The 54,260-nt window shown below is 68.0% G+C and carries 55 protein-coding genes and 1 tRNA gene (2 of these 56 running past the window's edge); 29 read left to right on the top strand and 27 right to left on the bottom strand.

Translation table 11 applies throughout. The annotated features are described in order from the left end of the window. Positions 1-554 carry the 5' portion of a Glu/Leu/Phe/Val dehydrogenase gene (locus tag ACAM57_RS02755; RefSeq protein WP_184642076.1) on the bottom strand. It extends 721 nt beyond the left edge of the window, so the window shows 554 of its 1,275 coding nt (coding positions 1-554); its start codon is at positions 552-554; its stop codon lies off the left edge, out of view. A gap of 233 nt (positions 555-787) precedes the next feature. Here ACAM57_RS02755 and ACAM57_RS02750 point away from each other — a divergent pair, with 233 nt between their 5' ends. The 3 genes from ACAM57_RS02750 (at position 788) to ACAM57_RS02740 (ending at position 2,307) form a co-directional block, all read left to right on the top strand. Then, complete coding sequence (locus ACAM57_RS02750) at positions 788-1,111, top strand: DUF4148 domain-containing protein (RefSeq protein WP_369660628.1); 324 nt, start codon at positions 788-790, stop codon at positions 1,109-1,111. Positions 1,112-1,237: 126 nt separating this feature from the next. Further along, positions 1,238-1,696, top strand: coding sequence for a hypothetical protein (locus ACAM57_RS02745; RefSeq protein WP_184642078.1), 459 nt, complete (start codon positions 1,238-1,240; stop codon positions 1,694-1,696). 143 nt (positions 1,697-1,839) lie between these two features. Beyond that, entirely contained in the window at positions 1,840-2,307 is a 468-nt protein-coding gene (locus ACAM57_RS02740; protein WP_019657564.1) for an Lrp/AsnC ligand binding domain-containing protein, read from the top strand. Between the two features lie 10 nt (positions 2,308-2,317). On the opposite strand, the gene ACAM57_RS02735 is transcribed toward ACAM57_RS02740, so the two are convergent. Next, positions 2,318-3,022, bottom strand: coding sequence for a YggS family pyridoxal phosphate-dependent enzyme (locus ACAM57_RS02735; protein ID WP_369660627.1), 705 nt, complete (start codon positions 3,020-3,022; stop codon positions 2,318-2,320). 51 nt (positions 3,023-3,073) lie between these two features. On the opposite strand from ACAM57_RS02735, the gene ACAM57_RS02730 reads away from it, so the two are divergent. The 3 genes from ACAM57_RS02730 to ACAM57_RS02720 are packed head-to-tail and all read left to right on the top strand — an operon-like array spanning position 3,074 to position 6,239. After that, positions 3,074-4,117, top strand: coding sequence for a type IV pilus twitching motility protein PilT (locus ACAM57_RS02730; RefSeq protein ID WP_093206426.1), 1,044 nt, complete (start codon positions 3,074-3,076; stop codon positions 4,115-4,117). 28 nt (positions 4,118-4,145) lie between these two features. Beyond that, a complete protein-coding gene (locus tag ACAM57_RS02725) occupies positions 4,146-5,282 on the top strand; it encodes a PilT/PilU family type 4a pilus ATPase (protein WP_369660626.1) in 1,137 nt (378 codons plus the stop codon). A 48-nt stretch (positions 5,283-5,330) separates the two neighbouring features. Beyond that, on the top strand, positions 5,331-6,239 hold the full coding sequence (locus tag ACAM57_RS02720; RefSeq protein WP_369660625.1) for an NAD(P)-dependent oxidoreductase: 909 nt from the start codon (positions 5,331-5,333) through the stop codon (positions 6,237-6,239). A 54-nt stretch (positions 6,240-6,293) separates the two neighbouring features. On the opposite strand, the gene ACAM57_RS02715 is transcribed toward ACAM57_RS02720, so the two are convergent. The 3 genes from ACAM57_RS02715 to ACAM57_RS02705 all read right to left on the bottom strand — a co-directional run bounded on the left by ACAM57_RS02715 (position 6,294) and on the right by ACAM57_RS02705 (position 8,175). Further along, entirely contained in the window at positions 6,294-7,118 is an 825-nt protein-coding gene (locus ACAM57_RS02715) for a BON domain-containing protein (protein WP_369660624.1), read from the bottom strand. Then, positions 7,115-7,726, bottom strand: a complete 612-nt coding sequence (locus ACAM57_RS02710) for an SIS domain-containing protein (RefSeq protein ID WP_126025779.1) — start codon at positions 7,724-7,726, stop codon at positions 7,115-7,117. The genes ACAM57_RS02715 and ACAM57_RS02710 overlap by 4 nt, the downstream gene beginning before the upstream one ends. A 71-nt stretch (positions 7,727-7,797) precedes the next feature. Next, the gene (locus ACAM57_RS02705) at positions 7,798-8,175 is read right to left on the bottom strand and encodes a YraN family protein (RefSeq protein WP_369660623.1); all 378 of its coding nucleotides are present in this window, start codon (positions 8,173-8,175) and stop codon (positions 7,798-7,800) included. Positions 8,176-8,244: 69 nt separating this feature from the next. On the opposite strand from ACAM57_RS02705, the gene rsmI reads away from it, so the two are divergent. After that, entirely contained in the window at positions 8,245-9,195 is a 951-nt protein-coding gene (gene rsmI / locus ACAM57_RS02700; RefSeq protein WP_369660622.1) for a 16S rRNA (cytidine(1402)-2'-O)-methyltransferase, read from the top strand. Here rsmI and ACAM57_RS02695 read toward each other — a convergent pair. From ACAM57_RS02695 to ACAM57_RS02645, 11 genes are all read right to left on the bottom strand, one after another. After that, the gene (locus ACAM57_RS02695) at positions 9,192-9,920 is read right to left on the bottom strand and encodes a glutathione S-transferase (protein ID WP_184642083.1); all 729 of its coding nucleotides are present in this window, start codon (positions 9,918-9,920) and stop codon (positions 9,192-9,194) included. The two genes, rsmI and ACAM57_RS02695, sit on opposite strands and share 4 nt — an antisense overlap. 113 nt (positions 9,921-10,033) lie before the next feature. Next, complete coding sequence (locus ACAM57_RS02690) at positions 10,034-10,588, bottom strand: hypothetical protein (RefSeq protein ID WP_184642084.1); 555 nt, start codon at positions 10,586-10,588, stop codon at positions 10,034-10,036. After that, positions 10,585-12,465, bottom strand: coding sequence for a LysM peptidoglycan-binding domain-containing protein (locus ACAM57_RS02685; protein WP_369660621.1), 1,881 nt, complete (start codon positions 12,463-12,465; stop codon positions 10,585-10,587). Before ACAM57_RS02685 ends, ACAM57_RS02690 begins: the two co-directional genes overlap by 4 nt. Before the next feature lie 17 nt (positions 12,466-12,482). Continuing rightward, positions 12,483-15,218 (bottom strand): type VI secretion system Vgr family protein, encoded by a 2,736-nt coding sequence (locus ACAM57_RS02680; RefSeq protein WP_369660620.1) that lies wholly within the window; start codon positions 15,216-15,218, stop codon positions 12,483-12,485. A 276-nt stretch (positions 15,219-15,494) separates the two neighbouring features. Beyond that, positions 15,495-16,619 (bottom strand): FAD-dependent monooxygenase, encoded by a 1,125-nt coding sequence (locus ACAM57_RS02675; RefSeq protein WP_369660619.1) that lies wholly within the window; start codon positions 16,617-16,619, stop codon positions 15,495-15,497. A 21-nt stretch (positions 16,620-16,640) separates the two neighbouring features. Beyond that, positions 16,641-17,738: an ABC transporter substrate-binding protein gene (locus tag ACAM57_RS02670; RefSeq protein WP_369660618.1), complete on the bottom strand. Its 1,098-nt coding sequence runs from the start codon at positions 17,736-17,738 to the stop codon at positions 16,641-16,643. 54 nt (positions 17,739-17,792) lie between these two features. Next, complete coding sequence (locus ACAM57_RS02665; RefSeq protein WP_369660617.1) at positions 17,793-18,674, bottom strand: ABC transporter permease; 882 nt, start codon at positions 18,672-18,674, stop codon at positions 17,793-17,795. Between the two features lie 42 nt (positions 18,675-18,716). Next, on the bottom strand, positions 18,717-19,517 hold the full coding sequence (locus ACAM57_RS02660; RefSeq protein WP_369660616.1) for an ABC transporter ATP-binding protein: 801 nt from the start codon (positions 19,515-19,517) through the stop codon (positions 18,717-18,719). Between the two features lie 19 nt (positions 19,518-19,536). Further along, positions 19,537-20,313: an alpha/beta fold hydrolase gene (locus ACAM57_RS02655; protein WP_369660615.1), complete on the bottom strand. Its 777-nt coding sequence runs from the start codon at positions 20,311-20,313 to the stop codon at positions 19,537-19,539. Then, positions 20,310-20,732 (bottom strand): VOC family protein, encoded by a 423-nt coding sequence (locus ACAM57_RS02650; protein ID WP_369660614.1) that lies wholly within the window; start codon positions 20,730-20,732, stop codon positions 20,310-20,312. The genes ACAM57_RS02655 and ACAM57_RS02650 overlap by 4 nt, the downstream gene beginning before the upstream one ends. Beyond that, a complete protein-coding gene (locus ACAM57_RS02645) occupies positions 20,723-21,295 on the bottom strand; it encodes a GAF domain-containing protein (RefSeq protein WP_369660613.1) in 573 nt (190 codons plus the stop codon). Before ACAM57_RS02645 ends, ACAM57_RS02650 begins: the two co-directional genes overlap by 10 nt. Before the next feature lie 74 nt (positions 21,296-21,369). Between ACAM57_RS02645 and ACAM57_RS02640 the strand changes: the two genes are divergently transcribed. Next, the gene (locus tag ACAM57_RS02640) at positions 21,370-22,341 is read left to right on the top strand and encodes a LysR family transcriptional regulator (RefSeq protein ID WP_369660612.1); all 972 of its coding nucleotides are present in this window, start codon (positions 21,370-21,372) and stop codon (positions 22,339-22,341) included. A gap of 387 nt (positions 22,342-22,728) precedes the next feature. Here ACAM57_RS02640 and ACAM57_RS02635 read toward each other — a convergent pair. Further along, positions 22,729-22,803: transfer RNA gene (locus ACAM57_RS02635), tRNA-Arg, on the bottom strand. 43 nt (positions 22,804-22,846) lie between these two features. Beyond that, positions 22,847-23,521: a TetR family transcriptional regulator gene (locus tag ACAM57_RS02630; RefSeq protein ID WP_369660611.1), complete on the bottom strand. Its 675-nt coding sequence runs from the start codon at positions 23,519-23,521 to the stop codon at positions 22,847-22,849. Positions 23,522-23,699: 178 nt separating this feature from the next. Between ACAM57_RS02630 and ACAM57_RS02625 the strand changes: the two genes are divergently transcribed. The 4 genes from ACAM57_RS02625 to ACAM57_RS02610 all read left to right on the top strand — a co-directional run bounded on the left by ACAM57_RS02625 (position 23,700) and on the right by ACAM57_RS02610 (position 30,579). Then, on the top strand, positions 23,700-25,004 hold the full coding sequence (locus ACAM57_RS02625) for an efflux RND transporter periplasmic adaptor subunit (protein ID WP_369660610.1): 1,305 nt from the start codon (positions 23,700-23,702) through the stop codon (positions 25,002-25,004). Positions 25,005-25,022: 18 nt separating this feature from the next. Then, positions 25,023-28,190 (top strand): efflux RND transporter permease subunit, encoded by a 3,168-nt coding sequence (locus ACAM57_RS02620; RefSeq protein ID WP_369660609.1) that lies wholly within the window; start codon positions 25,023-25,025, stop codon positions 28,188-28,190. A gap of 156 nt (positions 28,191-28,346) precedes the next feature. After that, positions 28,347-29,786, top strand: a complete 1,440-nt coding sequence (locus ACAM57_RS02615; RefSeq protein ID WP_126025189.1) for an efflux transporter outer membrane subunit — start codon at positions 28,347-28,349, stop codon at positions 29,784-29,786. A 145-nt stretch (positions 29,787-29,931) separates the two neighbouring features. After that, complete coding sequence (locus ACAM57_RS02610) at positions 29,932-30,579, top strand: cytochrome c5 family protein (protein WP_184642090.1); 648 nt, start codon at positions 29,932-29,934, stop codon at positions 30,577-30,579. A gap of 61 nt (positions 30,580-30,640) precedes the next feature. Here ACAM57_RS02610 and ACAM57_RS02605 read toward each other — a convergent pair whose 3' ends face one another. The 3 genes from ACAM57_RS02605 to ACAM57_RS02595 form a co-directional block, all read right to left on the bottom strand. Next, entirely contained in the window at positions 30,641-31,192 is a 552-nt protein-coding gene (locus tag ACAM57_RS02605) for a DUF2946 family protein (RefSeq protein WP_369660608.1), read from the bottom strand. Positions 31,193-31,196: 4 nt separating this feature from the next. After that, complete coding sequence (locus tag ACAM57_RS02600; RefSeq protein ID WP_369660607.1) at positions 31,197-32,222, bottom strand: YheT family hydrolase; 1,026 nt, start codon at positions 32,220-32,222, stop codon at positions 31,197-31,199. Positions 32,223-32,289: 67 nt separating this feature from the next. Further along, positions 32,290-32,742 carry a nuclear transport factor 2 family protein gene (locus tag ACAM57_RS02595; RefSeq protein ID WP_093206406.1) on the bottom strand — a complete coding sequence of 151 codons (453 nt, stop codon included), beginning with the start codon at positions 32,740-32,742 and terminating at the stop codon, positions 32,290-32,292. A gap of 218 nt (positions 32,743-32,960) precedes the next feature. On the opposite strand from ACAM57_RS02595, the gene rutA reads away from it, so the two are divergent. From rutA to rutF, 6 genes are read left to right on the top strand one after another with little or no spacing between them, the layout of a single operon-like run. Beyond that, positions 32,961-34,073: a pyrimidine utilization protein A gene (gene rutA / locus ACAM57_RS02590; protein WP_369660606.1), complete on the top strand. Its 1,113-nt coding sequence runs from the start codon at positions 32,961-32,963 to the stop codon at positions 34,071-34,073. A 13-nt stretch (positions 34,074-34,086) separates the two neighbouring features. Beyond that, positions 34,087-34,878 (top strand): pyrimidine utilization protein B, encoded by a 792-nt coding sequence (rutB, locus tag ACAM57_RS02585; RefSeq protein ID WP_369660605.1) that lies wholly within the window; start codon positions 34,087-34,089, stop codon positions 34,876-34,878. A gap of 38 nt (positions 34,879-34,916) precedes the next feature. Beyond that, entirely contained in the window at positions 34,917-35,309 is a 393-nt protein-coding gene (rutC, locus tag ACAM57_RS02580; RefSeq protein ID WP_019657601.1) for a pyrimidine utilization protein C, read from the top strand. 5 nt (positions 35,310-35,314) lie between these two features. Then, complete coding sequence (rutD, locus tag ACAM57_RS02575) at positions 35,315-36,121, top strand: pyrimidine utilization protein D (RefSeq protein ID WP_369660604.1); 807 nt, start codon at positions 35,315-35,317, stop codon at positions 36,119-36,121. Continuing rightward, complete coding sequence (locus tag ACAM57_RS02570; protein ID WP_369660603.1) at positions 36,118-36,720, top strand: malonic semialdehyde reductase; 603 nt, start codon at positions 36,118-36,120, stop codon at positions 36,718-36,720. The genes rutD and ACAM57_RS02570 overlap by 4 nt, the downstream gene beginning before the upstream one ends. Positions 36,721-36,734: 14 nt before the next feature. Then, positions 36,735-37,292 carry an NADH-dependent FMN reductase RutF gene (gene rutF / locus ACAM57_RS02565; RefSeq protein ID WP_369660602.1) on the top strand — a complete coding sequence of 186 codons (558 nt, stop codon included), beginning with the start codon at positions 36,735-36,737 and terminating at the stop codon, positions 37,290-37,292. Positions 37,293-37,422: 130 nt separating this feature from the next. Here the strand turns inward: rutF and rutR are convergent, their stop codons facing one another. Further along, entirely contained in the window at positions 37,423-38,127 is a 705-nt protein-coding gene (rutR, locus tag ACAM57_RS02560) for an HTH-type transcriptional regulator RutR (RefSeq protein WP_369660601.1), read from the bottom strand. Positions 38,128-38,324: 197 nt separating this feature from the next. Here rutR and ACAM57_RS02555 point away from each other — a divergent pair, with 197 nt between their 5' ends. The 7 genes from ACAM57_RS02555 (at position 38,325) to ACAM57_RS02525 (ending at position 45,187) form a co-directional block, all read left to right on the top strand. Then, complete coding sequence (locus ACAM57_RS02555; RefSeq protein ID WP_369660600.1) at positions 38,325-39,326, top strand: isopenicillin N synthase family dioxygenase; 1,002 nt, start codon at positions 38,325-38,327, stop codon at positions 39,324-39,326. A gap of 14 nt (positions 39,327-39,340) precedes the next feature. Next, positions 39,341-39,727, top strand: a complete 387-nt coding sequence (locus tag ACAM57_RS02550) for a VOC family protein (protein ID WP_369660599.1) — start codon at positions 39,341-39,343, stop codon at positions 39,725-39,727. Between the two features lie 76 nt (positions 39,728-39,803). Further along, complete coding sequence (locus ACAM57_RS02545; protein WP_369660598.1) at positions 39,804-40,907, top strand: BMP family ABC transporter substrate-binding protein; 1,104 nt, start codon at positions 39,804-39,806, stop codon at positions 40,905-40,907. Positions 40,908-40,925: 18 nt separating this feature from the next. Next, positions 40,926-42,452 carry an ABC transporter ATP-binding protein gene (locus ACAM57_RS02540; protein WP_369660597.1) on the top strand — a complete coding sequence of 509 codons (1,527 nt, stop codon included), beginning with the start codon at positions 40,926-40,928 and terminating at the stop codon, positions 42,450-42,452. Next, complete coding sequence (locus ACAM57_RS02535; RefSeq protein ID WP_369660596.1) at positions 42,445-43,587, top strand: ABC transporter permease; 1,143 nt, start codon at positions 42,445-42,447, stop codon at positions 43,585-43,587. Before ACAM57_RS02540 ends, ACAM57_RS02535 begins: the two co-directional genes overlap by 8 nt. Then, complete coding sequence (locus ACAM57_RS02530; RefSeq protein WP_369660595.1) at positions 43,584-44,516, top strand: ABC transporter permease; 933 nt, start codon at positions 43,584-43,586, stop codon at positions 44,514-44,516. The genes ACAM57_RS02535 and ACAM57_RS02530 overlap by 4 nt, the downstream gene beginning before the upstream one ends. Further along, the gene (locus tag ACAM57_RS02525) at positions 44,513-45,187 is read left to right on the top strand and encodes a cysteine hydrolase family protein (RefSeq protein WP_184642101.1); all 675 of its coding nucleotides are present in this window, start codon (positions 44,513-44,515) and stop codon (positions 45,185-45,187) included. Before ACAM57_RS02530 ends, ACAM57_RS02525 begins: the two co-directional genes overlap by 4 nt. A 3-nt stretch (positions 45,188-45,190) precedes the next feature. Here the strand turns inward: ACAM57_RS02525 and ACAM57_RS02520 are convergent, their stop codons facing one another. Further along, positions 45,191-45,949 carry a hypothetical protein gene (locus ACAM57_RS02520; protein WP_369660594.1) on the bottom strand — a complete coding sequence of 253 codons (759 nt, stop codon included), beginning with the start codon at positions 45,947-45,949 and terminating at the stop codon, positions 45,191-45,193. Between the two features lie 46 nt (positions 45,950-45,995). On the opposite strand from ACAM57_RS02520, the gene ACAM57_RS02515 reads away from it, so the two are divergent. From ACAM57_RS02515 to ACAM57_RS02505, 3 genes are read left to right on the top strand one after another with little or no spacing between them, the layout of a single operon-like run. Continuing rightward, the gene (locus ACAM57_RS02515; RefSeq protein WP_184642103.1) at positions 45,996-46,595 is read left to right on the top strand and encodes a LemA family protein; all 600 of its coding nucleotides are present in this window, start codon (positions 45,996-45,998) and stop codon (positions 46,593-46,595) included. A gap of 12 nt (positions 46,596-46,607) precedes the next feature. Then, positions 46,608-47,513 carry a YgcG family protein gene (locus ACAM57_RS02510; RefSeq protein ID WP_369660593.1) on the top strand — a complete coding sequence of 302 codons (906 nt, stop codon included), beginning with the start codon at positions 46,608-46,610 and terminating at the stop codon, positions 47,511-47,513. Between the two features lie 5 nt (positions 47,514-47,518). Continuing rightward, positions 47,519-48,070, top strand: a complete 552-nt coding sequence (locus ACAM57_RS02505) for a TPM domain-containing protein (RefSeq protein ID WP_184642105.1) — start codon at positions 47,519-47,521, stop codon at positions 48,068-48,070. On the opposite strand, the gene pdeM is transcribed toward ACAM57_RS02505, so the two are convergent. Further along, entirely contained in the window at positions 48,067-48,750 is a 684-nt protein-coding gene (gene pdeM, locus ACAM57_RS02500; RefSeq protein WP_369660592.1) for a ligase-associated DNA damage response endonuclease PdeM, read from the bottom strand. The genes ACAM57_RS02505 and pdeM overlap by 4 nt on opposite strands. A gap of 65 nt (positions 48,751-48,815) precedes the next feature. On the opposite strand from pdeM, the gene trxC reads away from it, so the two are divergent. Beyond that, positions 48,816-49,265: a thioredoxin TrxC gene (gene trxC / locus ACAM57_RS02495; protein WP_369660591.1), complete on the top strand. Its 450-nt coding sequence runs from the start codon at positions 48,816-48,818 to the stop codon at positions 49,263-49,265. A 2-nt stretch (positions 49,266-49,267) separates the two neighbouring features. Here the strand turns inward: trxC and ACAM57_RS02490 are convergent, their stop codons facing one another. The 3 genes in view from ACAM57_RS02490 to ACAM57_RS02480 are tightly spaced (each overlapping or abutting the next) and all read right to left on the bottom strand, a layout consistent with a single transcriptional unit that may run on beyond the window. Next, a complete protein-coding gene (locus ACAM57_RS02490; RefSeq protein WP_369660590.1) occupies positions 49,268-51,910 on the bottom strand; it encodes a ligase-associated DNA damage response DEXH box helicase in 2,643 nt (880 codons plus the stop codon). Beyond that, positions 51,907-53,562, bottom strand: a complete 1,656-nt coding sequence (locus tag ACAM57_RS02485; protein ID WP_369660589.1) for an ATP-dependent DNA ligase — start codon at positions 53,560-53,562, stop codon at positions 51,907-51,909. The genes ACAM57_RS02490 and ACAM57_RS02485 overlap by 4 nt, the downstream gene beginning before the upstream one ends. Next, on the bottom strand, positions 53,559-54,260 hold the 3' portion of the coding sequence (locus tag ACAM57_RS02480; RefSeq protein WP_369660588.1) for a ligase-associated DNA damage response exonuclease. Its footprint extends 429 nt past the window's final position; 702 of the gene's 1,131 nt are visible here — the last part of the coding sequence; its start codon lies off the right edge, out of view — the gene reads right to left on this strand; the stop codon is at positions 53,559-53,561. Before ACAM57_RS02480 ends, ACAM57_RS02485 begins: the two co-directional genes overlap by 4 nt.

Here is a 54,260-nt window from a genome sequence, read left to right as displayed (position 1 = left end):
GGCTTGCCGGTGACGACGCCGGTGGCGGTGCCGCCGACGTTCATCGAGTAGGTGTCCATCATCCACGCCATGATCTGCGCGTTGGTGTTGACGTCGGGCGCGGGGATGTCGGTGTGCGGGCCGATGATGATGCCGATCTCGCTGGTGTAGCGACGGGTGACTTTCTCGAGCTCCTGCGGCGAGAGCTTCTTCGGGTCGACGCGGATGCCGCCCTTGGCACCGCCGTACGGCAGGTTCACGGCTGCCGTCTTGATGGTCATCCAGGCCGACAGGGCCATCACTTCTTCCAGCGTGACGTCGGGGTGGAAGCGGATGCCGCCCTTGCCGGGGCCGCGGCTCATGTTGTGCTGCACGCGGTAGCCCTCGAAGTGGGCGATGCTGCCGTCGTCCATCTCGATGGGCACGTCGACGATGAGCGCGCGCTTGGGGCGCTTGAGGGTTTCGACCCAGCGGGCCAGCGGGCCGAGGTACGGCACGACGCGGTCGACCTGCGAGAGATAGGTGCCCCACGGGCTGTTGGCTGTAGGACTGACGAAGGAGAGTTGTTCGCTCATATGAGTTCCCTTGCTTGGTTTGTTAGGGTGGCGCAACGATAGACCTCCGCCGCGCGTTGCGCCATGGCTTATGCGCGCCGCGGAGGCGGTTATGCAAGAGAGGTTGGCTGGCCTGCCGGGTCGACATTGCGCCGATGTAATCGCGGCGTGCGGAGGTTGACCGGCTCGCTTCCTAGATTGGCATGGTCGCGCCATCCCGGCGACGACGGACAACCAACCAGGAGATACCGACCATGCCGCATCGCAAGCTTCTTGTTTCTTCCTCCCTTCTCGCCGCCGCGCTGATTCCGCTGGCAGCGTCCGCCGCCGGCGAGTACCACTTCGCCCCCACCGAGGCCGGCGTGACGCGCTTCCCTGATCACGCGAAGCAGGATCCGTCGCGCGACAGGGTCGTGGCAGAGCTGGCAACGGCGCAGAAGCAGCCCGCCTGGAACAACGTGAGCCGCGGCGCGCCCTGGCCCGCCGCGCGCACCGGCCAGCCCGCCGCGCGCGAAGCGGTGGAGGCCGAGGCCATCAAGGCGATGCGGGCGGGAACGATCCCCTCGGGCGAGCGATAGGCATGCGCCACATCCGTAGATGACAGAAACGTCATCGACGGGTTATCGACCCAGCAGATCCGCTTCGTAGAGTTGGCTTCACCAACCAAGGCAAACCAACCGACGTCACACATCAAGGAGTAACGAATGAGCAAGCAAGCTTCCGCCACCCGTCTGATCGGCACCGCCGCCCTCGCCGCCCTGCTGGGCATGATCGCCGCGCCGAGCTTCGCCGGCAACTACGCCGAGGGCGATCCGCGTCCCGCGCCGCTGGTCTCCTCGACCACGCGCGCCGCCGTGACCGCCGACGCGGTGCAGTGGCTGAAGACAGCACCCACGCAGGGCTACACCAGCGGCTACGAGCAGCAGGCGGTGGTGGTGTCGGCCAACTCCCGCGCCGCGGTGGCTGCCGACACGCAGCTGTGGATCCGCTCGGGCCTGGCGGCCAGGCAGAGCGGCGAGGCCGGTGCCGACACGATGAGGCCCGGCTACCGCGAGGCCGCCGCCGAGTACGCGCGACTGCGCGCGAGCCCTGCCTACAGCGCACTCGTCGACCAACTGAAGAACCAGCAAGCGGCCGCGCAACCGCAGACCCAGCTCCGCTGACGGGGACGGAATGCCTCGGCCCCCTCGCTCCTTGGGTAAGCGAGGGTAGGCCGGCGGCAGTTCCTTGGTTCTATCTCCTATAGCCTGCCTCCATAACCCGCATCTTTTGCCACGAATCGATGCCCGAGCCGGATAATCCTCCGATGCTCGACCTGGACCGCATCGATCTGCGTCTGCTGAAGATCCTTCAGGAAGACGGCCGCATCACCAACCTCAAGCTCGCCGAGGCGGTGGCGCTTTCGCCCACGGCCGTGCTGGCGCGGGTGCAGCGGCTCACGCGCGACGGGTTCATCCAGGGCTACGAGGCGCGGCTCGATCCGCACAAGCTGGGCCGCGGCTTCACCGTCTTCGTCGAGGTGCTGCTCGACCGCACCACGCCCAACGTGTTCGACCAGTTCAAGGCCGCGGTGCAGGTGCGCGACGAGATCATGGAATGCCACATGGTCGCCGGCGGCTTCGACTACCTGCTCAAGACCCGCATGGCCGACATGGCCGCCTACCGCGAGTTCGCGGGCACCGTGCTGTGGCAATTGCCCGGCGTGCGCGAAACGCGGACCTATGCGGTGATGGAAGAAGTGAAGAACAGCGCGCGGCTGCCGCTGGGGGTGTGAGCCGGGCCCGTCAGGCCGGCTTGGCGTAGTTGCGGCCGCCGAAGATCGCGGTGCCTACCCGCACCATCGTGCTGCCGGCGCTGATGGCGGCTTCGAGATCGCCGCTCATGCCCAGCGAGAGTGTGTCGAGCGCGATGCCCGCGTCGCGGATCGACTGGTACACCGCATGCGCACGCAGGCACAGTTCGCGCTGCGCCTCGAAGCCGGTGGCAGGCTCGGGAATCGCCATGAGCCCGCGCAGCCGAAGTTGTGGCAAAGCCGCCACAGCGCGCGCCAGCGCGAGCGCCTCTTCCGGAGGCACGCCGGACTTGTTCGCTCCGCCGTCCACATTAACCTGAAGGCATACATGCAGCGACGGCAGGTGAGCCGGGCGCTGGGCCGAAAGGCGCTCGGCGATCTTCAATCTGTCGATGCTGTGGACCCAGTCGAAGTGCTCGGCCACGGGCCGCGTCTTGTTGCTCTGGAGCGGCCCGATGCAGTGCCATTCGAGGGAAGAACGCAGGTCGGCGAGTGCTTCGATCTTGTCCAGCCCCTCCTGCACGTAGTTCTCGCCGAAGGCCGACTGGCCCGCCGCATGCGCCTCGCGCACGGCCTCGGGGCCGAAGGTCTTGGACACCGCCAGAAGGCGCACACCGGCCGGGTCGCGGCCGGCCGTTACACATGCCTTCGCGATCCGGTTGTTTACTTGCTGGAGGTCGTCGCCAATCATCGTCATAATCGTCCAAAATCGTATCAAAACGTCACGAAACCCGAGCCGAGGAGCCCCGTGGACATCACCCAACTGCTGGCGTTCAGCGTCAAGAACAAAGCCTCCGACCTGCACCTTTCCGCGGGCCTGCCGCCCATGATCCGCGTCAACGGCGACGTGCGCCGCATCAACGTCGACGCGCTCGACCACAAGGGCGTGCACGCCATGGTGTACGACATCATGAGCGACACGCACCGCAAGCACTACGAAGAGTTCCTGGAGGTCGACTTCTCCTTCGAGATCGACGGCCTCGCGCGCTTCCGCGTGAACGCCTTCAACCAGGCACGCGGCGCGGCCGCGGTGTTCCGGACCATTCCGTCCAAGATCCTCACGCTCGAGCAGCTGAACGCGCCGAAGATTTTCGGTGAACTGGCGCTCAAGCCGCGCGGGCTGGTGCTGGTGACGGGCCCCACGGGCTCGGGCAAGTCGACCACGCTGGCGGCGATGATCAACTACCTCAACGAGAACGAGTACGGCCACATCCTCACGGTGGAAGACCCGATCGAATTCGTGCACGAGTCGAAGAAGTGCCTGATCAACCAGCGCGAGGTGGGGCCGATGACGCTGTCGTTCTCCAACGCCCTGCGCTCCGCGCTGCGCGAAGACCCCGACGCCATCCTGGTGGGCGAGCTGCGCGACCTGGAGACCATCCGCCTGGCGATGACCGCCGCCGAAACGGGCCACCTGGTGTTCGGCACGCTGCACACCTCCTCGGCCGCCAAGACCATCGACCGGATCATCGACGTGTTCCCGGGCGAAGAGAAGGAAATGATCCGCGCCATGCTGTCGGAGTCGCTGCAGGCCGTGATCTCGCAGACGCTGTGCAAGACAAAGGACGGCCAGGGCCGCGTGGCGGCGCACGAGATCATGCTGGGCACCCCGGCCATCCGCAACCTGATCCGCGAGGCCAAGGTGGCGCAGATGTACTCCACCATCCAGACCGGCCAGGGCTCGGGCATGCAGACGCTGGACCAGAACCTGACGGAACTGGTGCGCCGCAATACCATCTCGGCAGCGGAAGCCCGCGGGAAAGCCAAGATCCCCGAGAACTTCCCCGGCTGACCCCAGGCCCTCCCGGAGCAAAGACATCATGGAACGCGATCAAGCCAGCCAGTTCATCAACGACCTGCTCAAGCTCATGGTGAGCCGCAACGGCAGCGACCTGTTCATCACCGCCGACTTCCCGCCGGCCATCAAGGTCGACGGCAAGGTCACCAAGGTTTCGCAGCAGGCGCTGGGCGCGCCGCACACGCTGGCGCTGACCCGCTCGATCATGAACGACCGCCAGACGGCGGAGTTCGAGCGCACCAAGGAATGCAATTTCGCGATCTCGCCCACCGGCATCGGCCGCTTCCGCGTGAACGCGTTCGTGCAGCAGGGCAAGGTCGGCATGGTGCTGCGGACCATTCCCGCCAAGCTGCCGACCATCGACGGCCTGGGCATGCCGCAGGTGCTGAAGGACGTGTCGATGACCAAGCGCGGCCTGTGCATCCTGGTGGGCGCCACGGGCTCGGGCAAGTCGACCACGCTGGCGGCGATGATCGACTGGCGCAACGAGAACTCCTACGGCCACATCGTGACGGTGGAAGACCCGGTCGAATTCGTGCATCCGCACAAGAACTGCGTGGTGACGCAGCGCGAAGTGGGCATCGACACCGACAGCTGGGAAGCCGCGCTGAAGAACACGCTGCGCCAGGCGCCGGACGTCATTCTGATGGGCGAAATCCGCGACCGCGAAACCATGGAGCACGCCGTGGCTTTCGCCGAAACGGGCCACCTGTGCATGGCCACGCTGCACGCCAACAGCGCCAACCAGGCGCTGGACCGGATCATCAACTTCTTCCCCGAAGAACGCCGCGCGCAGCTGCTGATGGACCTGTCGCTGAACCTGCGCTCGCTGATTTCGCAACGGCTGGTGCCAACGGAAGACGGCCTGGGCCGCGTGGCCGCGGTGGAAGTGCTGCTGAACACGCCGCTGATTTCCGACCTGATCTTCAAGGGCGAGGTGGGCGAGATCAAGGAAATCATGCGCAAGAGCCGCAACCTGGGCATGCAGACCTTCGACCAGGCGCTGTTCGACCTCTTCGAGAGCCACTCGATCAGCTTCGAGGACGCCATCCGCAACGCCGACTCGGCCAACGACCTGCGGCTGCAGATCAAGCTCAACAGCCAGCGCGCGCGCAGCACCGACCTGGCGGCGGGCACGGAGCACTTCGCGATCGTCTGAGGCCGCGGGAGGCCGGCCTGCGGCGGAATGGCCTTAAGCTGTGGCCCCATGAGCAGCATCAACCCCCGCACCTACGAATCCATCCCCGCGCGGACCGTGGCCTTCCTCGGCCTCGGCGTCATGGGCGGCCCGATGGCCGGCCACCTGGCCAGGGCCGGCCACAGCGTCACGGTCTACAACCGCACCGCCGCCAAGGCGCAGGCCTGGGCCGAGGAATTCGGCCCGCCCGGCCGCCACGCCGCCACCCCGCGCGAAGCGGCCGCCGGCGCCGACATCGTGTTCTGCTGCGTCGGCAACGACGACGACCTGCGCTCGGTGGTGCTGGGCGACGACGGCGCCTTCGCCGGCATGAAGAAGGGGGCGGTGCTGGTCGACCACACCACCGCCTCGGCCGACGTGGCGCGCGAGCTCTCCAAGGCAGCGCAGGCGCTGGGCCTGCACTTCATCGACGCCCCCGTCTCGGGCGGCCAGGCCGGCGCGCAGAACGGCGCGCTCACCGTGATGTGCGGCGGCGACGCGGCGGTCTTCGAGCGCATCAAGCCGGTGGCCATGGCGTTCTCGCGCGCGGTCACGCTGCTGGGCGAGAGCGGCGCCGGCCAGCTTGCGAAAATGGTCAACCAGATCGCCATCGCGGGCCTGGTGCAGGGCCTGTCGGAAGCCATCGCCTTCGGCCAGCGCGCCGGTCTCGACATGGAGGCCGTGCTGGGCGTCATCAGCAAGGGCGCAGCCCAGAGCTGGCAGATGGAGAACCGCGGCAAGACCATGATCGAAGGCAAGTTCGACTACGGCTTCGCGGTCGACTGGATGCGCAAGGACCTGGGCCTGGTGCTCGACGAAGCCAAGCGCAACGGCGCGCGCGTGCCGGTGACGGCGCTGGTCGACCAGTTCTACGCCGACGTGCAGCAGGCCGGTGGCCGGCGCTGGGACACCTCGAGCCTCATCACGCGGCTCAAGTGACGCAATGAAGAAAGCCCGCATCAGCGGGCTTTCCTGTCTTGACGTGCCGGATCTTCAGCGCACCGGCGAGGTCGTCACGCCGTTCGAGGAAGGCGCCGGCGTCGACGAGCCCGCGGGGGGCAACGGCTCCATCGGCGGCAGCGGCACGCGCGAGGTGGACGACGACGAGGGCGCGGACGGCGTTGCCGAAGTCACCGGCGCCGGCCCCGTGCCACCGCGCTGCGCGGCAGCCTGATTCGCCGCCTGGCTGGCCGCCAGATCGGCTTCGCTCACGACCTCGACCACGCGCACCACCTTCACCACGCCCGACACGCCGCGCGTGATCTCGGTCGCGCGATCAGTCTCGCGCCGCGTGGCGATGCCCATCAGGTAGACCACGCCGCGCTCGGTCACCACCTTGAAGGAGTTCGCGAAGATGTCCTTGGCGTCGAGCAGCGAGGCCTTCACCTTGCCGGTGATGTAGAGGTCGTTCGAACGGTCCTGGAAGGTGCTGGAGGAACCGACGGTCAGCTCGTTGACCACCGAGCGAACGTTCACGATGCGGCTCACCTCGTCTTCGACGCGGCGGCGGTCGGCATCGCTGCCCACGGCGCCGGTCAGCAGCACCTGGCGGTTGTAGCTGGTCACGCTCACGTACATCTGGTCGTTGGCGATGTCGCGCACGCGGGCGGCGGCACGCAGTTCGATGCCTTGGTCGTCGAGCTGGGCGCCCGAGCTGCGGCGGTCGGTGGCCACCATGCCCACGCCCACCACGGCCGCGCCGCCCACGACGAGCGGCACGCAGGCGGAGAGGCCGGCAACCATTGCGGCGCCCAGTGTCAGGGCGAGAGCGAAACGCTGGGTCGATGTCGTCGTCGTCGTCATGGTCGTCAAGGTCATGAGGAAGCTTCCTGTTCTCCGAGTAACTGGGCGTCCACGCCGTCGCACAGGCAATGCAGCGCGATCTGGTGGATCTCGTGGATGCGCGCCGCACGCTCGTGCGGCACGCTGATCTGGACGTCGGTCTCGCGCAGCGCGCGGCCGATGGCGCCGCCGGCGCCCGATGCCGCGTTGCCCAGCAGCGCGACCACGGTCATGTCGCGCTCGTGCGCCGCGGTCACCGCCGCCAGCACCGGGGCCGACTGGCCACTGACGCTCAACGCGAGCAGCACGTCGCCGGCCTGGCCGAGCGCGCGCACCTGGCGGGCGAAGCGGTCGGCATCAGCCGCGTCGGCACTGTCGGCGGCGGGGTCGGTGGCATCGCCGGGCAGCGCGATGGCGCCGAGCTCGGGCCGCTCGCGTTCGAAGCGGCCCACGAACTGCGCGGCGAACTGGGCCGCCAGAAGGCCCGACACGCCTGCGCCGCAGGCGAGCACCTTGCCGCCGCTGGTCACGCAGGCGAGGATGGCCTGCATCGCTTGGGAGATGGGTTTGCTGAGGACCGGCCCGGTCTGGTACTTGAGGTCGGCACTGTCGATGAAGTGCTGCTGAATCCGTTGCTCGAGCATGGGGCGGGATGATAACTGGGGGCTGTGAAACAAGACGTTCGAGATGTGGAGCACTCATCGAGGGCGGCGCGTCAGCCGGCATCGAAGGCGGCCTGCAGCCAGGTGATCCTGTCTTCCACCAGCACCACGTCGAAGCGGCACGGCGGCACCGTGCGCAGCCGGCTCAGGTAGTGCTGCGCGGCGAACACGATGCGCCGCTGCTTCGGCCCGGTGATGCTGCCGCCCGCGCCGCCGTGCGTGCCGGAGCTGCGATGGCGCACTTCCACGAACACCAGCGTGCCCGTGGGCGAGGGACGCGGATCGCGCATGACCAGGTCGATCTCGCCGCCGCCGCGCCCGGGCGTCCGATAATTGCGGGCGAGCAGCACGAGGCCCGCGTCCCGCAGGTGGTCGAGCGCGGCGTCTTCCGCCGCATCGCCCCGATGCTTCGTTGTGGTGTCGGTCTTCATGGCCCTCCCTGGCCGGCTCTCGAGAGTCTTCTTTTTTCTGCTGCCTGTTCGTTCCGACGGAGAAACCCCTTGGCTTCACTCGCTCCCGCCTCTTTCGGCGCAGCCCTCGCGGCAGCTCATGACGCCGCGGGTGCGCAGCATTATCCGCAGGGCACGCTCTATGTCGTCGCCACGCCCATCGGCAACCTGGCCGACATCACGCTGCGCGCGCTGCATGTGCTGCAACTGGTGGACACCATCGCCTGCGAGGACACGCGCCACACGCAGAGCCTGCTGCGCGCCTATGGCATCGACCGCCCTGGCTCCCGGCTGCTGGCGGTACACCAGCACAACGAGGCCGAGGCGGCGCAGGCGGTTGTCGCGCGGCTCGCGCAGGGCGAGCGCATCGCCTACGTCAGCGACGCCGGCACGCCCGGCGTGAGCGACCCCGGCGCGCGGCTCGCGGCCGCGGTGCGCGCCGCCGGACAACGCGTGCTGCCGCTGCCGGGCGCAAGCAGCGTGACCACGCTGGTCGGCGCGGCGGGGCTGGTGGCCGAGGGCGGCCACGACGGCAACGCCAGCAGCGCTTTCGTCTTCGCGGGCTTCCTGCCGAACAAGGCCGGCGAGCGCGATGCGGCCGTGCAGGCGCTGTCGCAGGAACCGCGCGCGGTCGTGCTGCTGGAGGCACCGCACCGCATCGAGAACCTCGCACGCGCGCTGGCCACGCTGGGCGAACGCCGCGTCACCGTGGGTCGCGAGCTCACCAAGCAGTTCGAGGAAATCGCCACCGTCGCCGCAGGTGCCCTACCCGACTGGTTCGCCACCGACCGCGACCGCACGCGCGGCGAGTTCGCGCTGGTGCTGCACCCCGTGGCCGTGAGCGGTGACGGCGGGGCCGAAGGCGAGCGCGTGCTGCGCCTGCTCCTGACGGAACTGCCCGTGAAGACGGCCGTGAAGCTGGCGGCGGAGATCAGCGGCGCCCCGCGCAATACGCTGTATGACGCCGCGCTGCGCATCCGCGACGAGGCGGAGCAGAACTAGCCGTCCAGTTCGGCGTAACGCCTGAAGATGCCATCTTCGTTGAACGCGATACGGCGCGGACTCTGCAGATAGTCATGCACGCGCTGGCGTCGCTTGACGTTGGCATGCAGCCTCTCCACCGCGGGCGTGGCGGCGAGTGCCCGCGCCGAAGCCTTCGGAAACGCGTAGCGCAAACCGTCCACAAGCTGGAACAGCGACAGGTCGGCGTAGGTCAGCGTGTCGCCCACCAGATGCTGGCTGCCCGCAGGGTTGCGCTGCAGCACGCGCTCGAACCAGCCGAGGAACTTCGGTATGCGCTCCTCGCGAAAGGCCTTCGCGCGCTGCACGGCCGCGTCGCGCTGGTCTTCGTAATAGGCGCCGACCGAGATCGGATGGTGCGTGTCGTGCGCCTCGGCCACCGCATCGGCGATGGTGAGCTGCAGCTGGTGCGTCCAAAGCCCGTCCGATTCGCCTACGCCCGACAGGCCGAGCCTGGGGCCCAGATACAGCAGGATCGCGGCCGTCTGCCCGACCACGATGTCGCCATCGACGAGGAACGGCGGCGCGAAGGCAGGGCGCGCGGCCTCCGGGTCGTCCAGCCGCTCACCCAGAGCGGATCCGCCACCGCCCTCGCCCTCGGGCAAACGCGCCACGTCGACATAGTCCGCGCCGGCAGCTTCGAGCGCGAGCCGGACGAATTCACCTCGGCCCTGGATGGTGGGCCAGTAATGGAGTTGGTAGGGCATGCGGAAGATGGTGGCATGGGTGTGGCGATCCCCGCAATAGCATGAAGCGCAAGATACCCATTCATGGAAGCTCCGCAAATCCAAGGTCTCAACGGGCGAGCAAAAGGATGAACCTAAGGCGCACGCGTAACAGGCGGCAGGAGCACGCAGAACGCATCTTCAATATCTCGGGCGGATGGTGACGCGTCACCCGGCCTCATCTCAAAAGTCTTGATCTTTTTCCTGCCGGTTACGAAATTCATCATTTTCGGACCATTCTTTTTGGAGTACACAATGACTCCATCCAGACCTTCGTCGATCTCTCTATCGGCGTCCCTGAAAGACTTCAAAAATCGATTCAAATACTGAAGAGATTTTCGATCTTTTTCGATAAACACTTTTCCAATCAACTCATCAGTTATTCCGGGGGGACGCTTTTTCATGTAGAGCACCGACCCCCATTCATGCCAGGAAACACCGCACTCAGCATCGACCCTTCCTGACTCCACAAAATCCTTGACTATCTTATTGATCAACTCCCGGCTCGGGCTTTCATCCAAATTCACCCAGACAACGAGTCTATCGTCTCTATATCCGGCGAAGGATTGCGAGGAAGACCCCCAGAGAAGGAAAGCAGCCAAAAACGAAACGAACAGTTTATTAAAACCAAACATCGACCACCCTTTCAAGAAATATCTTCACTCAAACCTCCCTTCTTTCCCCCAGGCTTTTCCGGAGGAATTCCCAAGATTAAATTCAGCGACACAACATTTGCCTCGTTCAACCCGGGCTCTACCAGATCCCTTTTTGCTTGCTCATAGTAAGCAATGGGGATGAAATATTTCAAATAACTTGAGCTTCCGGATTTTCTTATTTCCGCTTTTCCATTTTTATTTCTCACCATTACCTGAGTTCGTAAATTTTTGGCAAAAGCAGAAAATCTGATCTGACTCCGCTGATTGCCTCCAAGAAGGATCAAGTCCTCTTCACCGCTTTTTGCATAGACAAACCCGACGTGCCGGCCATGCCCCTGTCTCGATGTGACCATGGCGATGGCGCCATAGATCGGCCTATCCAATTCAACGAACAAGGGATTTCTGACTTTGGGCGGTGTCTTCTCCGATTTCTCTTTTGGCCCGTCGACTTCATAAAACCCATGCGCGCGTGCTTTCGCCACCTTGCGATTGGGATAGCCAAGGTTTTCAATTGGATATTTCGCCTGCATCAGGCACCAGTTCACAAACGCGGCGCACCACGCATTGCTGGGGCCGTCCATGGCCTTGAGTCCGTCGTCCACCTCGACGTGGTAATTGATCTTGTCTTGGAGCGTGATTTCGAGTTCGCCCCGCCTGAGCTTCGCTTCCGCAATCGCGACGGGCATCCACGGAGCCCGCCCCGGCACCGGATTGATCAGCGCCAGAACCTTCCCCTCGCCCTCCTTCGACCGCTCCGAGTCCGATGGCCTGATTCCGAATGGAGCGGGAGGCGGCGAAGGAGAGACCACTTTTGGCCTCGACAACGCTGCCGGGCTTGGCGGCGCACTCGCAGCCGGTGGCTTGGCGGCGGCCATGCCGGGAGGAGGAGCAGTTGAAGGCCTGTGACCCGACTTGGTCTTGCCGCTCCCCGCAATCAACAGCACCTCTCCCGGATAGATCCTGTCGTGCCCCCGCTCATTGGCCTCCCTGATGGCTTCCACGCTGGTGCGATACAGCTTCGCGATCTTCCAGAGGCTGTCGCCCGGCTGGACGACATAGCTCATGGGCTTTCTCTGCCCATGGGTCGAGCTGTTGATCTTTTCCGAGCCGGCGACGCCCTTCCACCTCTTGAATTTCGCCAGCAGGTTGAAATCCTTTCCGACGTCGCCCTGGATGGTTCCGACCGTCACGGCCTCCGTGCTCTTCGGGGCTGCCACCTTGACGAGCACGGCTGAGTTGTCAGGCGGGTGAATCACGGGAGGGAATCGCCCCGCTGCATCGGACTTGACGGCTTCCTCCTTGCCGCCTCTTTGCAGAATGATCTCCGTGCCTGGCAACGGCTGGCTGCCGTCGGTCGCGTTGATCCTGCTCACGGCAACCCAAGTTTCCTTCCGCGTGTCGGCGTTGGCGTGGTAGCCCTCGATCTCGGCAATGCTGTTCACGATCTTTTCGAGTTCGGCGTCGCTGCACTCGCCGATTTTTCTGCCGGCCGGAATGCCACTGGTCTTGAGCAGATCGCGCACATATTTTTCCGTGTCGTTTTCCTTCTTCGGGGCGTAGATGGGAATGGCTTCCGGGATCGTCCTGTCGCCATGCAGGCGCTTCAAGTTGGCCTTCAATTCCTCTCGCCCCGCGTCTTCGTCGGGAAAGATCAGGAAGGTCCTGCCCGATCTTGTGGTGGCGAATCCGACGTAACCCTTGGCCTTTCTGGGCGCGGGCACACCATCAACCATCCGGGCAGTCAGGTCGCCGGGATTGTTGATGCGCCACGGCAGCGTTCCGCCCGAGCGCAGCAGGTGACGGCCGTCTTCGCAGATGAATTCGGCGACTTCGATGTTGGGGTGGTAGGTTGCAGATATCAGTCTGGACATGCGGGTGTTTCCCTAGCTCAAGCCAAGCCGTTCAGGTGGGCTTCGATGGCGGACTCGGAAAGAAAGTGGCCGGGGTCGAAAGCGCCTGCAGCCGCTGCATACATGGAGCCTTCCGCTCCCGGCGATTCGGTCTCGCCGTCGTCATCGGCCCGGTCATCGTCTTCCGCGCTGTCTGGCTCGGAGCGGATCGTCGGAACGGGCGCCCAGTCCCACGCTTCCTCGCCCACCACCAGCACTGCCTCGTCCGGCGTTTCGAATGCGACGCGGGGCAGCCGTCCGTCGACGGGAATGACGCCTTCGGCCAGGGTTTTGCGCTTCTCGTCGAGGATCCTGTAGGGCAGCCCCGAAATGCCAACGTGCCTGAATATCTCGTCGCTGCCAAGGGGCGCGAAGCGCACGCTGTACTTGTCGTCGTGGCTCACGCCTTCCATGCGACGGCGCTTGGCCATGTCCATCGGCCCTGCATAGCTGTGGATGGCCGCGTGCTCGCGCCAAAGGCCCTGGGTGCCGTGCACGATGCCGGAGGCACTCCACCTGGAAAAGCTGCCGCCGCCGTTGATGACTACCTCTTCCTTGGCGCTGATGCTGATCCTGTCGGACTCCATCTTGATGTCGAGCCTCGCCAGCAGGTTGATGCTGTTCTGCAGGGCGACGATGTCGATGCCCGCCGTGGCTGCGGTCAGGCGGATGGCCTTGTATGCGAAAAGGCGTACGGCTTCTTTCACGCTCACCAGAAAGCTCCTGCCGGCGCTGATGCTGGTGTGCCCGCCGCTGCTCAGTGCGTTGTGCGTGATGCTGGCGATGTGGGTGGCGCCCGCCGCCGTGCTCTGGATGCCTGCCGCACTGGCGAGCACGAGGTGCGGTTCGCGGAGTTCAGGGAAATCTCCCTGCCGCGAATGGCGGCCCTTGATCGCATCGTTCTGTTCCTTGAGGGCCTGGGTGACCGCGTCCTGGTCGCCCGCTTCGTGCGCCTTCGCTTCCTGCGCGGTCCGGCTCTGCCGTTCATGCAGGTCGCGCGCGGCCGTCAGGCGTGCGACTGTTTCCCCAAGATCGGTGATGTGCGCATCGGCACCGGGCCTCGGCTCGGTGCTGAGCAGCAAGCCTCTTGCTGCGCGCACCGCGGCATGGCCATCGGTACGCAACTCGGCGCCCTCGCCGCGGTCGTCCTTGCGGCCTGCCGTGTCGTCGATGCGCCCGATGTGGCCGAGGCTCAGGCTGCTGCTGAGATGGTCGCTCTTGAGCTGTGCCTGGATCTTTCCGGGTTGATCGTCCAGCACCAGGTGGTTGCCGCGCGATCCGCCTGCTGCACCCGCCTTCAATTCACGGCTGCGCAGGCCCGATAGGTTCTGCTGGTCGGGCAGCCGCCACGCGGGCATGTTCTCGGCATTGAACACACGGCCGGTGATGATGGGACAGTCCGGGTCGCCGCCGAGGAAATCGACGACCACCTCCTGGCCGACGCGCGGCAGCGCAGCCGCCCCGAATGTCTCTCCGGCCCAGGCCATGGATACGCGGATCCAGCAGCTGGAGTTCTCGTTACGTTGCCCGATGCGGTCCCAATGGAACTGCACCTTCACGCGGCCGTACTGGTCGACCCAGATCTCTTCGTTCTTCGGCCCGACGACGATGGCAGTCTGAGGTCCGCGGGTGCGGGGCTTCGGAGTGACGCGCGGCGGGCGCCACGCGTGGCTCACGGGCTGCGCATCGAAGCAGAAGCGCTGGACGGAGCCTTCGCCGGCATCGGCGCCTTCGGTGGCCCGGAGGTTCTCCCGCAACTCGTAGTCGACGGCAGTCAGAAGGTACTTGCGGTTCTGATCGTCCCTCGGATGGCCCGCCAGCTCGAAGATGCAGCCCGGCGCGAGTTCTCGCCTGTTGGAGCGGCCGCTGGCAACGCTGCCACCGCTCAGTTGCTCTTCGACGCGGGTGCGTGCACAGGCCTCGCCGTCGTCGTAATGCCTGTACCCACCGGGCCATTCGTACAGCTCGAGCTCGTCGTGCGAGTGGCCGGTGCGCAGCTCCCGCCGGCTGGAGAGGTCGGCCTTTGGCTTGAGCGGGTCGTAGTCGTTGGTGAAGTGCAGGCCGGAACGGACTTCTTCGCTCGTGCGCCACTCATGGATGCGTTCGTTCGAGCCATCGCCACCGCCGGTCATTCCCGCCTTCTCCAACGGATGAAACCGCACCGTCTCCCCTCCGGGCATCGGATCGTGCGAGCCCAGCACGTCATCCGCAAACACCAGCACCTGCCGCTGAGCCTCATGCCGGAAGTAGTAGTAGATGCCTTCCAGCTCGCACAGCCGCGAGACGAAGGAGAAATCGCTCTCGCCGTACTGCACGCAGTACTCCCACACGCGGTAATCGCGGGCCAGCCGCTTCTCCATGGGGTAGCCGTAGGCTTCGAGCACGTCGGCGACGATGTCCGGAACGGTCCTGCCCTGGAAGATTCGGAAGTCGCTGCGTCGCGTCGCGAGCCACAGCCATGGGCGCAGCTTCATTCGGTAGAAGCTATGGCGTGCGTCCTCTCCGGCCAGGCCGAAGGACGCGACGACGCCGCCCAGGTAGCGCGTGCCGCCGCTCTCGGTCTGCATCGCCAGGGTAACGGTCTTGCCGAGCAGCATCTTCGGATCGACGCTGTTGCTGCTGCCCAGCAGTTCCACATCGAAGTCGTGGAGCCGGCTCAGCGCCTCGCGGCCGGTCAGCCAATGGAATTGCAGCGCTTCCCGCAACGGGGTCTGAATGGAAACCCGGCGCGTCATCGCACCACCGCGGACGCAACGGCGCACGGCGCCGGGCGAACGTGCCGGCGCGTGCCATCGAAGATGGACATGGATCCTCCCTGAAATCATTCGTTGCCGCTCTGTTCGGCGGCATGTTTCGTCGGAGTATCCAAGTGCGCGGCGTCTTTCGTTCGGCGCCGACGAATGCTTCAGCGGATTCGTGAACGAATGCGCGCAGCGGCGGCGACGCCTCTGTGTGCGTCGGATCGCAGGTGTCGAATGTTCACAAGCCGCATGGGACGCGGCCGATGCGGATCACGCGTTCGCGAACCTGTCCGCGTACGCGCGGAACATCGCGTTGCGCTCGTCGAGCGCCTCCTGCGTCGCGGGCACCATGATCGGCGCGCCTTCGCTCGCGAAGGCCTGGCACTGCTCGACATACGGCCGCAGCTTCTCGTGATAGACCGGCGACGCCGCAGCCATGTCGCCGCCGTGCTCGGTCCAGGTGTTCGCCAGGAGTTCCGCCGAGACCATCGCCAGCGTCGTGCCCATGCCCGACAGCAGCGCGGCGCAATGCCCCGCATCGCCGATGACCGCGACATTGCCCTTGATCCAGCCCGGCATGCGCGTCTGGCTCACCGAGTCGAAGTAGAAGCCCTTGGCATCGGGGTCGATGAAGGCCGCGCGCATCGCAGGCACCTGCCAGGCATCCACGCGCGAGAGGAACCGGCCGAGCAGCCTGCGCTGCGCATCGAGGTCGCGGTAGTCGTAGTCGATCTCGGGGCTGGCGACGATCATCATTCCCTGCGGCCCGTCGCCGGCGTCGCGCACGGCGATGGCGAGGCCGGGCACGTTGAGCATCGCCCGGCGCCATGGCCGGCCGGGCGGCAGATCGACGAGCGCGACGTAGTGGCCGAAGTGCCGCACGTAGTCCCTCTCAGGCCCGAAGGCCAGCCTGCGCACGTTGGAGTGCAGGCCGTCGGCGCCGACGACCAGGTCGTAGCGGCCCCTCGCGCCGTCGGTGAAGCCGATGTCCACTCCGCCCGCTCGATCGTCGAGCGACACGATCGAAGTCCTGAAGCGGAACTCCACGCCCGACGGAATGGCGTCCAGCAGGATCCGGTTGAGGCGGTCGCGCGTGATCTCGATGTCCTCGTCGGTCTCGTTGGCGAACCAGCGCAGGTCGAGCGAAGCGACCTGCGTTCCGCTGCCGTCGAGCACCGGCGCCGGCTCGACGATGGCGACCTGCTCCTCGGCGATTCTCTGCAGGATGCCCATGCGCTGCGCGGTGCCGAGCGCGCGGCCACGAACGTCGATGGGTGCGCCGCCCGGGCGCAGCCCGTCGGCGCGCTCGACCACGGTGACCCGGTGGCCCAGGCGGGCGAACCAGCAGGCGGCCGACAGGCCGGCCATGCTGGCGCCGGAAACGAGTACGTCCATGGGCTGATCCTCCTTCTGCGGCTAAAGCTTGAATTCGCGGGCCATCTGGATCACCGCCTGCTTGTCGAAAGCGTTGATCTCGTCGATCAGCTCGTTGGTGAACAGCCGGTTCGGGTCGCCGAGTTCGCTCGCGAGCTTGGGGTTCTTGCTGGCCTCGGCGGCCATCTCGACGTTGGCCTTCCATTCGGCCGTCGACGACGCGCCCATGCGCTGGTCGGGGTCGTCGGGGCGGCGCATCCAGCTGTTCTTGCGGTCCTTCAGGATGAAGGCGAGCTCCTTGCGCGCGTCGTCCTCGCTTCGGCCCTTGGGCCGGCTCTCGGGATAGACCGCCCAGTGCAGGTTGATCGCGGCTTCGAGATTCGCGTTCGAGAACAGGGTCGACTTCGCGATGCCGCGGAACAGCGCCACCAGCGACTTGCGGTCCTCCTTGAGCATCTTGCGCGGCACGCACATCCAGCCCGAGCCCACCTGCGCGAACCTGGGCGTGAGCGGCACGTAGCGCAGCTTCGTTCCCACCAGCTCGATGCGGGCGGCTGCGGTGTCGAAGGCCACCATCGCGTCCACGCGGTCGTTGTCGATCGCCGCGCCGGCCGGCGCGCCGTCGCCGATGGCGATGTACTCGCAGCCGTCATCCTTCAGGCCCAGCTCGGCCAGCATGGTCCTGGTAATGACGATGCCGGTGTCGCCCTGGCTGCGCACGCCGATGCGCTTGCCAGCGAGGTCGGCGGCCGACCTGATCGGGCTGCCGGGCTTCACCACGATGACGTTTGCGTTGCGCGGCAGCCACTTGTAGACGCTCACCAGGTCGAGCGACGGGTCCTTCGCCATCGCGGGCAGCAGGATGCCCGGCACCGCCGGCCCGAAGTCGACGTGGCCGGCGCGCAGGCTCTGCAGCGCCTGCGTCATGCTCGACATGTTGACGTACTCCACGTCCACGCCTCCGGGCTTGTAGAAGTTCAGCTTCGGGTGCTGGCCCGCGGTGCAGAAGCACTGCTGCGGATCGTTCACCGCCGCGGTGTTCGCCACCTTCATCACCCTCACACTCTGTGCCAGCGCCGGCAGGCTCCCGGCCAGGCCCAGGGCGCCGAGGCCCAGGCCGAAATCACGTCGCGTCAACATGGCTCGCTCCTTCATACGGAAAAACGGGAATCCAGGAATCCGGGGATGCAGCGCTCAGACGTTCACCGTCCGCTGCGAGGCGTCGACAGGCATCCAGTGCAGCACGCGGCGCTGGATGCGGCGCAGGAGGTCGGTCATCACGATGCCGATCACCGACAGCACCACGCACACCGCGAAGCTGCCGCCGGTGTCGGCCTGCGCTTCCATCTGCAGGATGAGCACGCCCAGCCCAGCCTGCGCACCGACGAACTCGCCCACCACCGCGCCGACCACGCTGAAGGCCGCGGCCATGTTCAGCCCCGCGAAGATGTAGGGCAGCGCGCTCGGGAACTTGGCCTTGCGGAAGATCTGCCACTGCGTGGCCGAGAGCGAGCGCAGCAGGTCGATGCGGTCGGGGTCCACCGCCTTGAAGCCCGCGATGCTGGTCACCAGCACCGGGAAGAACGTGAGCAGGCAGATGATCATCACCTTCGAGCCGATGCCGAAGCCCAGCCACACCACGATGATCGGCGCGACCGCCACCTTGGGCACGCTCTGCAGCGCGGCGACGTAGGGCTCCAGCAGCGCCTCGACCCGCGGCATCTGCGACACCACGATGCCGATCGCGAGACCGACGCCGCTGCCGACGAGAAAGCCCAGCAGGATCTCGGTCACGGTCACGCCGCCGTGGTACCAGAAGCCGTCCTTCGCGAGCGGCCCGGTGGCAAGGCCGCGCCACAGCGCGACCAGGATGTCGCTGACCGGCGGCACGAGGTGCTGCGGCACCTTGAAGAACCGCACCCCTGCTTCCCACGATCCGAGCAGCGCGGCGAGCAGCAGGATCGACTGCACCCGCGTCGAGGCGAGCGGATTGGCGCGGCGACGCGGCCTGGGGTCGGCGGCGGGGGCCGGCGCGCGGTCGCCGGATAGCGCAGGAGGGTCGGACTTGGCGAGCATGCGGTGGTCATCTGAGGGCCTCTTTGAATCGAACGGACGGAATCAGTCGAACGAAGCCGCATGCGAGAAGCGTTCGCGGATCGACGCGGATGCGGCAGCGAAGGCGGGGTGCGACATCACGTCCATCGAGCGCGGACGCGGCAGGTCCACCGGCAGCACGCGCTCCAGCGTGCCGGGGCGCGGCGACATCACGAAGACCCTGTCGCCGAGGAACACCGCCTCGGGAATCGAGTGCGTGATCAGCACCACCGTCTTGCCGCTTTCCATCCAGATGCGCTGTAGTTCCAGGTTCATGCGCTCGCGCGTCATGGCGTCGAGCGCGCCGAAGGGCTCGTCCATCAGCAGGATCTTGGGGTCGTGCAGCAACGCCCGCGCGATGGAGGCACGCTGCTGCATGCCGCCGCTGAGCTGGCGCGGCAGCTTGTGCTCGAAGCCTTCGAGCCGGACCATGTGCAGCAGCTGCATCGCGCGCTCGCGCGCCTGCTTCGCGGGAATGCCCAGCACCTCGGCGGGCAGCATCACGTTCTCGAGGATGGTTCGCCAGGGCAGCAGAATCGAGCTCTGGAACACCACGCCCACGTCGCGCCGCGTGCCGCGTATGGGCTGGCCGTCGAGCACGACGCGGCCCATGCCGTAGTCGAGCAGGCCCGCGAGGATGCGCAGCAGCGTGCTCTTGCCGCAGCCGCTGGGCCCGACGATGGTCACGAAGCTGCCCTGCTCGATGCTGCAGTCGATGTCCTTCAGCGCGAGCACGCCTTCGCTTGCGTCGCCGAAGTGCTTGGATAGCCCTTCGATGCGGATGTAGTCGGCGCGGCCGCGCGCGCGGTCGTGGTTCGTGCTCATGGCCTGGCTCCTTCGGGTTTCAGTTCTTGAGGAAGCGCACGATGTGCTGCGCCAGCATCTGCGGCGCCTGCATCGCGGTGACGTGGCCGATGCCGGGCAGCAGTACCGCATCGGCGCCGCGGATGCGGCCGGCCATCGATAGCGTCACGCTCGGGGGCACCACGCGGTCGAGTTCGCCGGCCAGCACCAGCGTGGGCGCGACGATGTCGGCCACGCCCCGCTCGATGGCAGTCAGCGCCGTCGCCATCCGCCGCGCGGAACGCGCCGAACCGGGCCGTGCGCTCGCGAAGATGCTCCGCAGTTCGGGCCGCTGCTGCAGGAAGGCTTCGGGGAAGAACCATGTCGCCAGCTCTTGCGCCGTGGCCGGCAGCCCGCTGCGCAGCTCGGCCAGGCGCTTCGCGTCGGGGCACAGTTCTTCGTAGGGCCTCGGCAGCGGCCAGGTGCTGCCGAGCACGAGGTGGTCGACCGAGCGCGGATGCAGCAGCGCCAGCGCCTGCGCCACACGCCCGCCGAAGGACGAGCCGAACACGTGCGCGCGCCTGAAGCCCAGCGCCTTGATGAGCCGCTGCGCATCGTCGGCAAGATCGGCCAGCGTCGATGGGCGCTGCGGCCCTTCGGTCTCGCCGCAGTCGCGCTGGTCGTAGGCGATCACGGTGAAGTGCTTCGACAGATGCGGCACCAGCGCCGAGAACATCTGGCGCGAGGCCTCGGCGCCATGCATGAGCACCAGCGGTGGGCCTTCGCCGTCGCGCTCGAAGGCGACGCGCAGTTCGCCGGCCTGCAGGAAGCCGGTCATGCCGCGCCCCCTTCCCCGCCCTGCCGATCTTCCTGGTCCATCCAGAAAGTCATCTCGATCTTCAGGCCGCGCGGGTCGTGCAGAAAGAGCTGGTGGATTGGCCAGCCCGGAATCGGCGCCTCGGCGAACGCGACGCCGTGTGCGCGAAGGTGCGCGCGCATCTCGGCGAGCCCATGGGCGCGGAACGAGATGTGGTCGACGTGGCCGGTGACGGGCTCGACCGGCTCGTCGGGCATCGAGAGATGCGCGTAGAGGTGCACGATCGGCTGGCCGTCCGCATAGAGCCAGGCGCCGGGCGCGGGGATCTCCGGCCGCGCGCCGGCGGTGAGGCGCATCACGCGGGTGTAGAAGTCCAGCAGCGGCGGCAGCTCGTGCGGCGCGCAGCGGATCGTGAAGTGGTGCAGGGCGGTCACGGGCATGGCGTTTCCTCGAAGCTGTAGGCCAGTCGGGGCGCGACGGGCACCCAGCGCGCGGCGGCGAGCGCCAGCATGCGGATGCCCAGCACTTCCTGCGGCAGCCAGTGCTCGCGCGTGCCGAAGACGTTGAAGGTGGCGAAGCAGGTCCGCCCTTGCATCAGCGGCACGTTGACCACGCTGCGCAGGCGGTATTCGCGCATCTGCTCGAAGTCGTCGAAGTTGCTCGCGAGCACGTGCTCGCCCTCGCCGACGAACACACGGCCGCGCACGAAGAGGCATTCGCTCCAGGGCGTGAGCGTCTTGCGCTTCGCGCCGTTCACCGGAAAGCTCGACGCCTCCGACGAATAGAAGCGGCGCAGCAGGACCTGGCCTGCGGCGTCGCCGTCGGTCGTCACGTTCTGCTGGATGCTGAAGATGCTGCCGGGCGCGACCTGCAGCCGGCGCTGGTCGATCAGCCGCATCGCCTCGCCGGCGTCCTGCGTCTCGGCCAGGGAGTCCAGGAAGGCAGCCGTGATGGCGGTGGCGGAGGTCGCGGAGGTGGCTGGCGGTGCGGTGGTCGGGTCCATGCAAAAAGTCTAGGACCCTCGATTCACCAAAGTGAAATAATTTCTGATAGCCCGATAACCGTGGAGTTATGGCCTTGTCCACCGCCCGCGACCCCGCCGCCGAACTGCAGCGCACGCTGCTGTCCCGCCTCAAGCTGCGCCAGCTTTCGCTGCTGCAGGCCATCGACCGGCACCGCACGCTCGGCCGCGTCGCCGCCGAGATGCAGCTGAGCCAGCCCGCGATCACCAAGGCACTGCACGAGGTGGAAGACATCTTCGGCAGCACGCTCTTCGAGCGGACCAGCAGGGGGCTGGTGCCCACGGCCGCGGGCGAGGCGGTGCTGCGCTATGCGCGGCGCTGGCTGGCCGAGCTCGAGGCCACCGCGCGCGTGCTCACCTCGCTCGAGGCGGGCCGCGCCGGGCGGCTGCGGCTGGGGTTCACGCAGCAGGTGCCGCAGCAGCTGATGTCGGCTGCACTCACCCACCTGCTCGACCGCACGCCGCGCATTTCGGTGATGGCGCGCGAAGGCACCACCGACGAACTGGTCGCGAGCCTCGTCGCGCGCGAACTCGACTGCGCCATCGGCCGCTCCTACGACGGCGACGCGACCGGGCTGGTGCAGGAGGCGATCCACGAGCAGGAGCCCTGCCTCGTGGTCGGCGCGAAGAACGTGCGGCGCCTCTCGCGCGGCCCGCTCGACTGGGCCAGGCTCGCGCAGCTCGACTGGATCCTGCCGCCGCCCAACACGCCGATGCGCAGGACCTACAACGCGATCTTCGTCGGCGCGGGCGTGCAGCCACCGCTGCCGATCCTGGAGACCACGTCGATCCGCAGCATCGAGACGGCGCTGCGCCAGGAGCCCAACGCGATCACCATCTTCGCGCGCGACGTCGTGGCCGGCATGGAAGGCACGGGCCACCTGGCGGCGCTGCCCCACCGGCTGAGCTGGAACCTGCCGCCGGTGAGCTTCTTCACGCTGAAGGAACTGGAGGCGCACCCGACGGTGCAATCGCTGCGCGCCGCGGTCGTCGAGACCGCGCGGCGCATGAAGCGCGCGGCGGGCTGAGCGCCGACACCATGGCCGGCGACACGGCGACCCGGCGTTCCCTTTTTCTCTTTCTCTGTCCCGCCCTTCTTCTCTACTTTCTTTCTTATTTAAAGATAGTAGTAGTAGATAAGGGTAAACCCTGTCTGTGGAAAGTACCGCTTTTTCCTTGCGCGACAGGGACTTGCGGTCGCCGTACCGCTGTGAGCGCGCGTGCTTCGGTGCTGCATCGGAAATGGGAACAACATCCGGCAAGCGGCTGCGACTGTGGATAACGCATGACTTGTACCGGGACTGTCCCCAGGTTTTCTGTCGGTGGCCTCCCCTCGTCCGGATCGCGCTGACCGCGAACGAGGGACCGGAAAACAAAAAAGCCGGACACCTTTTGAAAGTGTCCGGCTTGGTAGCTGGTCCCGCCGCCAGGAATCGAACCTGGATCTCAGCCTTCGGAGGGCCGAATTCTATCCGTTGAAATACAGCGAGAAATTGGGATCCGGTTTGCACCGGAGTCCGACATTATCGCCTATCAGACGACGACAGCTTCGGCCTCTGCCGCAGCCGCGGCTCCCAGTTGCGGCCGGGCGAAGCCGAGACCCGCCAGATAGACCCTGAAGGTGCGCCTTCCCGTCGGCACGAGGTCGAAAGCTTCCGGATCGAGCAGCCAGTTCTGGATGAGCCCGCTGATCAGCGCGTGCAGCCCCTGCGCCGCCACATGGCCCGGCACCGGCAGCTTGATGCGGCCTCGGCGCGCGGCCATGCGCAGAGCCTTCTCGAAATCGGCCACGCAGGCGTTGCGGGCATCCAGGTGGCGCTGCTGCACCGAGGCCATGTCGTGCGTGTATTCGACCTTGTGGGTCGCGATGTCGAACACGCGGCGCACCTGCAGGTCGGTGGTCATGAGGTTGAGCGCGTGGACCATTCCTTCCTCGATCTCGGCGAGCGGGTCCTCGACGTTGGGCGCGGTGGCGGCCGCCCTCGGCGTGGTCTCCAGCGGCAGGATGACGCGCTCCATCATCGCGTTGAAGAGATCGGCCTTGTCCTTGAAGTGCCAGTAGATGGCGCCACGCGTCGCGCCGGCCTGCTGCGCGATCTGCTGCAGCGTGGTCTGCGAGACGCCTTGCGCCTGAAACAGCAGCTCCGCGGCGTCGAGCAGACGATGCCGCGTGGCCAATGCTTCTTCCTTCGTACGACGTGCCACCAAGTCTCCTGATTTGTAAAGACAACGCCCTCTATGTATCGTGGGGCCATTGCTCGGCTGTCACTATACATCCATGAATGTATGTAAACTAGCCGGCTTCCCCGATGGCCCACCTGGCCGTACAGGTTTCCGGTTCGCCCCGCGAACGCGCCATCTCCCGTCTTCGCTTCAAAGGAATCGCATGCCTCTCTTGCATGTTTCGCGCCAATCGTCCTTTTCGCCGCGCCTCGCGACCGTGGCCGCCGTCGTCCTGCTGGTCCTCGCGGGCTGCGGCAAGAGCGACGCACCCGGAGGTCCGGGCGGCGGAGGCGGTGGTGGTGGCGGTCATCCCGCGCCCGAAGTCGGCGTGGTCGTGGCCGCGCCGACCGACGTCGGACTTGTTACCGAACTGCCCGGTCGCCTCGAAGCCTCCCGCGTCGCCCAGGTCCGCGCCCGCGCATCGGGCATCCTGCTGAAACGTGAATTCCGCGAGGGCAGCGACGTGAAGGCCGGCCAGTTGCTGTTCCGCATCGATCCGGCGCCGCTGGTGGCCGCCGCCCAGAACGCCCAGGCCACGCTCGCACGCGCCGAAGCCAACGCCGTGCAGGCCAAGGCCCTGGCCGACCGCTACAAGCCGCTGGTCGAGGCCAACGCGGTGAGCAAGCAGGAATACGCGACCGCCGTCGCATCGCAGAAAACCGCCGAAGCCGACGTGGCCGCCGGCCGCGCAGCGGTGCAGACGGCCAAGATCAACCTCGGCTATGCCGACGTGACCTCGCCCATCGCCGGTCGCATCGGCCGCGCCCTCGTCACCGAAGGCGCGCTGGTGGGCCAGGGCGACGCCACCGAGCTCGCCGTGGTGCAGCAGATCAACCCGCTGTACGTGAACTTCACGCAGTCGGCCTCCGACGTGCTGAAGCTGCGCAAGGCCGTGGCCGACGGACAGTACAAGCGCGCCAGCGGCGACGAAGCCGCGAGCATCCGCGTGGTGCTGGAAGACGGCACCGACTACCCGCTCGAGGGCAAGCTGCTGTTCTCCGACCTCACGGTCGATTCCACCACCGGCCAGGTCACGCTTCGCGCCGAAGTGCCCAACCCCAAGGGCGAGCTGCTGCCTGGCCTGTACGTGCGCGTGAAGCTCGAGCAGGCCCAGGCCACCAACGCGATCACGGTGCCGCAGCAGGCCGTCACGCGCACCCAGCAGGGCGATACGGTGTCGGTGGTCGACAAGGACGGCAAGATCAGCAAGCGCACCGTCAAGATCAGCGCCGCCAAGGACAACCAGTGGGTTGTGCTCGATGGCCTGAAGGCCGGCGAGCAGGTGATGGTCGACGGCTTCCAGAAGCTGCAGATGATGCCGCCGGGCACGCCGGTGAAGGCAGTCCCGTGGACCAAGCCGAACCCCAACGGCGGCGCGCCCAAGCCCGCCGCCGAGGCAGCCGCGCCCGCCGCAGCCGCCTCCGCTGAGAAGGCTCCGGCCGACAAGGCCCCGGCCGAAAAGAAGTAATCAGGAGCGCGCCCGCAAATGGCCAAATTCTTCATCGACCGACCGATCTTCGCCTGGGTGATCGCACTGTTCATCCTGGTGGTGGGCGGCGTGTCAATCACCCAGCTGCCGATCTCGCAGTACCCGCCGGTGGCGCCGCCCGCCATCGTCATCAACGTCGCCTACCCGGGCGCCTCGGCACAGACGCTCGAGGACAGCGTGCTGTCCGTCATCGAGCGTGAAATGAACGGCTCGCCGGGCCTGATCTACATGGAATCGGTGGCCCAGGCCGACGGCACCGGCTCCATCACGATCAGCTTCGAGCCCGGCACCAACGACGACCTCGCGCAGGTGGACGTGCAGAACCGGCTGTCGCGCGCGACGCCGCGCCTGCCTTCCGCCGTGACGCAGCAGGGCGTGCGCGTGGACAAGTCGCGCAACAACTTCCTCATGTTCGTGATGCTGTCCTCGGACAACCCGAACTTCGACCCTGTGGCGCTCGGCGATTACGCCGCGCGCAACGTCGTGCCCGAACTCCAGCGCGTGGTCGGCGTGGGCCAGGCGCAGCTCTTCGGCTCCGAGAACGCGATGCGCGTGTGGATCGACCCGGCCAAGCTGCAGGGCTTCAACCTGTCGGCCACCGACGTCAACAACGCCATCCGCGCGCAGAACGCGCAGGTGTCCTCGGGCACGCTGGGCGACCTGCCCAACATTCCCGGCCAGGCCATCGCGGCCACGGTGACGGTGAACGGCCAGCTGGTCAACGTCGAGCAGTTCAAGAACATCGTGCTGCGCGCCAACACCGACGGCTCGACCGTGCGGCTGAAGGACGTGGCGCGCGTGGAACTCGGCGGCCAGTCGTACGCCACCTCGGCGCGCCTGAACGGCGTGCCCGCGGTCGGTGTCGGCGTGCAGCCCACGCCCAACGGCAACGCACTGCAGTCGGCCAAGGCGATCCGCGCCAAGATGGCCGAGCTCGAGCGCTACTTCCCGCAGGGCGTGAAGTGGGCCATTCCGTACGACAGCTCGCGCTTCGTGCAGATCTCGATCAGCGAAGTGGTCAAGACGCTGCTGGAAGCCGTGGCGCTGGTGTTCCTCGTGATGTTCCTGTTCCTGCAGAACTGGCGCTACACGATCATCCCGACCATCGTGGTGCCGGTGGCGCTGCTGGGCACCTTCGCCTCGCTGCTGGCGCTGGGCTTCTCGATCAACGTGCTGACCATGTTCGGCATGGTGCTGGTGATCGGCATCGTGGTGGACGACGCGATCGTGGTGGTGGAGAACGTCGAGCGCATCATGAGCGAGGAGGGGCTCTCGCCGCTCGAAGCCACGCGCAAGGCGATGCGGCAGATCTCCGGCGCCATCATCGGCGTGACGGTGGTGCTGATCTCGGTGTTCGTGCCGCTGGCCTTCTTCGCGGGCTCGACCGGCAACATCTACCGCCAGTTCTCCGCGGTGATGGTGGCCTCGATCGCCTTCTCGGCCTTCATGGCGCTGTCGCTCACGCCGGCGCTGTGCGCCACGCTGCTCAAGCCGGTGGAAGCCGGCCATCACCATGAGAAGACCGGCTTCTTCGGCTGGTTCAACCGCGGCTTCGCACGCACGGCCAAGGGCTACGAAGGCATCGTCGCGCGCATCCTGCGCCGCGCCGCGCGCTACCTGGCGATCTACGTCGCCATCATCGGCGCCGTGGCGTTCACCTACAGCCGCCTGCCGAGCTCGTTCCTGCCGCAGGAAGACCAGGGCAACATCATCGTGAACGTGCAGCTGCCGCCCGGCGCCACGCAGGAGCGTGCGCTGTCGGTCATGCAGCAGGTCGAGGGCTTCATCCTGAAGCAGCCCGAAGTGCAGAGCATGGTGGGCGTGATGGGCTTCAGCTTCTCGGGCCAGGGCCAGAACGCGGGCCTCGCCTTCGTGACGCTGAAGGACTGGGAAGAACGCAAGGACCCGGCCCACTCGGCCAGCGCGCTGGCCGGCCGTGCCTTCGGTGCGCTCTCGGGCATCCGCGACGCCTTCATCTACCCGCTGAGCCCGCCGCCCATTCCCGAACTGGGCAACGCCAGCGGCTTCAGCTTCCGCCTGCAAGACCGATCCGGCGCGGGCCATGATGCGCTGATCAATGCGCGCAACCAGCTGCTGGGCATGGCCTCGCAGAGCAAGGTGCTGGCGCAGGTCCGTCCCGACGGCCTTGAAGACGCGCCGCAGCTGCAGATCGACATCGACCGCGACAAGGCGAACGCGCTGGGCGTGAGCTTCGACGCGATCAACGCGACGCTGTCGACCGCGCTGGGCTCGAGCTACATCAACGACTTCCCGAACCGCGGCCGCCTGCAGCGGGTGGTGGTGCAGGCCGACGCTCCGGCGCGGATGCAGCCCGACGACCTGCTCAAGCTGAACGCCAGCAACACGCAGGGCCAGCCTGTGCCGCTGTCGGCCTTCGCGACCACCAAGTGGGTCACGGGCGCCACGCAGACGGTGCGCTACAACGGCTATCCGGCGATCCGCATCAGCGGCGACGCGGCACCGGGCTACAGCACCGGCGCGGCGATGGCCGAGATGGAGAAGCTCGCATCGCAGCTGCCCGCCGGCTTCGGCTACGAATGGACCGGCCAGTCGCGAGAAGAAAAGCTCGCCGGCTCGCAGGCCATCATCCTGTACGGCTTCGCGATCCTGGCGGTGTTCCTCTGCCTGGCCGCGCTGTACGAGAGCTGGTCGATCCCGCTGTCGGTGATCCTGGTGGTGCCGCTGGGCGTGCTGGGCGTGCTGGTGGCAACGATGCTGCGCGCCTATTCGAACGACGTGTACTTCCAGGTGGGCCTGATCACGATCATCGGCCTGTCCGCGAAGAACGCGATCCTGATCATCGAGTTCGCGAAGGACCTGCAGGCGCAGGGCAAGGGCATCATCGAATCGGCCCTGGCCGCCGCCCACCTGCGGTTCCGCCCGATCATCATGACCTCGCTGGCCTTCGGCCTGGGCGTGGTGCCGCTGGCGATCGCCTCGGGCGCCGGCTCCGCCAGCCAGCGTGCCATCGGCACCGGCGTGCTGGGCGGCATGGTGACAGGCACCGCGCTGGCCGTGATCTTCGTGCCGGTGTTCTTCGTGGTGGTGCGCAGCCTGTTCAAGGGCAGCGCGCGCCAGCACGAGGCCGACAAGCGGCATGCAGAAGCCGCGGGCATCTCCGCGGAGAAAACCAAATATGACTGAACTCGGGCACACCCCCAGGCTTCGCGCACTGCGTGTCGCTACGCCCACCCCCTTGCAGGGGGCAACACCTGCGGCCCGGCAGAGCCGGTTCCGTGGTGTTTCCCGAACAGGCCGCGCAGTGCGTGCAGCGCGAGCGGCCATGGAGTCGCAATGACAATGACGAAATTCATTCCAACGGCACTGGCCGCGGCAATGCTGCTGGCCGGCTGCTCGCTGATCCCGACCTACGAGCGCCCCGCCGCGCCGGTGCCCACCACCTACCCGGGCGACCCGTCGCAGCCTCCGGGCCAGGCCGCGGCCACCCTGCCGTGGCAGGACTTCTTCACCGACCCGCGCCTGGCGGGCCTGATCCGCACGGCGCTCGCGAACAACCGCGACCTGCGCGTGTCGGTGCTCAACATCGAGCAGGCGCGCGCGCAGTTCCAGATCGAGCGCTCGAACCTGTTCCCCGCGCTCGGCCTGACGGGCACGGGCTCGCGCTCGAGCCCCAACGCCTACCAGGCGATCGACCCGAGCCAGGGCAGCGTTTCGTCGCAGTACGCCGTCAACTTCGGCTTCACCTCGTGGGAGATCGACTTCTTCGGCCGCATCCGCGCGCTGAAGGACCAGGCGCTGGCGCAGTACCTCGCCACGGACGAGACCCGCAAGGCGGTGCAGATCAGCCTGATCGCGTCGGTGGCCAACGGCTGGCTCACGCTGCTGGCCGACGACGAGCTGCTAGAGATCACGCGCCAGACCATGGTCACGCGCGAGGAGTCGGTGCGCCTCACGAAGCTGCGCTTCGACAACGGCGTGTCGTCCGAACTCGATTTCCAGTCGGCGAACTCGGCGCTGGAAACCGCGCGTGCCGCCTATGCGCAGCAACTGCGCGCCCGCGCACAGGACGAGAACGCTCTCGCCCTGCTGCTGGGCGCGCCGGTGCCGGCCGATGCCACCGCCGGCGGCGCCAAGGGCCTGGACGGCATCAAGCCGATGCCCGACGTGCCGGCCGGCCTGCCTTCGGACCTGCTGGCCGAACGTCCCGACATCCGCTCGGCCGAGCAGCAGCTGATAGCGGCCAACGCCAACATCGGCGCGGCTCGCGCGAACTTCTTCCCGCGCGTGTCGCTGACGAGTTCCATCGGCACCGCGAGCAGCGAGTTCTCGGGCCTGTTCGACCGCGGCTCCAAGGCCTGGTCCTTCGCGCCCACGGTGACGCTGCCCATCTTCGACGCCGGCCGCAACATCGCCACGCTCGACTCGGCCAAGGCCGGGCGCGAGATCGCGGTGGCGCAGTACGAGAAGTCGATCCAGACGGCGTTCCGCGAAGTGGCCGACGCACTCGCGGGCCGCGCGACGCTGGGCGAGCAGGCGCGCGCGCAGCGTGCGCAGGCCGACGCGGAAGCCGTACGCTTCAAGCTCTCCGACCTGCGTTATCGCAACGGCATCGCCAGCGCGCTCGACCTGCTCGACGCGCAGCGCTCGCTGTTCACTGCGCAGCAGTCAGCGGTGACGACGCGCCTGCTGCAGCTGCAGAACCAGGTCACGCTGTACAAGACGCTGGGTGGCGGCTGGGCCACGCGCGACAGCAACGACGCGGCGGGCGGCAAGGGCTGAGGAAGCTCCCGGCGTCCCGGAGTGGCCGAGACGCCAAGGCGTCCCATAAGGGAGGTCCCTTGCTCCTGCCGGCAAGGGCTCTCTCTATAATCGCCGGTTGGTTAGGAAAAGCCCCCCGACGAGCCCCCGATAATTGAGGACGCGAATGAGCGCAGACCCGCATTACCAGGCCACAGAAGAAGCCCACACCGGGCCGATCAAGAACCCGAAGCAACTGCTGCTCGCGGTATTTTTTTCCTTCATTGCCCCGATCCTGATCATCGTGGGTCTTGTCTCCTACGTGGTCTCGGGCAACAAGCCCGCCGGTACCGCCCAGGGCGACAACATGGCGCTCTACGGCGTCACCAAGGAAGCGCGAGACCGCGAAGTGGCCGAGCGCCTCAAGAAGGTCGGCAGCATCGAGATCCGTGACGCCAACCGCCCGCTCGCAGCCGGCGAGGCCGTGTTCAAGGCCCAGTGCGTCGCCTGCCACGGAGCGCCCGGCATCCCCGGTGCCCCCCACCTGAACGACGCGGCAGCCTGGGGCCCGCGCATCGGCCAGGGCTACGCAACGCTGCTCGAACATGCGCTGAAGGGCAAGGGCGCCATGCCTCCGCAGGGCGGCGGCGACTTCGAAGACCTCGAAGTGGGCCGTGCCGTGGTCTACATGGCCAATGCCGGCGGCGCCAAGTTCCCAGTGCCGGATCGCCCTGCCGCAGCCGCGGCGCCGGCCGAAGGCGCTTCGGGCGCGGCGCCTGCCGAAGGCGCTTCGGGCGCGGCGCCTGCCGCACCGGCGAGCGCGCCAGCCAAGTAAGCGTTTTCCCTAATCAGCCAAAAGAAGAAAGCCGGCCCAGCGCCGGCTTTTTCTTTTCCGCTCAGGTGTGCGGGACGGCTGCGTGGCGTCCGGCCGGGCTCAGCACGTGTCCGAAACGCGCGGGCAGATCGCTGGCCTGCACCGTCTCCGGCGTCCAGATTCCGCGTTCGACAGCCTCGGCTGCGATGCCCACGTCCTGCGTGTGCACCAGCCCGAGCCCCAGCGGCGAGGCCAGATAGAGCCGTCCGTCCTCGTCGAGCAGGCAGCCCGACACCGTGACCGCCGCGCCCGTATGAGCGGTGACGGCGAAGCCCCCGCTCGCATCCTCGGCGACACGCCATACCAGCGGTGCCGCCTCCAGCTCCACGTACACGCGCTGCGGTCCGTTCTGGAAGAACCACTGTCCTTCGTCGTCGTGCTCGTAGTTGCGGTGGATGAATTCGATCAGCTTGTCGTGCCGCAGCATCGAGCCCTTGGCCGTGCGGAACGGGCCCTGCGCCTGGGTGCGGTCGTCGCGCATGTACCAGTTGCCGCGCGCATCCAGGCCCAGCCAGCCGTAGCAATGCGGCACGTTGGGCCATTTGGCGAGCGCCTGCTTGACGATGTCATCCATGGCGTCATTCTCGTCCCGGCGGCAAGCCCCCGCCGTCAGCGGAGGCGCCGCCGTGCAGCTGCAGCCAGCCACCGACCTGTTCCGGCATGCCCCGCACATGCCCTGGCGGCAGCCCCATCGGAAAGCCGACGTGCCCGCCGTGCTCGGGCTGCCACAGCGTGACGTGCGAACCGACTTCGCCAGGCCTTGGCAGGCTGCGCGCCGGAATGAATGGATCGTTGCGCGCATTCACCACCAGCGCCGGCACGCGGATGGAGGCCAGGTGCGGCTTGGCCGAGCCCCGCGCCCAGTAGTCGTCGGCATCGCGAAAGCCGTGCAGCGGCGCGGTGAAGACGTTGTCGAACTCGTAGAGGTTGCGCGTGGACACCAGCCTCTCGCGGTCGAACAAGCCCGGAAACTGCGCAAGCTTGGCCAGCGCCTTGGGCTTCATGGTCGACAGGAACATGCGCGTGTAGACCAGCTTGTTGAAGCCCTTGCCGATGGCTTCGCCGCCCGCGGCAAGGTCCAGCGGCGCGCAGACCGAAGCCACGGCGCTCACCACGCCCGTGGCGGTTTCTCCCGCCTCGGAAGCCCATCGCATCAGCGCATTGCCGCCCAGAGACACGCCCGCGGCCAGCACCGGGCCGCCGCCCTTTTTCACATGCTGCTCGCGCATGCGCGCGAGGATCCAGCCGATCTCCTCGAAGTCGCCCGAGTGATACGCGCGCGGCGCGAGGTTCATCTCGCCACTGCAGCCGCGGAAATGGGGTACCGCGAAGGCCATGCCGCGCGATGCCGCGAAGGTTGCGAAGGCCTCGGCGTAGTGGCTGCGCGACGAGCCTTCGAGCCCGTGGAACAGCACCAGCAGCGGCCGCGCGCCGGGCATCGGCGCGTCGACGAAATCGACGTCGATGAAGTCGCTGCCATCCGGCGTCGACCAGCGCTCGCGCCGGTAGGCCGGCGCCTGGCCTTCGAAGCGGCGGGCATAGAGCGCGGCCCAGATGGTCTGCAGGTTGCCGCCGGGCAGCCAGCGCGGCGCGGCGTAGTCCATCGGCTGAAGGGAGGTTCCGGCAGAGGCAGCCGGAGAGAAGGAAGCGACCGGAGAAAGCATCAATCGATCAATGCAGGACCTGGGGCGGATCGTTGGCGTCGTCCGGCTCGCGCGCGGTGCCGGGGCTCGCATGGTGCGCCACCATGCGCCAGCCCTGCGCGGTCTTGTGATAGACGTTGGTGGCCAGCACGAAGGCATGGCGCGGGCCTTCGGCGGTGAGCACCTCGATGCGCTCGAGCACGTTGTGCACCGCGCTCGCGAGCGAATCGATCTTGCGCACCCGCGCGGGCATGGCGTGGATCGCGCCGTTGCCGAACATCTGCTCGAAGGCAGCGCGGATCGCCACGGCGCCCACCAGCCTCGGGCCGCCGGGGTGCACGCAGAACACCTCGTCCTCGTCGGCCCAGCAGGCCATCAGCGCGTCGATGTCGCCGCGCTGAAGCGCTTCGTAGAAAGCCGCCTCGACGTCGTCGGCGGTGCCGCCGATGGCCGCGGCGGCACGGAGTGGGGTCTTGGGCATGGCGTGATTTTGCCGCGTGCTCCGTGACGCGGGCGCTGCACCGCTTTGGCCCCGGCCGCACCGCGGTGCCGCAGCCCGGCCGAATCTTCTGCTCCGTTTTGGACCAAATGGTCAAAAGGAAAGCGTGGATTTTCCGTAAGCCATTGATATTAAATAACTTATTCATCTGGCACGGCGCATGCAAGGAGCCTCCCGAACCCGCAACAGGAGCCCTTCCAATGAACGTCGGCATCTTCATTCCCATCGGCAACAACGGCTGGCTGCTTTCCGAGAACGCGCCGCAGTACAAGCCCAGCTTCGAGCTCAACAAGCGGATCACGCTGAAGGCCGAGCGCTACGGCGTCGACTTCGCGCTGTCCATGATCAAGCTGCGCGGCTTCGGCGGCAAGACGGAGTTCTGGGACCACAACCTGGAGTCCTTCACGCTCATGGCCGGCCTCGCCGCGGTCACCAGCAGGATCAGGCTCTTCGCCACCGCGGCATCGCTGGTGATGCCCCCTGCCATCGTGGCGCGCATGGCCTCCACCATCGACTCCATCTCCAACGGCCGCTTCGGCCTGAACCTCGTCACCGGCTGGCAGCGGCCCGAATACTCGCAGATGGGCATGTGGCCCGGCGACCAGTTCTTCGGCACGCGCTACCAGTACCTGTCCGAATACATCCAGGTGCTGCGCGACCTCTGGGGCAAGGGCTCGTCCGACTTCAAGGGCGACCACTTCAAGATGGACGATTGCCGCCTCAGCCCGCAGCCGCAGGCCGACATGAAGGTGATCTGCGCGGGCCAGAGCGACGCGGGCATGGAGTTCTCGGCGAAGTACGCCGACTACAACTTCTGCTTCGGCAAGGGCGTGAACACGCCCAAGGCCTTCGCCCCCGCGGCCGACAAGCTCATCGAGGCCACCGCGAAGACCGGCCGCAAGGTCACCACCTACGTGCTGATGATGGTGATCGCCGACGAGACCGACGAGGCCGCGCGCGCCAAGTGGGAGCACTACAAGGCCGGCGCCGATCACGAGGCCATCGCATGGCTGGGCCAGCAGGGCGCGGCCGACACGAAATCGGGCGCCGACACCAACGTGCGCCAGATGGCCGACCCGACCTCGGCCGTGAACATCAACATGGGCACGCTCGTCGGCTCCTACGAGAGCGTCGCGCGCATGCTCGACGAAGTGGCCGAGGTGCCCGGCACCGAGGGCGTACTGCTGACCTTCGACGACTTCGTTCAGGGCGTCGAGGCCTTCGGCGAGCGCATCCAGCCGCTGATGAAGAGCCGCGCGCATGTGCAGAGTCCCGTGCCCTCGCAGGCGGTGCCCGAGCGCCTCGCAGCCTGAGCAGGAGCGCCAAATGACCACTCCTGCACGCAATACCACCCTCACGTCGAACACGCCCGTGGGCGCGCCGCGCGCACCCGGTGCGCCCGCGCCGCTGGTACTGCCCGCGCGCCCCGAGCCGCTGGCGCTGCACGCCACCGACTCCGCGCTGATCGTGGTCGACATGCAGAACGCCTACGCCTCCATCGGCGGATACGTCGATTCGGCCGGCTTCGATATCTCCGGCGCGCAGGGCACCATCGCCAGCATCTCGCGCAGCATCGCGGCGGCGCGCGCGGCCGGCATGCTGGTCGTGTTCCTGCAGAACGGCTGGGACGCGAACTACGTGGAAGCCGGCGGCCCCGGCTCGCCCAACTGGCACAAGTCGAACGCGCTCAAGACCATGCGCGCCCGGCCCGAGCTGCAAGGCAAGTTCCTCGCCAAGGGCGGCTGGGACTACGAACTCATCGAGCAGATGAAGCCCCAGCCCGGTGACATCGTCGTGCCCAAGACGCGCTACAGCGGCTTCTTCAACAGCACGCTCGACAGCACGCTGCGCTCGCGCGGCATCCGCCACCTGGTGTTCACCGGCATCGCCACCAACGTGTGCGTCGAATCGACGCTGCGCGACGCCTTCCACCTCGAGTACTTCGCCGTGATGCTGGAAGACGCCACGCACGAGCTCGGCGGGCCCGCCATCCAGAAGGCGTCGGTCTACAACGTCGAGACCTTCTTCGGCTGGGTGTCCACGACAGAGCACTTCTGCAGCACCTTCGCGCCCTCGCTCGCAACCCGATCCGCTCCGGCCGAAGCGGCCGTTGCCTGATTTCCCTTCCCCATCTTCTTCACCAAGGACTTTCCACCATGCCCAAGCAAGCCATCATCCCTCCCGGCACCGGCGTTCCCATTGCCCCCTTCGTTCCCGGCACGCTCGCCGACGGTGTGCTCTACGTGTCGGGCACGCTGCCCTTCGACAAGGACAACAACGTTGTGCACGTGGGCGACGCGAGCGCGCAGGCAAGGCACGTGCTCACCACCATCAAGGGCGTGGTCGAGGCCGCCGGCGGCACCATGGACGACGTGACCTTCAACCAGATCATGCTCAAGGACTGGGCTGACTACGCGAAGATCAACGCGGTGTACGCCGAGTTCTTCCCCGGCACCAAGCCCGCGCGCTACTGCATCCAGTGCGGCCTGGTGAAGCCCGACGCGCTGGTCGAGATCGCGTCGATCGCGCATGTCGGCAAGAAGGCCTGAGCTTCATGAGCGCGCTGCACTACGAGGTGCACGGACCGTCCGATGCAGCGGCCACGGTGCTGCTGTCGTCGGGCCTCGGCGGCTCGGCCGGGTTCTGGCAGCCGCAGCTCGGCGCGCTGATCGCCGCAGGGCATCGCGTCATCGCCTACGACCAGCGCGGCACCGGCCGCAGCCCCGCCGCGCTGCCCGAGGCCTACGCCATCGCGCACATGGCGCGGGACGTGATCGAGATACTCGACGCGACGAACACCTCGCGGTGCCACTTCGCGGGCCATGCGCTAGGCGGCCTCGTCGGACTGCAGCTCGCGCTGGATGCGCCTTCGCGCATCGCGAGCCTCGCGCTCGTCAACGCGTGGTCGAAGCCCAACCCGCATTCGGCGCGCTGCTTCGATGCACGGCTCGCACTGCTGGGCGCATGCGGTCCGCGCGCGTACGTCGAGGCGCAGCCGATCTTCCTGTACCCCGCCGCATGGGCCGCCGAGAACGCGCAGCGCGTGGCCGACGAAGTCGACCATGCCTTCGCGCACTTTCCCGGCGAAGCCAACATGCGCGCGCGCATCGCCGCCCTGCGGGCCTTCGACGTGGATGCGCGCCTCGCCGACATCTCTGCGCCCACGCTCGTGGCCGCAGCCAGGGACGATGTGCTCGTGCCCTGGACCTGCTCGCAGCGCCTGGCCGACGGCCTGCGCGACGTCACGCTCGACTTCGTGCCGCACGGCGGCCACGCGCACTGCGTGACCGAGGCCGAAGACTTCAACCGCAGCCTGCTCGACTTTCTTTCGCGGGTCAGTGCACCCGCCGTTCCAGCATGACCACCACCATCTCTTCCACACTCGACGACGCCGCGCTCTCGCTGCTCTTCACCGGCGCGCGCAGCCACAACGGCTGGACCGATGAACCCGTCACCGATGCCCAGCTGCAGCAGATCTACGCACTCGCGAGCCTGGGCCCCACCTCGGCCAACTGCTCGCCCGCGCGCTTCGTCTTCGTGCGCACGCCCGAAGGCAAGCAGCGCCTCGCGCCCGCCCTCTCCAAGGGCAACCTCGACAAGACCATGGCAGCGCCCGTCACCGTGATCGCCGCGTGGGACCGCAAGTTCTACGACAGGCTGCCCACGCTGTTCCCGCATGCTGATGCACGCAGCTGGTTCACCGGCAGCCCCGAGGCCGCGCACGAGACGGCCTTTCGCAACGCCAGCCTGCAGGCGGGCTACCTGCTGCTCGCGGCGCGGGCGGTCGGACTCGATGCGGGCCCGATGTCGGGCTTCGACAAGGCGAAGGTCGACGCGGCCTTCTTCGAGGGCACCGACTGGACCGTCAACTTCCTCATCAACCTCGGCCACGGCGACGCGTCGAAGGTGTTCGGCCGCCTGCCGCGGCTGTCCTTCGACGAGGCCTGCCTGCTGGCCTGAAGGAGTCACGCGAGATGCTGCACAACGCCATGGCCTCGAACCCTGCTCCATCGTCACCCAACCCTGCCCTGCTGCCGCAGGGCCTGCAGAAGGCCGACTACCGCAATGCGATGGCGCGGCTGGGCGCGGCGGTGAACATCATCACCACCGACGGCCCCGCAGGCCGCGCCGGCTTCACCGCATCGGCAGTGTGCAGCGTGACCGACGAGCCGCCGACGCTGCTGGTATGCCTGAACCGCTCGGCCTCGGTGTACCCGGCGTTCAAGGCCAACGGCGTGCTGTGCGTGAACGTGCTGGCTGCCGGGCACCAGTCGCTCTCGGCGCTATTCGGCGGCAAGACGCCGATGGACGAGCGCTTCGCCGCAGCGCGCTGGAGCAGCAAGAGCACCGGCTCTCCGGTGCTCGACGACGCGGCCGTGTCCTTCGACTGCCGCGTGGTGCACGCGACGAGCGCGGGCACGCACGACGTGCTGTTCTGCGAGGCTGTGTCGATCGCCATCGGGGGGGCGGCGCAAGGGTTGATCTACTTCGATCGGCGCTATCACGAGATCGCTGCGCCACCGCAGCACTGACCCGTTTTGTCCCCTCCCCCCTCGGGGAGAGGGTTAGGGTGAGGGGGCAACGGCGCTCGCAAGAGCAGCAGTGACTTTCAGGCCGCCACCCTCACCCCAGCCCTCTCCCCAAGGGGAGAGGGAGCAAGACTCAGCGCGGCACGATCCCCTGCAGCACGATGCGCTGAACGTTCTCGACGGTCTGCTCGAAGAACCCTTCGTCCTCCAGCGTGCGCCCCGCCAGCGCCTGCACCTGCACGCCGAAGTCCGCGTAGTGCTGCGTCATCGCCCACAGCGCGAAGATCAGGTGATGCGGATCGACAGGCGCCAGCTTGCCTGCATCGATCCACGCGCGGATCACTTCCGATTTCTTCTCCACCAGCGTGCGCAGTTCGCGATCGAGCTCGTCGCGCAGCAGCGGCGCGCCCTGGATCATCTCCAGGCAGAAGAGCCGTGACGCGTCGGGCCTGTCGCGCGAGACCACCAGCTTGCGGCGGATGTAGTCGCCGATGGCCTGGGCCGGATCCTGCTCGGCGCTGAAGCCGCGCAGCGGTTCGAGCCACAGTGCGAGCAGGTCGCGCAGCACGTTCACGTAGAGCTCTTCCTTGTTCGCGAAGTAGTAGAGCAGGTTGCTCTTCGACACGTCGGCGCGTGCGGCCACCTGGTCGATGGAGGTGCCGTGCAGGCCGAAGCGCGAGAACAGCCCCAGCGCGGCGCCCAGGATCGCGCTGCGCTTGTCCTCTATCTGACGCAACCGGCGGTTCACCGCGGAAGCGCTTCGCACCGCGGGCTTCGCGCGCTTGCGCGCCGGGCTCTCCTTGCCGGCATTCGCAGCCAGCGCTTTTGTCTTCGGCATCTTCCCTCGCTCTTGATCTGATCGTGAATCGACAAACGCGCACCACTGTAAGGCCACGGTGCATCGCCTTGCGCCGCGACCGCCTTCGCAACGCATTCCCGCGCACCATGCTGACGCGACGGATGTTGTTTGTCCATTTGGTCCAACTGGCACAGACGTTGCATGGCGAAAGGCATGCCAAGCATGAGGAACCTGCCATGACCCTGCTGTCCGTGCCCATCATCGATCTCGCGCCCTACTTCTCCGGCACCGCCGAAGGCAAGGCGGAGGTAGCGAAGAAAGTCGACGAAGCCTGCCGCAGCATCGGCTTCCTCGTCATCACCAACCACGGCATCTCGCCGGAGCTGATCTCGCGCGTGTCCTCGCTCTCGCGCAAGTTCTTCGACATGCCGCTGGGCGAGAAGCGCAAGGTCGATCGTCCGCGCGAGGACGCGGTGCGCGGCTACAGCGCGGTGGGCGAGGAAGGCCTCTCCTACAGCCTCGAGGAAGCGGCGCCGGGCGACCTGAAGGAGTCGTTCTCCATCGGCCCCTCCAACGTGCCCGACGACGACTACCACCGCGGCCCCGCCGCAGGCCCGCACTTCGAGCCCAACAGCTGGCCGCCCATCGAGGGCTTCAAGGAGGCCTACGAGCAGTACTTCGAGGCGATGAGCGATCTCTCGCGCTCGCTGATGCGCGTCTTCGCGCTCGGCCTCTCGCTGCCCGAGACCTTCTTCGACGACAAGATCGACAGGCACATCAGCATGTTCCGCGTGCTGAGCTATCCGCCGCAGCGCGAGCAGCCGCTGCCCGGCCAGTTGCGCGCGGGCGCGCACAGCGACTACGGCAGCCTCACCATCGTGCTGCCCGACGACAAGGGCCTGCAGGTGTTCAACAAGGCCGGCCAGTGGGTGGACGTGCCGCAGGTCGAGGGCGGCCTGGTGGTCAACATCGCCGACCTCATGATGCAGTGGACCAACGACCAGTGGGTGTCCACGCTGCACCGCGTGATCAACCCGCCCTTCGAGGTGGCGAGCACGAACCGCCGGCAGTCGCTGGTGTTCTTCCACCAGCCCAACTACGACGCGATGGTCGAGTGCCTGCCGAGCTGCCTCGCACCGGGCGAAGAGCCGAAGTACGCGCCCATCTCCTCGGGCGACCATCTCACCTCGAAGTTCGTCAAGCAGACGACCTTCGGCGGCACCAAGGTCACGGCCTGAATCGCGCGGATCACATGGCCCACCTGTCCTACGTCAACGTCTTCGCGAAGGACGTGGTCGCGCTCAGCGGCTTCTACCAGCGCGTGTTCGGCTTCACAGAGATCGAAGCGATCCGCTCGCCCATCTTCCGAGGGCTGGACACCGGCAAGTCGAGCCTCGGCTTCAACGCGCTCGATGCCTACGAACTGCTGCACCTGAGCGAGTTCTCCGATACGCGCGGCGTGAAGTTCCTGCTGAACATCGACGTCGACAGCCAGGCCGACGTCGACCGCATGGTGCCCGTCGCGCTCGAGGCCGGCGCCACGCTTGTGAAGCCGCCCTACGTCACCTACTACAACTGGTACCAGTCGGTGCTGCTCGATCCCGAAGGCAACGTGTTCCGCATCAATTTCATGATGTAGCGGCGCGCCCCTCCATCTCTTCTCTCCTCTCCTCTCCTCTCCCCCGTTCTTCACGCTCCTCACGAAAGGTTGCTCCATGCCGCGCATTTCCTCCAACGGCCCGGCCCTCGGCCTGGCACTGACGCTCGCAGCCTGCGGCGCCTCGTTCTCGCTGCCGGCCGCGGCCGACGGCTTCACGCTGAAGGACAAGCCGAAGATCGCGATGCTCTACTTCGGCCCCAAGAACGACGGCGGCTGGACGCAGGCCTTCGACGAGGCGCGCGTGAAGATCGAGAAGGAGATCGGCCAGAAGATCCAGTTCGTGGAGAACGTGCCCGAGGACGCTTCGGCCATCAAGCCCGCTGCGGAGAAGTTCATCCAGCGCGGCGCCAACATCGTGATCGGCACCGCCTTCGGCTATTCCGACAGCTTCAAGGACCTGGCCGCAAAGTACCCCGACGTGGCCTTCCTCAACGGCTCGGGCACCACCAACGGCAGCAACCTCGAATCGTTCTACGGCCGCACCTACGAGAGCCAGTACCTCTGCGGCATGGCCGCCGGCGCGGCCTCGAAGACCGGCAAGCTCGGCTTCGTCGCGGCCAACCCCTTCGGCGTGGTGAACTGGACCATCAACGCCTTCGCGCTCGGCGCGCAGAAGATGAACCCCAACGCCACTGTCAACGTGATCTACACCGGCGCGTGGAACGACCCGGTGAAGGAACGCGCAGCGGCGGCCGCGCTCATCGACCAGGGCGCCGACGTGATCGGCCAGCACGTGGACAGCCCCACGCCGCAGATCGTCGCGCAGGAGCGCGGCGTGTACGGCACCGGCCACCACCGCGACCTGCGCCAGTTCGCGCCCAAGGCCACGCTGTGCTCCTCCGTGTGGGTGTGGGACCGCTTCCTGACGCCGGAGCTCAAGAAGATCATGGCCGGCGGCTGGAAGCCCGCGCAGTACGGCGCCTTCATCGAAATGAAGGACGGCGGCACCGACATCGCCGGCTTCGGGCCCGCCGTGCCCAAGGACAAGGCCGCTCTCATCACCGCCGAGCGCGACGCGATCATGAAGGGCAAGCAGGTCTACGCCGGCCCGCTCGCCGACCGCGACGGCAAGGAGCGCGTGGCCAAGGGCGCCGTTCTTTCGGACGCCGAACTCTGGAAGATGGACTGGTTCGTCAAGGGCGTGGTCACGCAGAAGTAAGCCGGAGCCACGCACCTCATGCCCAACGCGCTCGAACTCACCGGCATACGCAAGTCCTTCGACGGCTTCGCGGCGCTGACCGATGCCCGCTTCTCCGCGCGCTGGGGCGAAGTGCATGCGCTCCTGGGCGAGAACGGCGCAGGCAAGTCGTCGCTGATGAACATCGCGGCCGGGCTCTACGCGCCCGAGGCCGGGCAGCTGCTGGTGGACGACAACCCGGTGCGCTTCGCCGGCCCGCGCGACGCGGCGAAGCACCGAATCGGCATGGTCCACCAGCATTTCAAGCTGGTGCGGCCTTTCACCGTGGCGCAGAACATCCTGCTCACCGCGCCGCCGCCGGCGGAGTTCCAGAGCCACGGCGAGCGGCTGCGCGAGATCACGCGCGACATCCGCAACAAGGCGGCCGAACTGGGCTTCGACATCGATCCCTCGAAGCGCGTCGATGCGCTGTCGGTCGCCGAGCAGCAGCGCGTGGAAATCCTCAAGGTGCTGCTGGCGGGCGCGCGCATCCTGATCCTCGACGAGCCCACGGCCGTGCTGACCGACCAGGAGGCCGCGCGCCTGCTGCAGACGGTGCAGGGCCTGGCGCGCAAGGGCGCGGCGGTGGTGCTGGTCACGCACAAGATGGCCGACGTGAAGACTTATGCCGACCGCGTGACGGTGATGCGCGGCGGCCGCACGGTGGCCACGCTGAATCCGCAAGAAGCATCGGTGGCCGAGCTGGTGAAGCTCACGGTGGGCGAATCGATCGCTGCGCAGGGCTTTCAGCCCTCGGCGGCGCCGCGCGGGCCGGTGCGCCTTTCGGTGCGCGGCCTGCGCACGCCCGCATCGCCCGAGGGCCGCCGCGTGCTCGACGGGGTGGACCTCGACCTGCATGCGGGCGAGATCTACGGCCTCGCCGGCGTGGGCGGCAACGGACAGGGCGAGCTGGCGGGCGCGATCATGGGCCTGCAGGGCGAGCCGACCGAGGGTGAGATACGGCTCGAAGGTCACGGCAACCTGAAGACCATGGCTGCATCGGTGCGCCGAGGCATCGGCATCGCGGCCATTCCGGCCGACCGCTACGGGCTCGCGCTCGCGGGCGGCCTTTCGGTGGCCGAGAACTACGCCATCGGCCGTGTGCACACCGGCCGCTACGGCCCCGTGTGGCGCTTGCGCCGTGGCCGCATCCAGAGCGACACGCAGGAAGCGGTGCGCGCCTTCGACGTGCAGGGCGTGCGCTCGGTCGCGCAGAAGGCCGCGCTGCTCTCCGGCGGCAACGCGCAGAAGCTGGTGCTGGCGCGCGAGTTCGGCAAGTCGCCCACGCTGGTGCTCGCGCACAGCCCGAGCCGCGGGCTCGACGTGCGCGCCAGCGCCGAGGTGCATGCGCGGCTGCGCGCCGCGCGCGACAGCGGCGCGGCGGTGCTGCTCATCAGCGAGGACCTCGACGAGGTGCTGCAGCTCGCAGACCGCGTGGGCGTGATGACGCGCGGGCGCATCGCCGGCGAGTTCGCGCAGCCCGCGGATCGCCAGGCCATCGGACAGGCGATGGTGGACCATGGCTGAAGCATCGCTCTCCGCCGACATGGCCCCGTCGCACAAGACAACGGCAGCGCAACAGCCCCAGCCGCTCGCCGGCCGCCGCTATGCGCTGGAGATCCGCCAGCACATGGCCTGGCACTGGCAGGCTCTGATCCTCGCGGCCGCGCTGCTCGCGGGCTTCGCCATTTCGGCGGCGATCCTCATCGCGGCGGGCGTGCCGGCCGACGAGCTCGCCAACGAGTTCGTGACGCAGACCTTCTTCGACGGCCAGAACTTCCGCGCCGTGCTGTTCCAGGCCGCGCCGATGATCCTCGTCGGCCTCGCGGGCTGCGTTGCCTTCCGCGCGCGCTTCTGGAACCTCGGGCTCGAGGGCCAGATGATCTGGGGCGCCATCGGCGCGACCGCCGTCTCGATGTGGCAGATTGGCCCCGAGAACCTGCGCCTGCCGCTGATGTCCATCGCGGCCATCGGCTGCGGCCTGCTCTGGGTGCTGGGCCCCGCGTGGCTCAAGCTGAAGCTGGGCGTGAACGAGATCATCTCCACGCTGATGCTCAACTACATGGCGGCCAACTTCCTGCTGCACCTGGTCTACGGCAGTTGGAAGGACCCGAAGGACAACTTCCCCTACTCGCCGCAGTTCCGCGTGTTCGAGCGCCTGCCCGAGCTGGGCGCGGGCATCGGCAGCTCGATCCTGCTGGCGGGCATCGTCGCGCTGCTGGCGTGGTGGCTGGCGAGCGTGAGCCGCATGGGCCTGTACCTGCGCTTCGTCGACGCCAACCCGCGCATGGCGCATGCCAGCGGCGTGCCGGTGCGGCGCACGATCTACGGCGCGGTGCTGCTGTCGGGCGCGATGGCCGGGCTCGCGGGCTTCGCTGTGGCGGCGGGGCAGGAGGGCCGGCTCACGCAGGCCTTCTATCAGGGGTACGGCTTCTCGGGCATCCTCATCGCCTTTCTCGCGCGCAACAACCCGCTGGCGGCCACGGTGGTGGCGCTGCTGGTGGCGGCGCTCTTCGTCACGGGGCGCAGCCTGCAGGTGTTCTACCAGGTGCCGTTCTCGATGGTGCAGCTGATCCAGGCGGTGATCGTGGTGTGCGTGGCGTCGAGCGACTTCTTCATCCGCCACCGGCTGCGCCGCGTGGGCGGGGAGGCCGTGCAATGAACGGCGGCATCGTTCTCAACTGGCTGGCGAGCACGCCGGACTTCGCGGTGCCCTATGCGCTGGCGGCGCTCGGGCTCATCGTCTGCGAGCGCGCGGGGGTGCTCGCGCTGGGCGCCGAGGGGCTGATGCTGGTCGGCGCGCTGGCCGGCATCGGCGCGCAGATCGTGATCGGCCAGCCGGCCGTGTCGCTGGTGCTCGCGATGCTGGCGGCCAGCGTGGTGTCGGTGCTGTTCGCGGTGATGGTGATCTGGCTGCGCGTGAACCAGGTGATCGCCGGGCTTGCGCTGGTGTTCTTCTGCCAGGGGCTCACGGCGCTGGTGGGCTCGATGGCCGAGTGGACCAACCATGCGACCGAAGGCATCGGCACGATGGGCCTGTGGCCGCTGTCGCTGCTGCCCGGCGTGGGCCGGATCTTCGAGCAGAACGCGATGGTGTGGCTCACGCTGCCGATCTTCGGCGCGGTGGCGTGGTTCTTTGCGCGTACCTCGGCCGGCCTGCGGTTGCGCGCGGTGGGCGAGAACCCGCAGGCGGCCGACGCGGCGGGCATCCGCGTCACCGCCTGGCGCTTCGCGGCGGTGCTCGCGGGCTCGGCACTGGTGGGGCTGGCGGGCGCGTACATCTCGGTGGTCAGCACCAAGCTGTGGATCGCGGGCATGACCGGCGGGCGCGGCTGGATCGCGGTGGGCCTCGTCATCTTCGCGCGCTGGTCGCCATGGAAGGCGCTCGCCGGCGCGCTGCTCTTCGGCTGCATCGAGGCGCTGATTCCCCAACTGGCCGCGGCCGGCGTGCAGCTGCCGCAGTACTTCGTGATGATGACGCCGTACGCGGTGACGCTCGGCGTGATGGTGTGGGTCGCGCTCTCGCGGCGCGGCGCCGACGAAGAGCCCGGGGCGCTGGGACAACCCTATGTGAGAGAAGAACGCCGATGAAGGCCTGGGTCTACAACGAGGAGCGCGAGCTCGACGCGGCGCGGTTCGCCGACTACCTGAATCCGGCCACCACGGCTGTCGTTTCCATCGACATGCACCGCGGCCACCTGGACGACAGCCCCGACTGCCCCTGCCCCGCGCCGCGCGCACGCGACGTGGTGGCGCCCATCGACGGCTTCCACGACGCGGTGCGCGCGCTGGGCGTGCGCATCGTGCACGTCAGGTCGGTGCTGCGGCCCGGCGGCGTGGACGACATCAACGGCATTCCGTCCGCGTGGCGGCGCACCTTTCCGCTGCACGTGGGCGAGATTCCGAACGCCGACGCGCATGCCATCGAGGGCTCGAAGTGGACCGAGTGGGTCACGCGCGTGGAGCCCGGCGACATGCGCGTGGACGGGAAGCGCCGGCTCTCGGCCTTCTACCCGACCGACCTCGACTTTCTTCTGCGCAACCAGCGCATCGAGACTGTGGTGCTCGACGGCGGCTTCACCGACTGCTGCGTGCTCAACACCGCCTTCGACGCCAGCAACCGCAACTACCGCGTGATCGTGCTGCGCGACCTGGTGCGCGGCACCGACGCACACCTGGAAGGCGCGGCGCTCGCGATGGTGTCGCTGCACCTGGGGCTGGTGATGGATTCAGAAGAACTGCTGCGGGTGTGGCGCGGCTGAATCTCAGCCCGACACTCCGAGCCAGCGCGCGACCACCGCCGGCATGTCGCCCTGCGCGGACTCCCACACCAGTTCGGGTGCCGCCACGTGCACGCCGGGCGGCGCGATGCGCAGCGCCACATCGACCAGCTCCGCCACCTTCACCGCGCGCACCGGCTGCTCGCTGCTGGGCACCATGAAGCGCACCACCGAAAGCATCCACGCGGCCAGCCGCTCGAAGGGGTTGGCGATCTTCGCGTTCACCGGCTTGCGCGCCGAACGCACGAGGATCACGCGCTCGAAGCCGCAGGCCACCACCGCCTGCTCGTCGAGGCTCGCGAGGCCGCGCTTAAGCGCTTCGGGTAGCCGGCCCTGGTCGTGCGGCAGCACGATGGCCAGCGTCTGCACGCCGCAGGCACGCAGCCAGCGGGCCAGTTCGGGCAGATCGGAAGGCTCGGGCACCCACAGCGCGCGCTCGCGGTCGTGGTACAGGCGCGGCGGGTCGAAGGCGATGATGGCGGTGTGGGCCGAGGTCAGCGGCCATTGCGCGATCGGCTGGGCCGGGCTCAGGTAGGTCTCGACGCCGCGCAGCCCGTCGCGGATCGGCTCGCGCGCCAGCACGCGGGTGTGGGCATGGCGGTGGCTCCCCGCCAGCCGGCGCAGCAGTTCGGCGCCCAGCGCGCCGGTCGCGCCCGCGATCAGCAGCGTGCCGAAGGCATCGGAGGCAACGGGCATTACCGCACGGTTGGCGGCTTGCAGGGCTTGCAGTGGATCAACGGCCATGAAGCCGCCTATGCTACCTTCCGCATCTTCTGCGGAGGTAATGCAAATGATGATGAAGCGCTGGTTCCTGATTCTCGCGGCGGTCCTGTCCCTGAGCGGATGCGGCTACAACCAGTTCCAGTCCCTCGACGAGGCCAGCAAGTCGGCCTGGAGCGAGGTCCTCAACCAGTACCAGCGGCGCGCCGACCTCGTGCCGAACATCGTGGCCACCGTGAAGGGCGAGGCCAGCTTCGAGCAGGACACGCTCACCAAGGTGATCGAGGCGCGCGCCAAGGCCACCTCGATCCAGGTGACGCCCGAGACGCTCAACAACCCCGAGGCCTTCAACAAGTTCCAGCAGGCGCAGGGCGAGCTCTCCTCGGCGCTGTCGCGGCTGATGGTGGTGTCGGAGCGCTACCCCGACCTGAAGGCCAACCAGTCCTTCCGCGACCTGCGCGTGACGCTGGAAGGCACCGAAAACCGCATCACCGTGGCGCGCAACCGGTACATCGAAAGCGTGCAGGAGTACAACGTGCTCGCGCGCAGCTTCCCGACCAACATCACGGCCAAGGTCTTCGGCTACGCGACCAAGCCCAACTTCTCGGTGCAGAACGAGGCGCAGATCTCCACGCCGCCAACGGTCGACTTCAGCGCACCGAAGAAGTAAGCCGGCAACCCGATGGCCATCGCCGCACTGCTTCGCCGCGCGCTGGCCGCTGTCGTTCTCGCGGCCCTGGCCGGCGTCGCGCTGGCCCAGGGCCTGCTGCCGATCCCCACGCTCACCGCGCGGGTGATCGACCAGACCGGCACGCTCGACAGCGCGCAGCGCAACGGCCTCGAAACCAAGCTCGCGGCCTTCGAGCAGCGCAAGGGTTCGCAGATCGTGGTGCTGATGGTGCCGACCACCGCGCCCGAGGACATCGCCAGCTACACGCAGCGCGTGGGCGATGCCTGGAAGATCGGCCGCAAGGGTGTCGGCGACGGCCTGCTGGTGGTAGTGGCCAAGGACGACCGCAAGATGCGCATCGCCACGGCCAAGGCGCTCGAAGGCGCGGTGCCCGACCTCGCGGCCAGTCGCATCATCGACGAGGAAATGAAGCCGCGCTTTCGCAACGGCGACTTCGCGGGCGGGCTGAACGCGGCGGTGGACCGGCTCATCGGGCTGGTCGATGGCGAGCCGCTGCCCGAGCCGTCGCGCAACACGGGCGGGGGTGGCAACGAGGGCTTCGACTGGGAGAACCTCGCGATCTTCCTGTTCGTCGGTGTCTTCGTCGGCGCGCCGATCGCGCGCGCCATCTTCGGCAAGAAGCTGGGCACGATGTTCATCGGCGGCGGCGTGGGCGTGGTGGTTTTCTTCATCACCACCAGCATCGCCATCGCGGTGATTGCGGCGCTGGTGGCACTGATCGTCTCGCTGGTCGCGGGCACCGGGCGTCCGGGCGGTGGCGGGGGCGGCGGCTGGAGTTCCGGCGGCGGAGGCTGGGGCGGCGGTGGTGGCGGCTTCAGCGGAGGCGGTGGAGGCGGCGGCTTCAGCTCCGGCGGTGGCGGCAATTTCGGCGGCGGCGGCGCGTCGGGGGACTGGTGAACACGATGCAAAGCACCAACACGAAGCCCTCTGGCAGCGAAGCGGGCCTCTTCACCAAACTGGGCCGCATCTGGCGCCATCGCTGGATCGATGAATCCGAGGTGCGCCGCGCGATTCCTGCGGCAGCGCTGGAGCGCCTCGCGGGCCGCGTGACCGCGAGCGAGCGGCGCCACAGCGGCGAGATCCGCATCTGCGTCGAAGCCGGCCTGCCGATGTCCTACCTGTGGCGCCATGCGCCGCCGCGCGAACGCGCCGTGACGCTGTTCGGCAAGCTGCGCGTATGGGACACCGCGCACAACAACGGCGTGCTCATCTACCTGCTGCTGGCCGAGCACGCCATCGAGATCGTGGCAGACCGGGGTATCGACGCGCATGTCGACGATGCCGAATGGGCCGCGATGGCACAGCGCATGAGCGCGGCCTTCCGCGAAGGCCGCTTCGAGGACGGGCTCACGCAGGCGCTGGAAGAGATTTCCGCGCTGCTGGTCGAGCACTTTCCGCTGGCCGAGGGCGAACTCGACGTGAACGAGTTGCCCGATGAACCGGTGGTGCTCTAGCAGCCTTCGCGCGGTGGCACAGCCCACACCGCGTCGCCACCAACCGCATGAAAGCGCCGCCCCGGCGCAGATTCCATCAGCCACCCGCCCGTGAACTCGCCGAAGGCCGGCAGCACGGCCTGCTGCCCGTCGCTCGCGAAGCACGGCAGCCGCACGCTGTCGCGCCCTCGCCCCTGGAGCCTGCAGACCGGATGCAGATGCCCCGCGAGCACGAAGTGCGTGGCATGCACCTGCGGATGGTGGCAGCAGGCGAAAGGGCCCAGCAGGAAGGGCTCGTCGACCACCTCGATGCCGAGTTCCGGCGGCGGATCGCCCGCACGGCTGTCGTGGTTGCCGCGCACCAGGGTCATGGCAATGGCCGCGTGGAGCGAACGCCAGGCCTCGACGGCGGCCAGCACCGTGCGCGCCTGCGCCGCATGCAGGAAGTCGCCTAGGAAAACGATGCGCTGCGGCTCATGCTTCTGGATCAGCACATCGAGCCGCGCGAGGTTCTGCTGCGTGGTCCCGCCCGGCACCGGCTGGCCGAGCGCGCGATAGGTCGCGGCCTTGCCCAGGTGCAGGTCGGCCACGAACAGCACGCGCCGGCCGGGCCACCACAGGGCACGCTCGGGCAGCAGGTGCAGCAGCTCGCCCGCCCAGTGCACGGCGAGCGGCGAATTGGATGTATCGGGGGATGTCACCCGGCCAGTGTCGCAAAACCTGCGATTGCCTTGCAAAGGCCCTCCAGAGCCCCCATTTGCCTGCCATGACCGAATCGCCCCCGCTGCACATCGTCTGCCCGCACTGCCACACGACCAACCGCGTGCGCGCGGCGCAGCTGGGCAGCGCCCCCGACTGCGGCAGCTGCCACCGCCCGCTGTTCACCGGCCATTCGACGGCGCTGGCGGATGCCGCCACCTTCGACCGCCACATCGCCCGCAACGAAATTCCGGTGCTGGTCGATTTCTGGGCGCCCTGGTGCGGCCCCTGCCGCCAGATGGCGCCGGCCTACGAGCAGGCCGCAGCCCAGCTGGAGCCCCACGTGCGGCTCGCCAAGGTCGACACCGAGGCGGTGCCCGCGCTGGGCGCGCGCTTCAACATCCGCAGCATCCCGACGCTGGCGCTGTTCCGCGGCGGCCGCGAGGTGGCGCGGCAGGCCGGCGCGATGGGCACGGCCGACATCGTGCGTTGGGTGAAGGCGCACGGCGCGGGCTGAGACTAGAGCGGCGGCAGCGGCCTTGACGGCCGCGGCGGCCGCCGGCGGTCGCGCCGCTGGCTCACCGGCTTCGGCGGCTTGCCCGGCCCTTCTTGCCCGAAGGCCAGCGTTCCCTTCACGCGCTCCACGCCGCCGGCCGTGACCGCGCCGCCCGCGGCCTTCTCGAGCTGCTCGACCATGCGCGCGATGCGGTCGGCCACGTTCTCGTTCGACAGCTTCTCGCGGAACAGTTCCACCATCAGCGGAAACGAGAACGGCGTGGGCCGTGCGAGCGGCTTCAGCACCAGCCGCTGCATGGCGATGCGCTCGAGGCTTGCGCGCAGGCGGCCGATCTCGAGCTCCTGCGCGAGCAGTTCCTGCTCGGCCTGCAGCAGCAGCCTGTTGCCGGGATCGTACTTGCGGAACACCTCCCAGAAGAGCGACGACGAGGCCTGCAGCTGCTTGCTGCTGCGCTTCTCGCCCGGATAGCCCTGGTAGATGAGGCCCGAGACGCGCGCGATCTCGCGAAAGCGCCGCTGCGCCAGCTCGCCGGCGTTGAGCGATGCCAGCACCTCGTGCAGCAGCGCCGCGCGCTGGTCTTCGCCCTCGCCCTGCGGCAGCGTCAGCACCCGCGGCAGCAGCGCCGGCCAGTCGACCTCGGTCGCGCTCAGCAGCTCGAAGCCGTAGTCGTTGACCGCGATCGAGAAGGTGCGCGCCTCGTGCTGCGCGACGCGCCACGCCAGGAGGCTCGCGAGCCCCAGGTGCACGTGCCGGCCCGCGAAGGGATACAGGAACAGATGCGATCCCTCGCGCGTGCTCAGGGTTTCGGCCAAGAGCGTCTGCGGCGTGGGCAGCGCCGACCACTGCTGCTGTATCTCCAACAGCGGGCGCACGCACTGCAGTTCGGGCGAGTCGTAGCGACCTTCGCCGGCCTGCGCGAGCTGCTGCACCACCGCGTCGGCCAGGGTGTTCGACAGCGGCATGCGCCCACCGCCCCAGCGCGGCACCGCGGCGCGCTTGCCGCTGGCGCGCCGCACCCAGGCCGTCATGTCGTGGATGCGCACGAGTTCGAGCATGCGGCCGCCGAACAGGAAGCAGTCGCCGAGCTTCATGCGGGCGACGAAGCTCTCTTCCACGCTGCCGATCTTCGAGCCGCCGACGTATTGAACCGAGATGCTCGCGTCGCTCACGATGGTGCCGATGTTCATGCGGTGCCGCCGCGCGAGCCGCGCATCGGGCACGCGCCAGACGCCCTCGGCATCGGGCACCACGCGCTTGTAGTCCGGATAGGCCGCGAGAGACGGGCCGCCCTGCGCCACGAACTCCAGGCACCACTGCCAGTTCTCGCGCGCGAGGCTTTCGTAGGCCGCCGTGCCGCGCACTTCCTCGTAGAGGTCGTCGGGCACGAAGCCGCCGCCCAGCGCGACCGTCACCAGGTGCTGCACCAGCACGTCGAGCGGCTGCTCGGGCGAATGGCGCGCCTCGATGTGCCCGGCCGCGATGGCGACGCGCGCGGCCGAGCCTTCCACCATCTCCACGCTATGCGTGGGCACGAGCGTGATGCGCGAAGGCCGCCCCGGCGCATGGCCCGAGCGGCCCGCGCGCTGCAGCAGCCGCGCGACGCCCTTGGGCGAGCCGATCTGCAGCACGCGCTCCACCGGCAGGAAGTCCACGCCCAGGTCCAGGCTGGAGGTGCAGACCACCGCCTTCAATTCGCCGCTCTTCAGGCCCAGCTCGACCCACTCGCGCACCTCGCGGTCGAGCGAGCCGTGATGCAGCGCGATGAGGCCCGCCCATTCCGGCTTTGCTTCGAGCATCGCCTGGTACCAGATCTCCGCCTGCGAGCGCGTGTTGGTGAAGACCAGCGTGGTGCTGCTCGCGGCGATCTCCTCGATCACCTGCGGCAGCATCGTGAGGCCCAGGTGGCCGCCCCACGGAAAGCGCTCGGCGACGCCGGGCAGCAGCGAATCGATGACCAGCTTCTTCGGCACCTGCCCCTGCACCAGCACGCCCTCTTCATGGCCCAGCAGCGCATGCATCGCCTCGTGCAGGTTGCCCAGCGTGGCCGACATGCCCCAGATCGCGAGGCCCGGGTTCCAGCGCTTCAGCCGCGCGAGCGCGAGCTGCACCTGCACGCCGCGCTTGTTGCCCAGCAGCTCGTGCCATTCGTCGACCACGGCCATGCGAACGTGGCCGAGCACCTCGTGCGCATCGACGCGCGCGAGCAGCAGCGAAAGGCTTTCGGGCGTGGTGACGAGCACCGTGGGCAGGCGCTGGTTCTGCGCGCTGCGCTCGGCGGAGGTGGTGTCGCCGCTGCGCGCGCCGACGCTCCATGGATGCACCTCGGCGCCGAGGGCTTCCAGCGGCTGCTGCAGTGCGCGCAACGTGTCGGCCGCCAGCGCGCGCATCGGCGTGAGCCACAGCACGGTGAGCGGCTCGGCAACGGGCCGCGCGTTCGTCGATGCGGCCGCCTTGCGCGCCCGCACGAAGGCCTGCAGCGCGCCCAGCCACACGGCGTAGGTCTTGCCAGCGCCGGTGGTGGCATGCAGCATGCCCGAGCGGCCATCGGCGATCGCCTTCCAGACCTCGCGCTGGAATTTGAAGGGCTTCCATCCGCGCGCGGCGAACCACGTGTCGAGCGCTGTCTTGACGATCCTGCTGCTCATTCGGGCAACAACGCCGCAAGCGTCTGAAGGGTATCGGCCTCTTCCACCGGCTTGTCCTCGCGCCATCGCAGCATGCGCGGAAAGCGCACCGCGATGCCGCTCTTGTGCCGCGTGCTGCGCGCGATGCCCTCGAAGCCGAGCTCGAACACCAGCGTGGGCTTCACGCTCTTCACCGGTCCGAAGCTCTCCACGGTGGTCTTGCGGATGATCGCGTCCACGCGCGCCATCTCGGCATCGGTGAGGCCCGAGTAGGCCTTGGCGAACGGCACGAGCTTGCGGTCCTCCTGTCCGGGCGGGCCGTCCCACACGGCGAAGGTGTAGTCGCTGAAGAGGCTGGCGCGCCGGCCGTGGCCGCGCTGCGCGTAGATCAGCACCGCGTCGACGCTCAGCGGATCGATCTTCCACTTCCACCACACGCCCACGTCCTTGGTGCGGCCCACGCCGTACTGCGCGTCGCGGCGCTTGAGCATCATCCCTTCCACGCCCATGGCGCGCGCCGCTTCGCGCTGGCGCGCGAGATCGGGCCAGTCGGCCCCGGCGAGCACCGGGCTCGGCAGCAGCGAGGGATGGTCCATGCGCGTCACCAGCTCGTCGAGCAGCACGCGGCGCTCGGACTGCGGCAGCGCGCGCAGGTCGCGCCCTTCCCACTCGAGGATGTCGTAGGCCAGCAGCACCACCGGTACGTCGCGCAGCAGCTTCGCGCCCAGCGTCTTGCGGCCGATGCGCTTCTGCAGCTCGGCGAAGGGCTGCACGCGACCTTCGCGCCACACGACGATCTCGCCGTCGAGCACCGTGCCGTCGGGCAGCGCCTCGCCGAGCGCGGCGAGTTCGGGGAAGCGCTCGGTCACCAGTTCTTCGCCGCGCGACCACACCCACGCCGCGCCCGCGCGCTTGACCAGCTGCGCGCGGATGCCGTCCCATTTCCATTCGACGATCCAGTCCGAGGGCGGCCCCAGCACCGCGCCGAACTGCTCCAGCGGCAGGTTGAAGGGATGCGCAAGGAAGAACGGGTAAGGCTGGCCGCTGGTCTTCTGCTCCTGCTCGCTGCCCGTCTCGGGTGCGATGAGCGCCTGGTAGTCGGCGGCCCGGGGCCGCCCGCCGATGTGCGTGTAGCCCATGAGCCGCTGCGCCACGCGCTTGGCGTCGATGCCGCCCACGGCCGCGAGCGCCTGCGTGACCTGCAGCTTCGACACGCCGACGCGGAACGCACCGGTGATGAGCTTGAAGTACACCAGCCGCTCCTCGGGCGCGAGCTGCCGCCACTGCGCGCGCAGGCGGTTGGCCAGCTCGTCGGGCGCGTTCTTCGCGGCATCGCGCAGCGGCAGCAGGTGCTGCTCGACCCATGCGGCAAGGCCCAGGTCGTGCGCGTCGGTGGGCGGCGGCAGCAGCAGCGCGATGGTCTCGGCCAGATCGCCCACCGCATCGTAGCTCTCGTCGAACAGCCACTCGGGCAGGCCCGCCGCCTCTTGCGCGAGCAGCCGCAGCAGCTTGACCGGCACCAGCTGGCGCGGCTTGCCGCCGGCGAGGAAGTAGACGGCCCAGGCCGCGTCAGCCGCATCGGCTTCTCGCAGGTAGCGCTGCAGGGCGGCCTGCTTGGCGAGGTTGGAGGTGCTGGCGTCGAGCTCGTGGTACAGCGCGGCGAAGGCCTTCATGGCATCTCTCCTTCCCCCTCTGGGGGAAGGTTGGGATGGGGGCTCTCGGCCTCCCCATCGAGCGCCGCCTGCCCTCTCCCCAGCCCTCCCCCGGAGGGGGAGGGAGTCTCTTGATCATCTTCATCGCCGTACTCGGTTTTGAACGACTGCGCATCGAGGCCGTTCTCGCTGAGCCACCGCACCATCACCTGCACGCTGCCATGGGTGACGAAGACCCGCTCGGCACCCGTGCCGGCGATGGCCTGCTGCAGGCCGGGCCAGTCGGCATGGTCGGACATCACGAAGCCCCGGTCCACGCCGCGCCGCCTGCGCGTGCCGCGCAGCTGCATCCAGCCGCTCGCGAAGCCGTCGGCGTAGTTGCCGAAGCGCTTCATCCACGGCGTGCCCTGCGCGGAAGGCGGTGCGAGCACCAGCGCGCGCTTGAGCAATGCGGCATCGACGCCTTCATCACCCACGCGCAGGGTCGGCGGCAGCGCCACGCCGGCCGCGCGGTAGACGGCATTGAGCGGCTCCACCGCGCCGTGCACGACGATGGGCCCGATGCTCGCGTCCACGCCGTGCAGGATGCGCTGCGCCTTGCCGAAGGCATAGCAGAACAGCACCGATGCGCGGCCGGCTTCGGCGTTGGCGCGCCACCACGCGTCGATCTGCGCGAACAGCACCGGCTGCGGGGGCCAGCGGTAGACCGGCAGGCCGAA

It is taken from the genome of Variovorax sp. V15, from assembly GCF_041154425.1.
Lineage (GTDB): Bacteria > Pseudomonadota > Gammaproteobacteria > Burkholderiales > Burkholderiaceae_C > Variovorax > Variovorax guangxiensis.
This window is presented reverse-complemented; position numbering and strand designations above follow the sequence as displayed.

Excerpts from the sequence above, each read along its gene's own strand:
- ACAM57_RS02750 (WP_369660628.1), top strand. The coding sequence starts at position 788 with ATGCCGCATCGCAAGCTTCTTGTTTCTTCCTCCCTTCTCGCCGCCGCG.
- ACAM57_RS02745 (WP_184642078.1), top strand. The coding sequence starts at position 1,238 with ATGAGCAAGCAAGCTTCCGCCACCCGTCTGATCGGCACCGCCGCCCTC.
- ACAM57_RS02740 (WP_019657564.1), top strand. The coding sequence starts at position 1,840 with ATGCTCGACCTGGACCGCATCGATCTGCGTCTGCTGAAGATCCTTCAG.
- ACAM57_RS02735 (WP_369660627.1), bottom strand. The coding sequence starts at position 3,022 with ATGACGATGATTGGCGACGACCTCCAGCAAGTAAACAACCGGATCGCG.
- ACAM57_RS02725 (WP_369660626.1), top strand. The coding sequence starts at position 4,146 with ATGGAACGCGATCAAGCCAGCCAGTTCATCAACGACCTGCTCAAGCTC.
- ACAM57_RS02720 (WP_369660625.1), top strand. The coding sequence starts at position 5,331 with ATGAGCAGCATCAACCCCCGCACCTACGAATCCATCCCCGCGCGGACC.
- ACAM57_RS02715 (WP_369660624.1), bottom strand. The coding sequence starts at position 7,118 with ATGACCTTGACGACCATGACGACGACGACGACATCGACCCAGCGTTTC.
- ACAM57_RS02710 (WP_126025779.1), bottom strand. The coding sequence starts at position 7,726 with ATGCTCGAGCAACGGATTCAGCAGCACTTCATCGACAGTGCCGACCTC.
- ACAM57_RS02705 (WP_369660623.1), bottom strand. The coding sequence starts at position 8,175 with ATGAAGACCGACACCACAACGAAGCATCGGGGCGATGCGGCGGAAGAC.
- ACAM57_RS02695 (WP_184642083.1), bottom strand. The coding sequence starts at position 9,920 with ATGCCCTACCAACTCCATTACTGGCCCACCATCCAGGGCCGAGGTGAA.
- ACAM57_RS02685 (WP_369660621.1), bottom strand. The coding sequence starts at position 12,465 with ATGTCCAGACTGATATCTGCAACCTACCACCCCAACATCGAAGTCGCC.
- ACAM57_RS02680 (WP_369660620.1), bottom strand. The coding sequence starts at position 15,218 with ATGACGCGCCGGGTTTCCATTCAGACCCCGTTGCGGGAAGCGCTGCAA.
- ACAM57_RS02675 (WP_369660619.1), bottom strand. The coding sequence starts at position 16,619 with ATGGACGTACTCGTTTCCGGCGCCAGCATGGCCGGCCTGTCGGCCGCC.
- ACAM57_RS02670 (WP_369660618.1), bottom strand. The coding sequence starts at position 17,738 with ATGTTGACGCGACGTGATTTCGGCCTGGGCCTCGGCGCCCTGGGCCTG.
- ACAM57_RS02665 (WP_369660617.1), bottom strand. The coding sequence starts at position 18,674 with ATGCTCGCCAAGTCCGACCCTCCTGCGCTATCCGGCGACCGCGCGCCG.
- ACAM57_RS02660 (WP_369660616.1), bottom strand. The coding sequence starts at position 19,517 with ATGAGCACGAACCACGACCGCGCGCGCGGCCGCGCCGACTACATCCGC.
- ACAM57_RS02655 (WP_369660615.1), bottom strand. The coding sequence starts at position 20,313 with ATGACCGGCTTCCTGCAGGCCGGCGAACTGCGCGTCGCCTTCGAGCGC.
- ACAM57_RS02650 (WP_369660614.1), bottom strand. The coding sequence starts at position 20,732 with ATGCCCGTGACCGCCCTGCACCACTTCACGATCCGCTGCGCGCCGCAC.
- ACAM57_RS02645 (WP_369660613.1), bottom strand. The coding sequence starts at position 21,295 with ATGGACCCGACCACCGCACCGCCAGCCACCTCCGCGACCTCCGCCACC.
- ACAM57_RS02625 (WP_369660610.1), top strand. The coding sequence starts at position 23,700 with ATGCCTCTCTTGCATGTTTCGCGCCAATCGTCCTTTTCGCCGCGCCTC.
- ACAM57_RS02620 (WP_369660609.1), top strand. The coding sequence starts at position 25,023 with ATGGCCAAATTCTTCATCGACCGACCGATCTTCGCCTGGGTGATCGCA.
- ACAM57_RS02615 (WP_126025189.1), top strand. The coding sequence starts at position 28,347 with ATGACGAAATTCATTCCAACGGCACTGGCCGCGGCAATGCTGCTGGCC.
- ACAM57_RS02610 (WP_184642090.1), top strand. The coding sequence starts at position 29,932 with ATGAGCGCAGACCCGCATTACCAGGCCACAGAAGAAGCCCACACCGGG.
- ACAM57_RS02605 (WP_369660608.1), bottom strand. The coding sequence starts at position 31,192 with ATGGATGACATCGTCAAGCAGGCGCTCGCCAAATGGCCCAACGTGCCG.
- ACAM57_RS02600 (WP_369660607.1), bottom strand. The coding sequence starts at position 32,222 with ATGGACTACGCCGCGCCGCGCTGGCTGCCCGGCGGCAACCTGCAGACC.
- ACAM57_RS02595 (WP_093206406.1), bottom strand. The coding sequence starts at position 32,742 with ATGCCCAAGACCCCACTCCGTGCCGCCGCGGCCATCGGCGGCACCGCC.
- rutA (WP_369660606.1), top strand. The coding sequence starts at position 32,961 with ATGAACGTCGGCATCTTCATTCCCATCGGCAACAACGGCTGGCTGCTT.
- rutB (WP_369660605.1), top strand. The coding sequence starts at position 34,087 with ATGACCACTCCTGCACGCAATACCACCCTCACGTCGAACACGCCCGTG.
- rutC (WP_019657601.1), top strand. The coding sequence starts at position 34,917 with ATGCCCAAGCAAGCCATCATCCCTCCCGGCACCGGCGTTCCCATTGCC.
- rutD (WP_369660604.1), top strand. The coding sequence starts at position 35,315 with ATGAGCGCGCTGCACTACGAGGTGCACGGACCGTCCGATGCAGCGGCC.
- ACAM57_RS02570 (WP_369660603.1), top strand. The coding sequence starts at position 36,118 with ATGACCACCACCATCTCTTCCACACTCGACGACGCCGCGCTCTCGCTG.
- rutF (WP_369660602.1), top strand. The coding sequence starts at position 36,735 with ATGCTGCACAACGCCATGGCCTCGAACCCTGCTCCATCGTCACCCAAC.
- rutR (WP_369660601.1), bottom strand. The coding sequence starts at position 38,127 with ATGCCGAAGACAAAAGCGCTGGCTGCGAATGCCGGCAAGGAGAGCCCG.
- ACAM57_RS02555 (WP_369660600.1), top strand. The coding sequence starts at position 38,325 with ATGACCCTGCTGTCCGTGCCCATCATCGATCTCGCGCCCTACTTCTCC.
- ACAM57_RS02550 (WP_369660599.1), top strand. The coding sequence starts at position 39,341 with ATGGCCCACCTGTCCTACGTCAACGTCTTCGCGAAGGACGTGGTCGCG.
- ACAM57_RS02545 (WP_369660598.1), top strand. The coding sequence starts at position 39,804 with ATGCCGCGCATTTCCTCCAACGGCCCGGCCCTCGGCCTGGCACTGACG.
- ACAM57_RS02540 (WP_369660597.1), top strand. The coding sequence starts at position 40,926 with ATGCCCAACGCGCTCGAACTCACCGGCATACGCAAGTCCTTCGACGGC.
- ACAM57_RS02535 (WP_369660596.1), top strand. The coding sequence starts at position 42,445 with ATGGCTGAAGCATCGCTCTCCGCCGACATGGCCCCGTCGCACAAGACA.
- ACAM57_RS02530 (WP_369660595.1), top strand. The coding sequence starts at position 43,584 with ATGAACGGCGGCATCGTTCTCAACTGGCTGGCGAGCACGCCGGACTTC.
- ACAM57_RS02525 (WP_184642101.1), top strand. The coding sequence starts at position 44,513 with ATGAAGGCCTGGGTCTACAACGAGGAGCGCGAGCTCGACGCGGCGCGG.
- ACAM57_RS02520 (WP_369660594.1), bottom strand. The coding sequence starts at position 45,949 with ATGGCCGTTGATCCACTGCAAGCCCTGCAAGCCGCCAACCGTGCGGTA.
- ACAM57_RS02515 (WP_184642103.1), top strand. The coding sequence starts at position 45,996 with ATGATGATGAAGCGCTGGTTCCTGATTCTCGCGGCGGTCCTGTCCCTG.
- ACAM57_RS02510 (WP_369660593.1), top strand. The coding sequence starts at position 46,608 with ATGGCCATCGCCGCACTGCTTCGCCGCGCGCTGGCCGCTGTCGTTCTC.
- ACAM57_RS02505 (WP_184642105.1), top strand. The coding sequence starts at position 47,519 with ATGCAAAGCACCAACACGAAGCCCTCTGGCAGCGAAGCGGGCCTCTTC.
- trxC (WP_369660591.1), top strand. The coding sequence starts at position 48,816 with ATGACCGAATCGCCCCCGCTGCACATCGTCTGCCCGCACTGCCACACG.
- ACAM57_RS02490 (WP_369660590.1), bottom strand. The coding sequence starts at position 51,910 with ATGAGCAGCAGGATCGTCAAGACAGCGCTCGACACGTGGTTCGCCGCG.
- ACAM57_RS02485 (WP_369660589.1), bottom strand. The coding sequence starts at position 53,562 with ATGAAGGCCTTCGCCGCGCTGTACCACGAGCTCGACGCCAGCACCTCC.